Consider the following 57,671-nt stretch of genomic DNA (forward strand, 5'->3'; position numbering starts at 1 on the left):
TTTCATCCTCACCTTGAAATTTTGAACAAGATGTTCCAAGTAACGTTAAAGACAGCAGCAGTAAAATCTTGGTTTTTTTCATTCGAAATCTCATTCTTCTGTAAATATTTCAATTTTTAAATTTTTCATTGAATCCGAGTTGTACATTTTTGTTTTTCCATTTTCATCTGAAGTACCTTGAAATATTTGACCATTTTCAGTAGTAATTTTATATTTTAAATTTTTCGCAGGTTCACCATCAGGATAATGCAAAATAAAATGTTCATCATACTGTGCTTTTAATTCAGGCATTGCAGGGAGCTGCATAGAAAGTGTTGCACCACTATTGGTCTTAATCTGACCTGCTTTAAACTCAAGTAATCCCGGGCAGGTAATTTCAATATTTCCATCTTGCATTTTGATATAAGCACCACCTGTAGTAATCAATATGCCTTTACCACTTTCCACCCTGACAAAATCATTGAGTGAATAAATTTGCATTTGTTGTTTTGAAGATAAAGTCATTTTGCCTTTTTGCGCAGAGACATCTATATCACCTTCGCCTGATTTAATTTTAATACCTGAATGTTTTGCAAAAATCGTGATTTTATCTAAGGCTTGGGCAATCCAGCTTTTCCCCGTAAAAAATTGCAAATTTCGAGGTGTACTGATATCAATATTATCTTTTGATTCAAGATGCATATTGGCTTTACTGTCTAAAAGCATTCCTGATTGACTGTGTAAAGTTAGCAGAGCATCCTGATTTTCATCCCATGTTTCGAGCTTATCATTTAGAGATTGTTGTGACGCTAAATCTGGCTCATCGACTTGATGTGCTGTTGCAAGTTCTTTAAAATATTGATTACTATCGACATGATACTTTATATTTTCCAATAGTTTAGTGCGTGACAATTGAGCACCTTGTGCTTGATCAGATGATTCAGATGTGAGCAATATACCTTGAGCTGCTCTAATCGCACCCCACTGATCTGTCCTTAACTCAAAACCCTCTCCACGACCTTCACTTTCTGCGGTTTCTTTAGGGTGACTTAAATTGCCCAAATTCAGTTGACTCGCGCCATGACTCGATTGTAATTGTGTGCTTATTTGAGTAGTCGTATCATCAAACCTGAGTTGCCCAAAGCCCTCCCCAGCGACCTCTTTTGAGCGGATACCACTGAGCTTTTTGGTGTCAGGTAGTTTGCCTTTGATATCGAACTGGGTTGGATTTCGATGTCCTTCATGAATCCGTCCAGTAATAAATGGTCGATCAAGGTTTCCCTCAAAGAAATCTACCGCGACAATCTCTCCGACACGCGGGAGAAATCTTGCGCCATAACCTTCACCCGCCCAAGGGGTAAGCACATCCACCCATGCAGAGTCCGTGTCATTATCATTAGCTCCTGCACCGCCATCATGGGCATGGTCTTCTGTTCGGGTAAACAAGAAACGAATTTTTATTCGTCCCCATTCATCGACATAGATTTCTTCACCATCCCCCACCACAATGGCACGTAGAACATATGTAGTTGGACGATGTGTTAATGGATGATATTCAGGCACAACTGCAATATGCCGTCGTACCAAAGTTAATTCGTTGCCTTGACGCTCTTGTTGACGGTCTTTAGTCGTTTGCCAGTGACTCAGGGTGAGGAGTTTTTCAATTTGATCTTGAATGTCTTTGGGAAAATTGTTCTGATTATAAAAATGCTTGCTTAATATCAACATCTCATTGTTTTCGCTATGATTTCTATCCAGCTCTGGATGACCTGTTAACTTAAACCAATAGCCGACCTGTATATCACGTACACTACTCTGTGCCTTAAAATATTTGGCTTGCAAAGCTTGGTATTGATTTAGTTGGGTACTCAACTTCTCTAGTTGATGATTGCCTGATGTTGTGGCTTGATCTTGACCTTTAAGATCACGAATCCAAGCAGGAGAAATACTCCACGCTTGTTCTAAACTTAAACTTTCATTGTCTCTATTTGCACTGTGTTTATGTGCACTCAGAATAGAACCACTGCCATCTTCCTGCGCTAAACTGTCTGCTTGCCAACGTTGTACATGGATTGCTGTTGACTGTAAATTGCGTTCAGCAATCAAACTGGTGATACTGTCATAAGCTTCAGTCGCATTTGATCGATGATAGCGAATGTTGCGACGTTCAAGTGCCTTAAACTGATCATTGTGATCAATTAATCTAAGTTTTTGTGGTTCAATACTTTGATTGTTGTTTAAAGCAATAAAATCAGATTCATCAATCAGCCAATTGATTGATTCCTCACGTAAAATCCGAGTCAAATAAGTGTGATCAGATTCGTTAAGTTGCATAGAAAATGGTCGTACATCATAGCTCTTGCTGAGACCACTCAGGTCCAGTTTTAAACTGGATGCAAATAAAGCGCTTTTGGCTCTCCATTCATTGAAAATTATTTCAAAAATTTCAGGAACACTTTTATCTAAAAACACCCGACTATTATGACGCTTATGCCATAAGCTTGTTGCGTCTTGCAGGGTCAAGCGATAAAGCGTAAAAGCCCCATCACTCTGACCTTGTGAGGCGCCTGTAATCATTCCTGTAGTTCTAAATAGCTTGCCTGAATCTGTGACTTGATCTACAGAGACTTGGCAACCGATAAACTGTTTAAGTTCAATAAATGGATTGAGAGACAGGCAAATCAGTTCTGCTGACAATCCTTCATTGATGGCGTGATAACCATCAATTCGTTGTAACATCACTTGTGCACTGAGTTCCAAGTTTGAAAATTGAACACTAATTGCGCGTTTTTGTGTCCCATATCCCATTTTATCAAGAATAGTAAAAATATTATTCAACATTATTATGACCTTATTTTTAATGTAGAAAAACTTAACACAAAATTTAAATTCACTCAAATAATAATGATAGTTATTATTGATTATCGTTGTTGGTGCACAAACACACCCTTTTAAACTATTGATTTAAATAATAAAAAAACTACAAAAAACAAAATTTTATGTTTTAAACATATGTACTTAATTATCATAATTAAATACATAGGGTTCACTGCTTTGCAGCCACTTTAGAGAATATAAAAACGATCTATCAAAAATTGGAAATCATTTGTGGTACAAGCCCTAGCGTTATTTGACTAAGCCCCTAATTGTCTCTCATTTTATTTTAGTTCAATTAAAAGTTTTCGATACTTTTGAATTCTATGTTTCCCAATGCCATATTTTTTTTGAAGTTGATCCACCGTTAAATTTTCTAAATCATTTTGGTGCTCTAGCACCCATGCTTTTATTTGATCCTTGAGTGAAATATTGAGACATTTTCGAAGAATCTCTCTATTTCTGACAATATATCCTTCTTTCCGATTCAGTATTTTAGCAATTTCAGAAATCGACAAATGCAAAGAAAGTAATACCTCTTGATTCTCTAAACGCCAAGCCTGAACTAGATCGTTATGATGTGGGATATTGAGCAGTTTTTTCAGCTTTCCTCTTCTTCTATAAACCTGACTAGTTTCGATGCTTAATCTTTTTGCAGTTTCTTCTTTGCTTAGTTTTGAATGAAATAAAATCTCTTGATTTGACAGCAACCATTCGCGATTTTGATCTTGTACTTTTTGTATTTTTAAAATTTCTCTTAGTCTGGCTTTCGCTCTTAAAATTTGCCCATTGGTCTTTTGAAATTGCTCAGCCAGTTCTGCAACTGTTTTGCCCGAATTTAATAATTCGTCTTGGTGATCTAACAACCATTGATATTTATCCTTCTTGTTTTGCTGAAATTGTGCTGAAAAAGTTAACTCTCCAAGTTCTTGACGAATACGATTATAGGTTTTTGTTGCGATAAAATGGCTGACATTAAACTTTAAAGTTATCTCTTCTATATCCATTTCAGTCATTTGCGCTTTATGCTTTTGGAACCATTGTTCTTGCAGATCATCTGCTGAAGTTTTTCTCATTTTTTTGTTTTTAGGTATATCAATTAACTCTGACAACCATTCTTTATGTTGGTAAACTTGATTCCGATTTAAACCATACTTCTCTTTGAGTGTTTGATGACTGTCATATAAAAGCTCATCTTTATGCTCAAGGATCCATTGATCATTTCGATATATAAACTTGTTTTGAATACCAAGCTTTCTTCTGAATTTAGCAACAATACCGTTATTTAAACCAAGTTGCTGTTCACTCTCCGTAATCGAATGTACTTTAAGAAATTCTGCAATTTCAGGGCTTAGAATATGTGATAACACACCCCCAATGCCATCTCTAGGTGTCAACGAGTATGGCCAGCCTCGGTAAATCATAATACCTGAAAGAGACTTCCGCTCTTCATAGACATCCCAATCTTCATTTTCCCAATCTTTAATGGTTTTTATTGGATAAAGTTTATACTTTTTAGCCATCTCTACTATCGTTACAATATGGATTTAATTACTCTTTTATCAATATTTACTTAACAATAAAAGCCTTTTATTTAAAAAATTTTAAACTTGTAACAACTTTCACATTTTTCATGATTGTAACTCCCCATTCCACTTTTTGAATTTTTCGCCTATTGCTTTGTTCGTATTTTGAAAATAAGCCCGCAATAATCGAGTATTGCTGGTTGCACTTTTTTAAATCCTATATAATAATGATAATTATTAACATTAGTATTATGCTTAACTAAATAGGATTGTTTCATGGCTTACTCTCTTCCACAACTGCCTTATGCTTATGATGCACTTGAACCCAATATTGATACTCAAACAATGGAAATCCACCATACCAAGCATCATCAAACCTATATCAATAATATTAATGCAGCGATCGAAGGCACAGAATGGGAAAAGTTATCTGTTGAAGCATTGGTTTCAAAAGTAAATGAAGTTCCTGCTGAGTTAAAAAACAATGTCATTAATAATGCAGGTGGTCATGCCAATCATTCATTATTCTGGACAGTGATGAGCCCACAAGGTGGTGGTGAACCGATCAAAGAAATTGCTGAGGCGATTGAAAAAGATATTGGTGGTTTTGAAAAATTCAAAGAAGCATTTACCAAAGCAGCGTTAACACGATTTGGTAGTGGTTGGGCATGGTTAAGCGTCACGCCTGAAAAAAAAGTGATTGTTGAAAGCAGTGCGAACCAAGACTCTCCGCTGATGAATGGCAATATTCCAGTGTTAGGGCTTGATGTGTGGGAGCATGCCTACTATTTAAAATACCAGAATCGTCGTCCTGAATATATTGCAGCATTTTTCAATGTCGTCAATTGGGAAGAAGTGAATCGTCGTTATTTAGAAGCGATTAAATGAAATATTATATAGATCCAATGCTCATGCCAATGCCTCATAATTCAGTAATTAAAAAAATAAAATTCTATATTGGCTGCGCCATACTTTTTTTTGGTTTGGTGATCTTGATCAAAGATTATCTTGTATAAAAATTTATCTACTTCCCTCTTTCAGTGAATCACTCACTCAAAGAGGGTTGATTTAACTCACATGCTGAGTTTATTTTGCATGGAGTGTCTGTAATGATTTTTGATCCATTGCACTCCGTTGTTTTCTCGCTTCTGCCAACATTTTGGTTTGCAGGTCTTTACGAAAACCAAGCAAAAACACAAATTCAGCAAGTACAAATAATGGACCAATCGCTAAACCTACAAGATCATCCACAAAAGCTGGTTTTTTCTTTTCATAAAAATGCCCAATGAACTGGAACACCCATCCCACCACAAAGCAACCAATACTAATCGCAAGCCATGTACTCATATTCAATTGAGCAATTTTATAGGCAAATGGATAGGCAATCGCGTAAATCAGTAACATCAAAAAGCCCAATGACTTATCTAGCCTTAAATAATAGATCACACTTAAGATCAACAGCACTAAAGCCAATGTGATTTCAAAACCAGATAACATCACGCCTGCTCTTGCAGTTAAACACATGATGGAAAATACGATCATTGGAATACCAATAAAATGAGTTAACACATTTTTTTGATCCAAATGATAGGCTGCGTATTGGCTAAGCAATTGTTCTAATCGAGTCATTTTCAGCGTCCTTGTTTATTACTTTTATCCACTATATAAAATCTTGCAAATAAAAGTTGTCGGCTAGCTGACAAATGAATAGTTTTTAGTATGATGGCAAAACAACGATGCGTAAGCGTTGCGATTTAATATCTCCATATAGAACAGAGCAAATGGATTGGAATTTTTACGATGCTGATATATGCAAAATCATGTTATTGAGTCATAGCAGACCATGATGCACGATATGACTGACTTGATCACTAAAACTGTGATGATTGGTCCAATATGGTGTGATACAACTGAAATATCATATAAACGCGTAGCAAAATAAAAAAAGGAACTTTTGTGCTGAACTTAACAGATCTTGAATTATTAAATAAAAATATCTGGTACGCTCAATTACCTGCACCATTCCAGCAATTTATCCAACAACATTCAAATTATCAAACATTTGAGCGAGATCAGGCAATTTTTAGATCTGGAGATACGTTTAATGGCATTTATGCTGTTTTAGATGGTCGGGTGCGCTTAGGTTATATCGATATTGAAGGCAATGAATCTGTTGCTGCAATCGTAGAACCAATCATGTGGTTTGGAGAAATATCTTTAGTAGACCAGCAGCCACGTTCACATGATGCAATTGCTGTTGGTAAATGTGTGATTTTGCATATCCCTAACTTGATTATGAATGACTTTCTAGCTCAACATCCCCAATACTGGTTCCATATCGCGCAACTCACCAGTCAAAAACTTCGTTTTGCTTTCTTAGAACTGATTTCGATTCAAACACAACATATACAACAGCGTTTGGCGCAACGCTTAATGTTTATTTTGAATGGTTATGGAAACCATGCATACATTGAAAAGAACACGATTCATTTGTCCCAAGATCAATTGGCACTCATGTTGAAATGTTCCAGACAAACCATCAATCAAGAATTACACTTACTGGAACAACAAGGTATTCTAAAAATTGCTTTTAAAAAAATAGAAATTTTAGATATCAATCAGTTACACGCTATTGCCCATTCAATCAATGAATCTTCACATTAAAATAACTGCGTGGTATTTTTCAGTAAAGATTAAAACAAGCTTAAATAACTGGAATATATAATCATTTTATAAATAAAATATACAATTTGTGTATTCTACTTATGAAAAAATAGATTTATATTTTATTCAGGCGCTAATGCCATCTCAATAAAAGTTGAAATAAATGAAAAAAATCACAACTCTTCTCACGGCGGGTCTATTCACAGTGCTTAGCGCTTCTGCTTTTGCATGCCCTAAAGGTACAACATTAGTCGGTGGAACTGGTCCGAATCATAAAGGCGGAAAATGTGTAGCTGCCAACCCTGCAGCGCAAACAGCATCTAAAGCATCGACTACTGCAACGAAAGCAAAAGCAGATACCACCAAAGCAGTTGAAGCAAAACCAAAAGATGCCAAAGCTGCGGTAAAAACAGAAACTGCTGCAACCAAGGCAAAAGCAGAAACTGCTACAAAAGTGAAGACTGATGCAGCAACAAAGGCAAAAGCTGATACAGCTGCAAAAGCGGCAACGACTAAAGACAAAGCGGTTAAAACAGCGTCAACCAATCCTTTAAAACCTTGATTGTCGCAACACAATCAAGTTAAACCATAAAAATGGCGCTTCATCTGCGCCATTTTTACATACTTGATTAGAAAATATTATTATTCGCCTTGGTATTTCCTAAACTAGGGTTATCAATTGCATCTTTACACTGTGCTTTATCACGCTCATATTGCGCCTGATTTTTCTGCATTTCACCATCTTTCTCAAGCGTCGAACGCGCCCAATTGTCTAAGCTGGTCATGGCTTTACGACATAAAGCATATTTTCCTTCAGTCACAGAGTCAGTCATTTTGACATTAATTCGCCAATCCGTACTCAACTTACGAATCGGTTTTCGCACATTGTCTTCTATTAGATTTAATTGTTTTCGATAAACATAAGGTTCAACTTGGTTAATTAACGTCCAAGCTGCATGAGCATATGTGGTTGCGTCATTGGTAAGTTTTGGCGCAGCTTTGATTTCGACCTTTTGCTGAGGTTCAGAAGATGAATTACCACATGCTTGTAAACCTAAAACACCTAAAATCAAGGTCATACTCAATAATAATTTCGACTGATTTGCGAACATAAAGTCACGCCTAAATAAACATTTCACTCCTATGCTAGTAAATTCAGGTAGAATACTCAATCTTGATTTTACCTTTTGTTTTACTCTGGTTTTTAGGTGTCCTGTGTCCGAGCACAATCTTCCAGTCCAAATCGCTGGCTTTTGGCAAGGCGCGAAAGATAGCCAAGCCATTATTTTTACCTACCTTCCTGTTTCTTTTGCCTTTGGCGTATCGGCAACTCAATTCGGGTTTAGTGCGTGGGAAGCACTCTTTTTGTCATGCTCCATGTATGCTGGTGCAAGTCAGTTTCTGGTGGTGGCATTATTAGGGAGTGGCACATCCATATGGATGACCGCACTCACCGTAATTGCCTTAGATATTCGTCATGTGCTTTATGGTCCAGCCTTACAAAACCTCATTCAAGATCGTTTAAACTTAAAAAAGACCGCAGTTTGGGCTTGGGGACTAACGGATGAAGTATTTGCCGCAGGCATGATCAAACTGTCGCAACGTCGTCAAGAGTGGTCAGAATCATGGATGTTAGGACTCAGCCTATTTAGCTGGATGTCATGGGCACTTGGTTCATTTTTAGGTGGATTATTTGCTGATCAAGTCACGCATTTGCCTCAGTTCTTACAAGCGGCATTAGACTTCCTACTTCCTGCTTTGTTCTTGAGCTTTTTATTAGCCGCTTTTGAAAGAAAGCATACTTTTGTGGTTATTGTCTCTTTAGTCGTTTCGGCTATGGCGTGTTATTTTATCAATATGTCAGCAGCAATTTTCATCGGTATTGCATCAGGTATTTTGGCGGGATTATTTAAATATTACATTTTAAAACAAAAAGATGAAGTGAGTATTTAACATGGACTTACATATTATTCTGGTCGGTATTTTGGTAGGTATTGCAAACTTTGCCTCTCGCTTTGGTCCCTTTTATTTATTGCAAAAAAGCCAGCAACATCAACAGTCACGTGGCTCAACATGGCTAAAAATAGCATTGGGCAGTATTGGTATTGCAGCGATCAGCTCAATGTTGATTGTTGCAACTCTTCCCCCGTTAATTGAAACACCCAATAAGAGTTTTGCGATGTTCGTCGGTTTTGTGGTACTGACAGGGTTGTACTTTAAATTTAAACGAATCGTTTTAGCGACGCTTATTGCAGCACTCGCCTATGGTTTGGTCTATACCTATGTTTAACATTCATCATGCTAAACCTTCTTTAAAAATCACCGTTTAGATTATGAAATCATTTCATTGAATGGTAAGGTGTTTTTAAAATAAAGAATCTTTTTGACCAACAATTTGTGCATTCTTAATTTTCATCACATTGTTTAAAGCACATTATAAAAACACATTAGGCTTCCTGCTGTAGTCAAAAAATGAGCATTCAATACTTTTAAATATTGATAAAATATAAATGTGGTCTTTCTACGGTAACACGAGATGGATGTTGCGATTGTCGAATGGAGGATATGAAAAAAAACAGGGCACTACTTTGTTTGCAGTGCAAGAATACGGTTAAAAAATGAGGTGAGCAAAGTGAAGCATCGCCTAAGTAAAACAAATAATTTAAACTTAAGATGTTAAGCGTGGCATTACAAACTTGATCTTTTTACATATCATTTCTATGTTATGGTAAATGTTTCATGATTGATAAAACTTAACCACATTTAAAAAATCATCCTAAAGCTTATTTCGCAAGATTTCTATTATGTTCATTGCACACTTACCTTCGGGTTATATTCTTGCCCGACTTCTTCATCAAAAATTCAAACAAACTAAAATCAGCCACAAAGCATTCTTTAGCATCATTATGCTTGGCGCTATCTTCCCAGATATAGATCTATTTTATTTTTATTTGTTTGACCACCGTTCTGTGCATCACCACAAATATTTTTTACATTGGTTTTCTTTTTGGATTCCAATTTTTGTTATTGCTTTAATTTATTTAGTGAAAACAAAATACAACTCTAAAATCGCATGGATGTTCAGCCTTTTTGCATCTGCCGCACTATTACATATTTTCTTAGATACTTTTGTCGGTGATGTTTGGCTATTTGCCCCTTTTATTGACCAGCCCTACGTCTTCTTTGAAGTAAGCGCACGTTATCAACCGTGGTGGCTCAACTTTATTTTTCATTGGTCTTTTTTTGTTGAAATTCTCATTTGTATCATTGCATTGATACTTTTTATTCAAAACAGGAAAAAATTAAAAAAATCAATTTAGCCATTTATTTTTTATGCAAAGCATTGGAACACTTAAAAAAGTAGTGGCTTAACTTATATAACTGATGTTACGCAGTAACTCTAAAATTAAAATTTGGAGCTAGAAGAATGTGGATACACGAAAACGTCATCCGCAATTGCTTGAGGCAGAACTCCTTCTAATAAGTAAAGTTTCTGCGAAACTTTGAATATTTTGACGATAGTGAACGAGTTCTGCGGTGAGCAGCGATACCGCTGCGCAAGATGATTGCCCTTGCGGAGCTTCGCTCCTCATGCCAAAACAAAAGTACCTCGAACCGAAGGCTATTCCATAAATTTAAACTTTGGATGTAAGACTCCGTCGTGTAAATTTAGCTTTTTCTTTTTCACCTACTTAATTTAAATCAAGTGCGTAACATCAGTTATATAAAAAAAGCTGTTAGACAATATCATTATTTTATGTGAATCAACCCTGAACAGATGCCTGACTTCTGCTATGCTAACAATCCATAAGACAAGCATGGAAGAATCGCATGAGCGTGACTATTGGTACCCCACTTCAATCATCTGCGTATAAAGTTTTATTGTTGGGCTCAGGTGAACTGGGTAAAGAAGTGGTGATTTCATTACAACGACTTGGTGTAGAAGTCCATGCGGCAGACCGCTACGAAAATGCACCTGCCATGCAAGTTGCTCATTTTTCTTATGCCTTAAATATGGCAGATGCAAATGAACTTAAAGCTTTAATCGAAAGAGTTAAGCCTCATCTGATTGTTCCAGAAATTGAAGCGATTGCCACACAAGTCTTGGTGGAAATTGAACAACAAAATATTGCCACTGTCATTCCTTCTGCTCAAGCAGTAAATCTGACCATGAATCGTGAAGGAATTCGACGTTTGGCTGCGGAAGAATTAGGCTTACCTACTTCTGCTTATCGTTTTGCAAATACTTTAGAAAGTTTCCGTTCTGCTTGTGATGATATTGGTTATCCGAACTTTGTAAAACCAGTGATGTCTTCCTCTGGTAAAGGACAATCTCGAGTAAAAGAATATGCTGAAGTCGATGCTGCTTGGGAATATGCACAAACAGGTGGTCGTGTAAACCAAGGTACGGTCATTGTCGAATCTCAAATTGACTTTGATTTTGAAATTACTTTACTTACTGTACGTGCGAAAAACCCTGAAACGGGCGAAATTGAGACCTCCTTTTGCGACCCGATTGGGCATCATCAAGATGCAGGAGATTATGTAGAAAGCTGGCAACCTCAAATCATGACTGAAGCCGCTTTAAATGAAGCAAAACGTATTGCCAATAAAGTCACTGTAGCCTTAGGTGGTTGTGGTATTTTTGGGGTAGAACTGTTTGTAAAAGGCGATAAAGTATGGTTTAGTGAGGTGTCACCTCGCCCACACGATACTGGTTTAGTTACACTTGCATCTCAATTCCAAAGTGAATTTGAATTGCATGCTCGTGCTATTTTAGGTTTGCCTGTCAATACCGAACGCCATAGTGTTGCCGCAAGTGCTGTCATCTATGCGGGTACCGATGCGAATAATCTTTCATTCTCTGGCTTAAATCTTGCTTTGCAAAACCCTGCTACAGATCTACGCCTTTTTGGTAAACCTGAAGGATTTAAACGTCGTCGTATGGGCGTTGCAACTGCCCGTGCCGAAACGACAGACCAAGCACGTGAACTTGCACAAGAAGCAGCATCAAAAGTGACTGTTCATTTAAACAAATAGCCTATAAATTTGCGGACAAAATATCCATGATCAACACCTCTCCTCTGTTGGAATATGTAAGCGACAACAACGACATTAAAGCAATCAATCAATGGCGTAGTGATGTCGAACAACAGTTAAATGAGGCTTATGATCATGGAACAACCATACGTGAAATCGTTCGTGCTCGTTCAAATGTCGTAGATGAAGCCCTGATGTTTTTATGGAAACATTCGGGTTTAGATCAAACAGATTTAGGTTTGTTTGCTGTAGGTGGCTATGGTCGACGTGAGATGTTGCCCTACTCTGATGTAGACATCATGATTTTGTCGGAGGAAGACCTTTCCCCTGAACAAGAGCAGATCGTGACACAGTTTATTTCAACATTATGGGATGTGGGCAATTTCAAACCAGGTATCAGTGTACGTACCATCCGCAGTTGCTTTGAACAAGCCACGACTGATCTGACTGTAGCCACTTCTCTTATTGAAGCGCGCTTAATTATTGGTAATCAGCATTTAGCGAGATGGCCACGTCGAGTTGTTTCTCAGACTTGGACTGACAAAACGTTCTTTGATGCAAAAATGGCTGAACAAGCGCACCGCTATGCACAGCACAACAACACAGAAAGTAACTTAGAACCCGATATCAAAAATGCGCCGGGTGGTATTCGAGACATCAATCAAATTGGGTGGATTGCAAAACGTCATTTTCGTGTAAATCGTATTTACGATTTGGTTCATTTAGGTTTTATTTCTGAATTTGAGTTAGGCGTACTTGAAGAGGCTGAAAATTTTCTATGGGAAATTCGCCACCACTTGCACCGTTTAACCAAGCGTGATGAAAACCGTTTATTGTTTGATTATCAGCGTGATATTGCGGCTAAATTTGGCTATACACGAGAGGATGCCCATCATCCAAACTATCCGATTGAACAGTTCATGAAACGTTACTATCGGACAGCTCAACAGGTTTCCACGTTAAATGAAATGTTATTGGCATATTTCAATGAGTCAGTAATTACACCACGCTTACCAGACTATGAGCGTAAAATTGAAAATATTAACGAACACTTCAAGCTGGTGGATGGCAAACTTGCGGTCCAACAACATAAAACATTCTCAGAAAATCCAAGTGCTATTTTAGAAATTTTCTATATCTTGGCAAATCGTCCTGAAATTGAAGGCATTCGTGCACGTACTTTACGTCTATTGACTTTAGCCGCAAAACGAATTGATCAAGCTTTCAGAGATAATCCAAATCATCAAGCTTTGTTCATGGCAATTATTCGCTCACCCTATCGTTTATATGAAACGATGGTGGCAATGAAACGTTATGGAGTATTGGGCAATTATATTCCTGCATTTGGGCAAATTATGGGGCTAATGCAATATGATTTATTCCATATCTATACCGTCGATGCACATACGTTACTGTTAATCCGTAATTTAAATCGCTTTAAAGAGCCAGAGTTTGCCAAAGATTACCCTGTTGTAAGTTCAGTTTTTCAGCGTTTAGTCCGCCGTGATATCGTTTTCCTTGCTGCAATATTCCATGATATTGCCAAAGGACGTGGCGGTGACCACAGTGAACTGGGTGCTGAAGATGCGATTGAATTCTGTTTGGCACATGGATTTACTGAGCGTGAATGTAATTTGGTGGCTTGGCTGATCCAAAATCATTTATTGATGTCGATGACTGCACAGAAAAAAGATATTTCTGACCCCGATGTAGTTAAAGAATTTGCCGAAAAACTCGGGGATATGGAGCATTTAGATTATCTTTACACACTGACTGTTGCCGATATCAATGCAACCAATCCAAAACTTTGGAACACTTGGCGCTCTTCTTTAATGCGTCAACTGTATACACATGCACGTGATGTGATTCGTTCAGGCTTAGGTCGTCCAGTGGACTACCAAATGCTGATTGAGGATACTAAATTTTCAGCAAGTGAAGTATTGGTGGATGAATTCCCACTCGATCAAGTGGAAAAAGTTTGGCAAGAGTTGGGAGACGAGTACTTTCTCAAAGAATCAGCAGATGAAATTGCATGGCATACCCGCGCCATTTTGCAACACGGCGACAACCCTGCACCATTAGTGCTCATGCGTGCGCATCGAAAAGCAGCACAGGATGCTGTTCAGATCTTTATTTACACTCAAGATCAACCTAACTTGTTTGCAACCACTGTTGCTATTTTAGATCGTATGAATCTTGACGTTCAAGATGCGCGTATTATCACTGCAACCAAAGCGTTTAGTTTAGATACATATGTGGTTCTAGATCGTTTTGGTACTTTATTAACTGATCCAGAACGTGAAAACACGGTCAAACAGGCTTTAATTAAAGCCTTATCTGAATCAGATAAATACCCCGGTCTAATGCAGCGTCGCATTCCACGCCAACTTCGTCATTTTGATATTGAAAATACAGTCGATGTAACACTCAATGAAGCGTTACAGCAAAACATGGTTGAAATTTCAACTCTCGACCAACCCGGTTTACTTGCACGTGTTGGTGGTTTATTTATGATGCAAGGTTTAGATATCCATTCAGCTCGAATTGCTACACTTGGCGAAAAAGCAGAAGATATTTTCTTCGTCACTAAAAAAGATGGCACTCCTCTTACAGAAACAGAAGCAGAAGTCTTTACCGCAAAATTAAAAGCGGCACTGGATGAAGCATCAAATCAAATCTGTGGGCAACATTAATCTTTAATTCTATTGTGGTAATTGTTTCATGAACGCTAGTTTGTCTTTATTACATCCCTATCCATTTGAAAAGTTAGCGCAACTTTTTCAGGATGTAAAACCCGCAGATTTACCTTTGATTCCACTTTCTATTGGTGAGCCGAAGCATCCTGCACCTGAGTTTGTGAAGCAAGCGATCATTGATAATTTTCAGCATCTTTCAACTTATCCCAATAGTAAAGGTTTAGTTGAACTACGTGAAAGTATTGCACAATGGTTGAGTCGTCGCTTTCATCTCAACAGTATCAGTGCTGAAGATCATGTAATTCCTGTAACAGGCACCCGTGAAGGGATTTTTTCCTTTGTCCAAGCATTGATTAATCGTGATGATGCACCTTATGTGGTGATGCCGAATCCGTTTTATCAAATTTATGAAGGTGCAACACTTTTAGCAGGTGCTCAGCCCTACTTTATCAACTGTACCGAAGAAAATGGTTATCTCGGTGATTTTGATGCTGTCCCTGCAGAAGTTTGGGAAAAAACCGCACTCTTGTTTGTTTGCACTCCTGGCAATCCCACTGGTGCAGTCCTTTCAAAAGACCAATTTAAAAAGCTGATTGCGCTTTCTGATCAATATGGTTTTGTGATTGCCTCTGATGAATGTTATTCAGAGTTGTGGTTTGATGAAGCACCTACTGGCTTACTGGAAGTTTGTGCTGAGTTAGGACGCGATGATTATAAAAACTGCATTGTATTCCATTCGCTATCTAAGCGTTCTAATTTACCGGGTATGCGTTCAGGCTTTGTGGCTGGCGATGCGGCATTACTCAAACCTTATTTAAAATTCCGTACTTATCACGGCGCTGCAATGCCTGTTCAACATCAATTGGCTTCGATTGTTGCTTGGAACGATGAGTCACATGTTGAAGAAAACCGTCAGTTATATCGGGCAAAATTTGAGTTGTTCCAAAATGAATTAGGTCATCTTTTACCTTTACAAAAACCAGACGCTGGTTTTTATTACTGGTTAAAAGTCGATCATGATGAAAACTTTGCCAAGATGCTCATGGAAAAAGCCAATATTAAAGTTTTACCTGGTCGCTACCTCTCGCGTGATACTGCACAAGGTAATCCGGGTGAAGGTCATGTCCGTATGGCACTGGTTGCAGATATTGCACAATGTGAACAAGTGATACAACGTCTAAAAGCAATTTTGTAAACCACAATAAAAATGCCCCAATCATGGGGCATTTTTATGATTGTTATTAAAAATCAAAAACAGCACTTAGCATGAATGTTCGAGGTTGCCCTGCAACCAAATATCCATTGTTGGTATTTGACGTACTGTTGATGTTGTCATATAAGCCAACAGATGACCAATCATTTTTATCAAACACATTATTCACACGGAAGTTAAACGTAGTCGGAGTTTGACCCAGTTTTGTTTTATATGTTGCACCAAGATCAAGCGTTGTCCAATCACCTACTGGTATTTATATAAAATCAAGCACTTTGTAGAAAATATGTTTGTAGATTAAAGCAATATAGAGGAATAGCCACTCGATATGAGAAGTTTAAATGGAACTATGAAATTTCTGTTGTATTCGCCTGTATCTTGATGGCTCTTGTAGGTTAAGTTATCAATACTAAATATCAACAGATCCTAAGCTACATTTAGCTTATTAATTGAATATTATTAAAAAAAAGATTTGACGGCTATGCATTTTTTTTACTCAATAAAAGTGCAAATCCTGCTATTCCAAGCATCCCACTACAAATTCTATTAAACATTTTTTTTGCAGTTCTGGTTGAAAGTAACTTTTGGAGATTTAATCCTAAAAATGCATAAATACTTATCGCTACTATTTCTAAAATAATAAAAACAACTCCAAGTATTAAAAACTGTTCACCAACAGGCGCAGTAGAAGATACAAATTGAGGTAAAAAAGCTGTAAAAATTAAAATTGCCTTTGGATTACCACCAGCAACAATAAACTCATGTCGCATAAGTGAAAGCTTACTAGGCTTTTTCACTAAAGATTTTTCACCATGTATAACCTGTTCTTCAGGTTCAATACGCCACAATTGGATAGCTAAATATATTAAGTACAATGCACCTAATACTTTAATAATAAGAAATAAGAACTTTGATGTTGTAATAATTGTCGCCAAGCCTGCAGATGCTAAAAATATCATTATCACGAATGCAAATAAACGACCGATTCCTCCGACGAAGGAAGAGCTAAACCCATAATGAACAGCATTATGAACTGATAACATATTGTTAGAGCCTGGGATCATATTTAAAGCAAAACATGCTGGAATAAAAACTAATAAAGTTGTCCACGTCATTTTAAATTACCAAACCTCAGCCCAATCTCTAAATTCAAATTTTTAATAGAGATAGGAAATACCATATTTAACATAAAATCTTTTATATCACCCTTCAAAAAACGAACTTTATACTAAAAGCTGAGCTATTGAAAATAATGAGTGTTTTACAAAATTTAGATTTTAGAATTCATTAAAATAGTTAGCTTAAGCATCTCGCCAGATATAATATTTCTTGGCTTTTATAAAATCAAGCAGTAAACGCCACTGTAAGATAGTTTGATTTTCTTACATTACTAAGTAAAAAATCTCTTTACATATAAAGTGCTCCTCTAATTAGGTACTCTTCATTTAAATCAAAGGGTTAATTAAGTTTTATAAAAGTGTTGATTAAAACAGTACTTATCTTAATTAAACTTTCGATATAGTTGAATTTAAAAGTTTATATGAGGCTTATTTTATTTCAATTATAAACTCAGACATTCAATTTTTCATTTAAAAATGATATCTTTGCTCACCATATTTACCTAAAAATCAATGTTGCAGAATCATATGTTTAAAGAGGGACAAATTAAGGTCTACAATGAAAATAAAGGTTATGGCTTCATCCAACTTGAAGATCATGAGAAAGATTTATTTTTTCATATCAGTGATTTTCCTTATAAGCAATTCCCTCCAAGAATCGGAGAAAAATTAAAATTTCGAATTGTGAGTGAAAACGGAAGAATAAAAGCTGAAAATATTATTCGTTTAGATTTTAAGATCGAAGATAAACAAAGTCCAAGTTATAGTAAGCGCCAAATTCGGTCGCAATATAAGAAGAGAAAACCACAGGAAAAGAGCCTCAATTTACTTGAAATTTTTATTGGTGTATTTATATTCTTGGTATTTCTAGCTGTCTTAATTCCATTTTTATCAGGAATATATAAAAGAGAATCTTTAAAAAGACAAGCTGTTGTTCCTGTTGAAAAAATTTCATCTACCGCAACTAATTCAGTTCCACAATATCGTTGTGATGGACGTGTTTACTGTAGTGAGATGAAATCATATGACGAAGCAGTATTTTTTATAAATAATTGCCCAGGAACAAAAATGGACGGTGATGGAGATGGGGTGCCATGCGAAAGTCAATTCTGATACTTCTCCATAAATTTAATTATAGTTTGGTTTTAAAAGCTCTCTAAAGGGCTTTCATGTATATACCCCACACTCTCAATAAAGGAAAATAAATTGAATATTAAGTTTGATCGTTTAAAAAATATTAGCAACCAAGATATTATTGAGCTGAATACAAATGAACGTGTACTCAAACAGATGCCTTTAGCAAATGGGGTTATTTTTGATGAAGAAAAATGTATTGCTTGGGTTAAAGAAAAAGAACAGCAATGGATTGAATATGGTTATGGTCCTTGGGCTTTTATTGTAGATGGAAAATTTGCTGGTTGGGGCGGTATGCAGTATGAAGACGGCGATGCAGACTTAGCTTTAGTACTACATCCTCAGTATTGGGGATTAGGTAAACAAATTTTAAATGAAATTATTAAACGAGCTTTTACTGAAATGGGTTTTGAGTCAATCACAATTCTATTACCTCCAACAAGGACAAAGTTGAAAGGAATTTTTTTACTAGGCTTTGTGATTGATAGAGAAATTATCATAAGTGGTAAACGTTTTATAAGATACAGACTACATAAATCAGTCACCCTTTAATGTAATGGATCTTACATAAATTAGCACTCATCTAAGAGCCTTATTCTTCGTATCATTCAAAGTGCTACTTTCATGGGTAATTTAATTTTACTGCTTCACTATTTTTAATCTCAAAGTGTCAACACATCCTATTTTCATATTAAAAACATAGAAATAATTTCAACACATCAAAATGCAACTTCACACACTTTTATAAAACTTTAAATATTCTAATTCATAGTACGTTCAAGATAAAAAAATACACATTTAAATTTGAAAAATATCACAGATACAACCCACTCAAAGCTTGACCAAACCTAGATCGTTTAGAGATACTGCACTATCTTTACCTATTTAAAAAACTAAAATGAAATCGCATGACCCAATGCAAAAAAAACGCATAAATTCAAAAATCTGGATCGTTGTTGCAGTGAGTGTTATTGTTTTAGTGGTGATTTTCTTTGCGTGGAAATCTTCAAATAAAAAACAAGTTTCTTCACAAAATGTAGATACACCCTCGTCGAATACCAAACCCTCTCTCACCGTTACAGTGGTACAGCCTGAGCTTCAAAATTGGAAACAAAACTTTACCGCCAATGGAAATATTGCTGCTTGGCAAGAAGTCGTCATCGGTAGTGAACTGTCTGGACAGCGCATAACCAAAGTCAATGTCAATGTTGGTGATTCAGTTCAACGTGGGCAAGTACTTGCTGAAATCAATAGCGAAAGTATTCGTGCTGAACTAGCTACAGCAAAAGCCAATTATGCTGAAGCAAAAGCCGTACTTGCAGATGCAATTCTCAATAATCAACGTATCCAACAACTTAAAAATACTGGCGCAATTTCTCAACAGGAAGCTACTCAATATCTGACTTCACGGAATACAGCTCAAGCTCGTCTAGATGCTGCGAAGGCACAAATTGATAGCAATCAACTCCGCTTAACACAAACCCAAGTCATTGCTCCTGATCACGGCGTAATCTCTGCACGTACTGCGACTGTGGGTTCTTTGGCACAAACTGGTCAAGAGTTGTTTCGCTTAATTCGTGATAATCGTTTGGAATGGCGTGCTGAAGTTACCTCCACTGATTTATATAAACTAGCGAAAGGTATGACAGCCCAAATTACCTCGCCTGATCCTTCTCGATCTGCTGTTCAAGGGACAGTAAGAATGATTGCACCTGTGATCGACCCACAAACACGCTATGGTTTGGTCTATGTCGATATTCCAACCACTGACGCAGTTCGTATGGGCATGTTTGTAAAGGGCGAATTTGATTTAGGTCAAAAACCCGCTTTAACTGTACCACAAACCGCAGTCTTGTTACGTGATGGTTTCTCTTATGTATTCATAGTGAATAAAGATAATCGTGTCTCTCAACAAAAAGTCAGCATTGGTAGACGTTTGAATGATCGAGTAGAAATTCTTGATTTACCTGCCAATACTCGAATTGTTGCCTCAGGAACAGGTTTCTTGGCAGATGGGGATTTGGTCAAACTGGGTCAAACCATTCCAGATACCCCGTTAACAAAACAACTTGTGGCTCCACAGGAGAAATAATATGAATTTCTCCGCTTGGTCAATTAAAAATCCAATTCCTGGCATTTTACTTTTCATTATGCTCGGATTAGCGGGTTTAATGTGTTTTCATTGGATGAAAATACAACAATTCCCTGATATTGAGTTGCCGATGGTCACTGTTACGGCGGCTTTACCCGGTGCTGCTCCACCTCAACTTGAAACAGAAGTGGCACGTAAAATTGAAAATTCAATTGCTACTCTACAAGGGCTTAAAAATCAATATACCAATATTCAAGATGGTGTGGTGGTCATTACAGCCGAGTTTCAACTAGAAAAACCGTTGCAAGAAGCTGTCGATGATGTCCGCAATGCCGTTTCGCAAGTGCGTTCAGACTTACCAGCGGATTTACGTGACCCCATTGTCAGCAAAATCAATTTATCTGGCTCACCGATCCTGACCTATACCATTCAATCTCCTCGAATGGATGAAGAAACACTATCTTGGTTTGTCGATTACGATATTGCCCGTGCCATGTTAAAAGTCAAAGGGGTTGGTGCTGTTTCTCGGGTTGGAGGGGTTACTCGTCAAGTCGAAGTTGAACTCGACCCTGAAAAACTTTTAGCACTTAACGCGACAGCAACAGACATTACCCGTCAATTAAGACTGATTCAGCAAGAAGCTTCAGGTGGTCAAACCAAAATCGGAGGCAGTGAACAGTCCATCCGTACCATTGCAACCGTTAAAACTGCTGCTGAAATTGGTACTATGGATATCGCACTGAGCGATGGCAGACATATCCGTCTTGATCAGGTTGCTACTGTACGTGATGGCATTGCTGAACGACGTTCTGCAGCTTTATTAAATGGTCACCCTGTTATTGGATTCGAAATTACACGGAGTAAAGGTGCAAGTGAGGTTGAGGTTGAAACAGGCGTCAAAGTAGCATTGGATCAATTAAAAAAAGCTCATCCAGATATCAAAATCACCGAAGCATTTAACTTTGTAAATCCTGTGGTCGATAACTATAAAGGCTCGATGTCGCTCTTGTATGAGGGTGCAATTCTCGCCATTTTAGTGGTCTGGCTGTTTTTACGGGATTGGCGAGCAACCATCATTGCCGCAACAGCACTGCCCTTGTCGATCTTACCTGCTTTGATCGGGATGTACTATCTCGGTTTCACCTTAAATACTGTCACGCTTTTAGCGATGTCCTTGGTGGTTGGGATTTTGGTCGATGATGCTATTGTCGAAATTGAAAATATCATCCGGCATCTCAGGATGGGTAAAACACCCTATGAAGCTGCAATGGAGGCAGCAGATGAAATTGGACTAGCCGTCATTGCCACAACATTTACCCTGATTGCAGTATTTTTACCGACAGCATTTATGAGTGGTATTGCAGGTAAATTCTTTGTTCAATTTGGTTGGACTGCTTCATTGGCAATTTTTGCCTCACTTTTAGTGGCACGTTTGCTCACGCCGATGATGTCAGCATATATTCTCAAACCGTGGATCGGTAAAATAGAAACGCCACAGGTACAAGAAAATCAAATACAACATCCCAATGATCATGGGGATCTTGAGTTAGCACATGATCGTGCAAAAGATGGTCGTGTCATGCGAGCGTATATGCGAATGGTCACATGGTGTTTAAACCACCGTTGGATCACATTGGGCAGCGCTATTTTATTTTTTGTCGGCTCAATTATGCTGATTCCACTCTTACCAACGGGTTTTGTGCCACCGCCAGATACTGGACAAACCCAAGTACGAGTAGAGTTACCACCTGGCTCTCAGTTTCCTGATAGTTTGAAAGCAGCTGAATATGCACGCAATTTAATCAAAGATCATCCTGAAATTAAAAGTGTATACACCACAATTGGTGGTGGATCTTCAGGAACCGATCCATTTGCTGGTGGCGCTTCTAGTGAACCGAGAAAAGCCACCTTAACCATTCAAGTCACCGACCGCTCAGACCGCTCTGTCAGCTTACAAAAAATTGAAAATGATATACGCCAACGCTTGGCACCACTTCCAGGCGCACGTATTCAAGTCGGTATTGCAGGTAATAACAGTCAATATCAAATTGCACTTTCAGGGGATGATCCTGATGTTCTCATCAGCACAGCACGTCAAGTCGAACGTGAGATTCGCACCATACCTAATATTGGCAGTATTACATCAAGTGCTGCATTAATTCGTCCAGAATTAGTGATTCGTCCTGATTTTGCAAAAGCAGCGGATTTAGGCGTCACCACTCAAAATATTGCTGAAACTGTTCGTATTGCCACTGCGGGTGATTTTGATCAGAACTTGGCAAAATTAAATCTGTCACAACGGCAAATTCCTATTGTGATCAAACTGCCTTTATCTGCACGCCAAGATCAAGACTTGATTAAGCGCTTGATGATTACAGGCAGTAAAGGTCCTGTGATGTTAGGGACGATTGCTCAGGTTAATATTGAAAGTGGACCTTCACAAATCGACCGCTTTAATCGATTGCGCAATATCAATTTTAATATCGAACTCAATGATCAACCTTTAGGTGATGTTGCCAATGCAGTAGATCAACTTCCAACCATTAAAAACTTGCCACCGTCAGTAAAGCGTACCAACCTTGGTGATGCGGATGTGATGCAACAGCTATTTGAGAGCTTTGGTCTCGCCATGTTGACGGGTGTACTCTGTATCTACGTGGTGTTGGTATTATTGTTTAAAGACTTCTTACAACCCATCACCATTTTGGTTGCTTTACCTTTATCTCTGGGGGGTGCATTTGTATTGCTGCTTTTGGCAAAGAGCAGTTTTTCCATGCCAAGTCTGATCGGCTTGATTATGTTGATGGGTATTGCCAGTAAGAACTCAATCTTGTTGGTGGATTATGCCATTATCGCACGGAGTGAACGACAATATTCCCGTATCAATGCACTGCTCGATGCCTGTCATAAACGTGCGCGACCTATTATTATGACGACTTTAGCAATGGGTGCAGGAATGTTGCCAATTGCATTGGGTATTGGTACTGATCCAAGCTTTAGAGCGCCAATGGCAATTTCTGTGATTGGGGGGCTGATCACCAGTACTTTTCTCTCCTTACTGGTTATTCCTGTGGTATATACCTTTATTGATGACATTCACAATATATTGTTTAGACGCAATAAAACCACTAAACCATCAGAAGCTCCACTTTCACAGTGAAGGCTAAATATTAGGAAAAACGGGTAAATCAAAAAATAATGCCGATCTAAAGCAAAATTTAGATCGGCATTTCAATCAGCTAAACAACAACATCCCAGCAAATACGGCAAAACATAGCCCCGATAAATAATAAATCGCTTTTATTTTCGATTGAAACCAATGCAACGCCTTTTTTTGGCTCATCAGATGAATCAGCCATAAATTCCAAAATAATACGACACAGACCATCCATAAACTCACCAAGCATAATTGCCATGTTGTATAGGGTCGATAGATCACTAAAATGATTGTGCCGTAAAATAGAATATTTTTAGGATTTAAAACACTGGAGTGAATGCCATAAAACAATGATTTTAGTTTTTTAGGGACTTTCTGCTCACTACTACTTACTTGAGTATCATGAGTAAAATCAGCATGCCATGCATATGTAAAGCAGCGATAGGATAAATAGCTTAAATAAATTATCCCACCCCATTTCACCACATCTAAAATAGCATGATGAAGTTGCCCGAGCATAAACAGTGAAATAAACATAAAGCCGATCACCACGATATTACCGAAGACAATACCAAGACATACACATTTTGCCGCGTGTCGCCCTTCTCTAAATAATGTGGTTAAAATCAGAAAAAAATCAGGTCCGGGAGAAAGTAAAGCAATAAAATGTGTGACTGCAACAATTAAAAACAGTTCCATTAGCCGATTCCAAAAAATATTTAAATCAGCTTAGATATTTTTGGACCCGCTAATCTTGTAAAAAATTGCGCAATTATGCACTCAAAAATTGGGTCTGAAACTGTTTAGGTGTTATACCTGTATGGGATTTAAAGACATGGTGAAAATGGCTTTGATCGTTAAAGCCCAAGGCATGTGCAGTCTGAACGATTGTTTGACCCGACTTTAAAAGATGTCTGGCAGTATTTATTTTCTGATTAAGTTGGTAAGCATGTGGTGTAAGACCAAAATTATTTTTAAATAAGCGAATAATCGCATAACGGCTAATTCCCACCGCTTGACTTAATTCATCCAAAGAAAGAATGTGCTGACTTCGTTCAATTAAAGCAATCATTCTACTCAAATACTTTTGAAAATAATCGGATTGCTTTAAAAGATCCAACTCAAAATGTGACAGTAAAATTTCAGATAAGACTTCAACTAACTTTTGTTGCTTGAATGAAATGGATGAAGATGAATCAAACAATACCTGATTGAGTTGAGTGAACGACTGATAGGCATCTGAATGATGGATAATCTGAGGTTTTAATACCGGAACATGCTGAGGATAAAGTTGCTCAATATCCTCAACCAATTCTGAAAAGAGTTGAACAACCCAATGTGCATCCAAATGCATCATTTGATAGCTCCAAACCTCATTTTCCAGTGGGTTACAGGAGTGCTCAATTTCTGCAGGAATAATGACCAAGCTACCTGCTTGTATTTGTTGATCCTGAGCAAAGTAACTGCTAAATCGACTGATACCACAATCCACAGCACCAATTGAAAATGTCGGATGACTATGGGATTTATAACAAATTCGACTCTGACATGCCCTACGTGTTTCAACATAGGGCATTTGTGGATCACTCCAAAATTCAACAGTTGTATCTGAGTACATCATCTTAGCAATTTGACTGAGATACACATGTTTGATTATTCAGCCAAGGCTTTTTCAATGTCTTGCTCAATATCTTCAGGTTTGGTTGTAGGCGCGTAACGGTTGATCACTTCTCCTTTTTTGTTGATCAAGAATTTCGTAAAATTCCATTTAATGCCATTCCCCAAAATACCTTTACTGTTATTGGTTAAATAACGGAAAATCACATGTGCTTCTGGTCCTTTGACATTGACTTTGGCAAACATAGGAAATGAAACACCATAGTTACGCTGGCAGTAGCTGCCAATTTGTTCATTGGTACCCGGATCTTGTCCACCAAATTGATTGCAAGGAAAACCTAGAACTTCAAGTCCTTGATCTTTATATTTTTCATAAAGTTTTTCCAATCCTGCAAACTGTGGAGTGAAACCACATTTACTCGCAGTATTGACAATCAATAAAACTTTTCCTTGGTAATCTGAAAAAGATTTATTTTCACCCTCTAACAACTCAGCCTCGAACTGATAAATGTTGGTCATGGATACGTTTCCTCGTCGCCTTTTTCTTGTGATTTTAGTTCTAAAGAAGCGGAATTCACGCAATAGCGTAAGCCCGTCGGTTGTGGTCCATCTTCAAACACATGTCCCAAATGTGCGTCGCAATGATGGCATATAATTTCGACACGATCCATCCCATGAGAGTGATCATCTTGTTCTTCTATAACACTATTATTAATCGGTTTAAAAAAACTCGGCCATCCGCAACCACTGTCATATTTGGTGTCAGAGGTGAATAATTCTGTACCACAGCATCGACAAACATAGGTTCCATGCTGTTTAGTATTCCAATATTTACCTGTAAAAGGAGCCTCTGTGCCCTTTTGTCGGGTAATTTTAAATTCCTCTGGTGATAACTCTCTTTGCCATTCTCGGTCTGTTTTATTGAGTTTTCCCATCATTAAACTCCTTTAAATCTTTGACATTCAATGTCATGCTTCAGTACTTCCATATTTACGCTAGAGCTTGGAAAATTTCTAGCTAAATTTCAACATAGATTGTGATATTTCAGTAATCTATATTTTTAACTCAAAATAATTGGATAAGATTATGTCCGTTTTAGGTAACACAACCCCACGCGAAATCAAAAAATCGTCAAAGTTAGAGCATGTTTGCTACGACATTCGTGGACCAGTGTTACGAGCGGCCAATGAGATGGAAGAAGCCGGTCATAAAATTATTAAGCTCAATATTGGGAATCCCGCCCCGTTTGGCTTTGAAGCCCCTCAAGAAATTATCAATGATGTGGCTTTAAATTTACCGAATGCAGTCGGCTATACAGATTCCAAAGGTATTTTCCCGGCACGTAAGGCAATTTGTCAGTATTACCAGCAAAAAGGAATTTTGGATTTACATGTCAAAGATGTGTATATCGGAAATGGCGTATCTGAACTGATTGTTATGGCAATGCAAGGCTTATTGGATGATGGCGACGAAATGCTGGTTCCTATGCCTGATTATCCATTATGGACTGCTGCGGTAAATCTTTCGGGCGGTACTGCGATTCATTACAAGTGTGATGATCAAAACTATTGGTACCCAGACATTGCCGACATGGAAAGTAAAATCACACCAAATACTCGTGGTATTGTGGTCATTAACCCTAATAATCCAACAGGCTCGGTATATCCACGTCATGTTTTAGAACAGATTGTTGCGCTGGCTAAAAAATATGATCTGATTTTATTTGCAGACGAGATTTACGACAAAATCGTCTATGACGGTATCGAACACGTTTCTGTAGCTGCACTTGCAGGTAATCAGTTATGTATTTCTTTCAATGGTCTGTCTAAAGCATACCGTATCGCAGGTTACCGTTCAGGTTGGATGGCGATTACCGGTGATAAATCACGTGCTGCAGATTATATTGAAGGTTTAGACATGCTTGCGTCAATGCGTTTGTGTGCCAACCATCAAGCACAATATGCGATTCAAACAGCGTTAGGAGGTTATCAGTCGATTAATGACTTGATTCGTCCTGGTGGTCGTTTGTACGAACAGCGTAATATCGCATGGGAAATGTTGAACGACATTCCAGGGGTATCTTGTGTTAAACCTGAAGGCGCAATGTACTGCTTTCCTAAACTTGATCCAGAAATTTATCCTATCGAAGATGATGAAAAATTCATGTTAGATTTCTTAAAAGCTGAAAAAGTTTTATTGGTACAAGGCACAGGTTTTAACTGGCCTACGCCTGATCATTTCCGCGTAGTTTTCCTCCCAGCTGAAAATGAGCTTCGTGAAGCAATGAACCGTTTAAGCCGTTTCTTGGCGAAAATGCGTTAATTTTCACCGATCCCAAGCACACCGAAAGGCATTCATTTTTGAATGCCTTTTTTTACTTCTCAACCTTCAGTATGCGCTCAAACAACACTATTGACGGTATATTGCACAATATATTCATCGAATGCTGAAAAATCATCCTGATCGTGACTTTATCTCATTTTAAGAGTATGTAACTATAAATTTGAATGATTATTTAGAAACTTGCATTTTTAAATAAGTATGGGCAACACTCCAGTATTTATATAGATTTAAAACTGGCATAAAAAATGCTTAAGACCAGAACAAAGACTGAAAAGGAAGACTTATGAAAAAGACGGTTACTGCACTTGCGCTTGCAATTGGCATGATTTTGCCCTTTAGTAGCTATGCAAAAAACAATGTCGTTGTTGTTGCAACAGGTGGAACAATCGCTGGAGCAGGTGCAAGCTCGACCAACAGTGCAACCTATACTGCGGCAAAGGTTCCTGTGGACGATTTACTCAATGCTGTTCCACAGATCCAAAACCTTGCCAATGTGACTGGTGTACAAGCTTTGCAGGTCGCTTCTGAAAGTATAACCGACAAAGAGCTGTTAACTATTGCGCGTAAAGTCAATGAATTGGTTAAAAAACCTGATGTGAATGGTGTGGTCATTACACATGGTACAGATACATTAGAAGAAACAGCTTATTTTCTTAGTCTCACAGTTCATACTGATAAGCCGATTGTCGTGGTTGGCTCTATGCGCCCACCTTCAGCACTTTCTGCTGATGGACCTTTGAACCTTTATAGTGCTGTCGCATTGGCTGCTTCAGACACTGCCAAAGGAAAAGGCGTCTTTGTGCTGATGAATGATGATATTTTTGCAGCACGCGATGTCACTAAAGCCATCAATATCCATACTGATGCATTTGCAAGCCAATGGGGTGCTTTAGGAACACTGGTTGAAGGAAAGCCATATTGGTTTAGAAATGTTGCTAAGCGTTTTAACAATAGTTCTGAATTTAATATTGAAAATATTCAAGGTGATACACTCCCACTTGTACAGATCGTTTATGGTTCTGGCAATATGCTTCCAGATGCATATTTGGCTTATGCAAAAGCTGGCGCTAAAGCAATTATTCATGCGGGAACAGGAAATGGTTCTGTTGCGAATTATATTGTGCCGACATTGAATCAACTTCAACAACAAGGCGTACAAATCATTCGTTCGTCACGTGTTCCACAAGGCTTTATCTTGCGTAATGCTGAGCAACCAGATGATAAATACGGTTGGGTTGTAGCACATGATTTAAACCCACAAAAAGCCAAACTTCTAGCGGCATTAGCGCTCACAAAAACCAAAGATCCTAAAGAAATCCAGCGTATGTTCTGGGAATATTAATGCTTTAGGGTAAATACTTGCCACATATTGAACTGTATCGATAATATGTGGCATTTTTTATGATGGTCATTAAAAATAAATATTGAGCAAAAACCACAACATCATTTTGGTGCAAATAATGAAAATACAGCTGATAACACTCCTCATACTTTCAGGTTGTTGCCTTTCTAGCGCTTCTGCCAATGTCCCTTTTAAAAAAGTATCTGAGTGTGATAGTGATTATTTTAATGGCGATTATTGCGCTAAAGCCAATATCGCAAAATATAAAACAGCACTTAAAAACATGAAGGCTAATTTTGATAAAAAATATATCCTATTAAATACTGGAACTTCTGACTCATTAGAAATGATTGCATTAGATACCCAAACTGGTATTGCCTACCCACTCAATTATCAATTTACGGGCTGGGAAGATAACCAAGGCAATGTTAAAAAGAAACCATCCTATACATTTTCCTTAAATGATCCAAAATTATGTTTGATGGGCTCGCAGTTTGATGGTGATCATCCTGGTACGCATGAAACCTATAGCAATATTCGAAACTGTTTTAGCATCAAAAAAGAACGCTCATTTACATCTTTTGATTCTACCTATACCGACAAAGTTCAATATCAATATGATGATAAAAAAAAGACATGGATTCCTTATCCAGATTAATCCGCTCTGCTGAGTAATTTAACACGCGCTATACGTTGCTTTGTCCAATTCATACAATTCGCCAAGATCAAGTATTTCTATTATAAGTTCTTGGCTTTTTTGACTCAATAGCTCCACATTATATGTTCCTAATTAAGCGTTAGTTTTGATTAGTTTGGTTTTTATCATCTTTTTATATTTTCTTTGTTCATTTTTGATTTTGTTGTCGTTTTAAATTGTCAGACAAAATAAATCGGTGATGTCCTGTAAAGCATAGAACTTGTCCTAAACTCCAATTCTGAGCCTTTGTTATTCCTCCTAGGATAAAAATGACAGAATTTTAGTGAAATACAATGAACAAAATACTCCCTAAATTTTCATTTTTGAGCAAGTTTTCTGGAAGGAGTTTACTTTTAGGACAAGCTTTGCTTGATCAAGCTGTTAAATATTCAACTTTGCCATTTTCAGCTGCCGACATCATTCACCCACGAGTGGATGATAAATTTTATTCGTGGACGCATTATGGAATTTTCTTTCCACTATTGCCTGAACCACATCGCTACTTAAATATTATGATTTTTATTGGTACTCCAGGTGTCTTGGCTTTTGATCATGACGCAATTACCCACGGAGATCCTCGACAATCTGCTACATTCTTTTCCAGTACCGCAGCCTTAGAAGATCATTTACTCAAAGCCTATATGATTCCACAAGAAACGCATATTTCGGATTCAGATCATCTGATAACGTTAGGTGAAGAAGTCTCAATTTCTGGTCAATTGCCTTACATTCATTTGAAAGGACATTATTGTGGATTAGATTTTGAATTTGATTTAAATGTTTCAGATCATGCATCATGGTTTGTAAAATCACCGATTTATGATCATTTTAGTCTGTTAAGTCACTTTAAAGGAAAATTAGAATATCAAGGTGAATATACGCTTACTGAAGGCTTATGTACGTATGAATATGCACGTGCAGTTGGTCCTTATAACCTTTCAAAGACATTACTTGAGGAGCACAATAAAATTCCTTTAACATTCTTTACCTACCAAATCATTAATTTGGATAGTGCAACGCAATTATTGTTGACCAAAGTTGATGTGCTTGGAAAACCTGCTGCGTACACCTTACATATACGACATACTGATCGTCCTGCGGAAGTCCATACACAAGTAGAATTTAAAGTAATCGCACATGACGTTGATGATTATGTTGCACCAGACGGACATAAGATGCGTTTACCACGTTTATTTAGTTGGACAGTTCATAATGATACCGATGAACTTATATTAGATATTACCGCTGAAATTGATAGCCCTTATCGCTATGGGCATGGTCGTGGTTATGCCAGTGCCTATAATTTTGCAGGGCAATATTTAGAAACTGCTGTTGAAGGACGTGGCTATATTGAATATGTTGATATGGTCGACCAAAACAGTTTTAATGATTGATTTTATTAACTTTATATAACCTGAGTTCGATAAAAATCCTTGATGAAAGATGATACAGTCAAACTGCCTGATTATTCATATAAGTGATTTAGATGATTCATTTATTTTGTACTTTTTGAATCATTGATGTTGTTGCTATCGTGGGGCGACATGGATGTCGCCATGTTGAGCGGGGGTAAAGGATGTACCCCTCGCTCAACGAAAGATTTTTGTCACTTTTCATCTCTGAAAAGTGAGGTATCGCCTACGCAAAAGAATTTAAACTTTAGAAGTAAAGCATGGCAGTGCAAGCTTTAGATCATCAAACAATCTATTGATCGCTTTCATTTTATTGATCAAGAGAAATGAAACGCTATTGATGGTTGCGCTTACGGATCTCCGCTCCTCATCCTCAAATTGGATGAAAATCCAGCAAATATCTGCATGGATTTATTATTTTTCAATGAGTTGAATATTTAATTGCATCGAACTCACGTTATATATTAAGTCTCAATGCTCAAAACAACAGCAATATTGTCACCATAAAAAAGAGGCTTCAGCCTCTTTTCATTAGATCAAATCATTCAATTTAATTAAGCAGGTTGTGTTAATTCTGTCATTGGCCACCGCGGCGTTGTGGTCACAGCTAATCCATCCTGCTGCCCCGCTTTTAGACGCTGATAACCAGCAAATGCAATCATGGCACCATTATCGGTACATAAAGCAGGTTCAGCATAATAAACTGTTGCTTTAATTTTAGCTAAGTCTAACTCTAAACGTTCTCTTAATCGTTTATTTGCACTTACGCCACCCGCGATCACTAAACTTTTTAGACCCGTTTGTTTTAGTGCTTTTACTGATTTCTTTACTAAAGTATCCACCAAAGCTTCTTGGAATGAAGCTGCAATGTCAGCATGATAGTTTTCAGTATTGGCATGTTCAGTGTCAAGTTTTTTCAGTTGTACTGAAACCGCAGTTTTTAAACCACTAAATGAAAAATCCAAGCCTTGATGCAACATAGGGCGTGGAAATTCAAATGCCTCTTTACTGCCTTGTTCAGCTAATTTTGAAATATTTGGTCCGCCGGGATAAGGTAATTTCAACATTTTCGCAACTTTATCAAATGCCTCACCTGCAGCGTCGTCAATCGACTCACCTAGAATTTCATACTGACCTATTCCATGCGCAGCCATCAATTGGGTGTGTCCACCTGAGACCAATAAAGCAACAAATGGAAATTTTGGAGGAGTTTCTGATAATAATGGTGCCAACATATGCCCTTCCATATGATGCACACCAATCGCTGGTTTATTTAAAGCAAAAGCCAAAGTTCGACCAAACAAAGCGCCTGTCATCAATGCACCCATTAAGCCTGGTCCACGTGTATATGCTACTGCATCAATTTCAGACTTCTTAATACCACTCTGCTCAAGCAATTGATTAATCAAAGGAATTAGCTTTCTCACATGATCTCGTGAGGCTAACTCTGGAACCACACCACCATACTCTGCATGCAATTTAATTTGACTATATAGCACTTGTCCTCTTAAGCCGACTTCACTGTCATAAAGTGCCAAACCTGTTTCATCACACGAAGTTTCTAAGCCAAGAACGATCATTAAATTGCCTTTTACCTATTTCAAAATATTGCCAAAGCTATTATAGACTTGTGATATGAGATGTAAATGAGTAAAATACTGACCTTCACTTGTGATCTAGGGTAATTCGACCCTGATCTTATCCATAACTTAATGAGGATTCTTCATGCCACAAGTTAAATTGAAAGAAGGCGAACCAGTTGACGTAGCTATTCGTCGTTTCAAACGTTCATGCGAAAAAGCGGGTGTTTTAGCTGACGTTCGTAAACGTGAATTCTACGAGAAACCAACTCAAGAACGTAAACGTAAAAAAGCTGCTGCTGTTAAACGCTACCAAAAGAAATTGGCGCGTGAATCAGTACGTACAACTCGCCTTTACTAAGATTAATTTGTGATTGATTGACTCAACCTGGACAACATAATGACGACTTTAAAAAACCAAATAACTGATGTTTTGAAAGCAACAATGCGTGCTAAAGAAATGGATAAGTTAACGGTAATACGTGGTCTACAGGCAGCAATCAAGCAAATCGAAGTCGATGAGCGCATAGAGCTTGACGATAATCAAGTTCTTGCGGTCATTGAAAAGCAAATCAAACAACGTAAAGAATCGGTCAAAGCCTTTGAAGGCGCAGGCCGTGAAGATTTAGCTAGTAAAGAACAAGCCGAAATTGAAGTTTTATCTCAATTTCTACCTGAAGCTATGTCAGAGGACGAGCTTGATTCTCTCATTGCGCAAACAATTGAAGCGCAAGGTGCAACTAGCATGAAAGATATGGGTAAGGTGATGAATTCTCTACGTCCGATCATAGCCGGACGTGCCGATCCTGCACAAGTTTCTGCCAAAATTAAAGCAAAACTTGGCTAAGCCCCAGTCATTAATCTACATTTCTGTTTGATTTGGTCTATTTAATCCATTTATTTTGCAATGAAATAATACACAGTTAAATAGTCCAAATAATCATATCAAAAAGCATTTCAATTCTACATTTAATCTGATAATGGCGAATGTCTCTCAAACCACCATCAACTGAATCTTTACAGATTGATATTCAAGACTTTCAGTAAAAAACCGTCCTTTTCACACAACTTTCGTACCAGTAAGTTTTCAACATTAGCGTTTAAAACAACAAAGTTCCATTTAGAAAATAAGGTATGGATAAATAACTTTGGTGCTTGAGTTATATCGCCTTTTTGCTTGAATTTTGCATTTCCCCAAAAACCAATCGATACAGTATTGAGCTGCCCATCAATATTATGATTATCCATAACACCTTAAAACTCATTTGAAGCATTTAAACAAATAATAAATACAAAGTTTTCTTGGTTTTACAATGCGATCAAGCGTGATTGACAAAAAGCCTTTAACACCTACAAATTTGGTTCATCCAATGCCTATGCAAGGTTTTCAAGAAACTCCTCAACACAGTTAGCATATCTTGTATTGTAGAAAATAAACCATGTGCATCAGAGGGTTGAATAATTTTTAGAGCATGTTTGATTATTTTCAATTTTAAATTGCATCATATCTATAACTCAATGTTTCCTAGATACCCTCTGATCAAAACAAAGACTATTTCAAATCACATTGAATATTATATTTATGAAGTAACTGCATTTCAGGAGAAGACATTACTTTATCAATCACATTTTGCTTAGTCATCGACTGAACTGTCAAAGGTAAATACTGGCGACTTTCATCAGTTGTTTTATATATATCATTCACATATTTCTGCACAATTGAACAAAACTGTGCTTTTTGTTGTTCATTAAATTGAGTCAATTTAGGGTCTAAACTACGCAAAAAAAACTTCATATCAGCATTATATTGAGCAGAAATACGCTCTACTTCACGAACATATTGTTCTGGCACCGCAGCAGATAAACTATGTGTAAATAGTAAAACGCTTAAAAAAATTAGAATTTTCTTCATGTGAATCAAATACTTTATTATACATTCTCAGTCTCTTAAGATTAACCTGTTCATAGCAGAATAGAAAGTAAATTTTCTTTAATCTGTTTATTTAAAACAAAGAATACGATTAAATTTTCATTTTTCGTTCGTCTTGCATTACTTTAAGCCTTGTTTCGATTCGCGCACTCATTGCATTATTTTCTTTAGCAAGACGCTTGGCATGTAAAAGTGATTTAATGGCATTTTCTTCATCACCTGTCCAATACTGAGCTTCCGCTCTATTTCTTAGAACATTTACAGTACGCATCGGATTTTGTTTGTCTAAATTCGCTGCCTGTTGCAACAATTGCCAACCAATAATATCTTTATTATTTTTACTGACAAATCGATTAACCAATTGTTCAGCTTCTTTCGGCTTATTTTGTCTTAAATACACTTCAGCCAATTTATAGCTTAATGCCCGATTTTCAGGCGTAATGCGCTGTTTTGTGATAATGGTTTGGTAAGCATCATCGATTTTGTTTCTACCCAAATAAATATTGGTTTGAATTAGGCTTACCAAAGTATGGTCTGGATTGATTTGTTTAGCCAAATTAAGCTGAGATTGAGCATTGTCATAATCACCTTGGAGTAAATAAAACTCACTTAATGCCAACAAACCGGGAAAATTATTTTTTCGCGCAAAAGCCATTAACTGACGATCATTGGCTTGCCCTGAAACCACCAAAGTATACCATTTGATGATATCAAATTCTTGCTGTGAGCTATGTGTAGTGACTTTTGGAAATTGATTTGCTCTTAACCTCGCCTCACTCATCCGCTCTGTTGTTAGCGGGTGCGTAAGCCAAAAATCAGGTAAAAAACTAAGCTGACTGGTTGCTCGATGCATAATTTCAAAGAAGTCAGCCATACTTTCTGGATCATAACCCGCACCATACATAAATTGCATACCGATACGATCAGCTTCGCGCTCTTGGTTACGGCTATAACTCAGTTGTTTGTCCATGAGTGCAGCTTGTGTACCCATCATCACAGCACCGCCAACATCACCATCTGCCTTGGAAGCCAATGCAGCACCGACAATAATACCTGCGAGTGCCAATAAGCCTTGCCCTTTAAATGCTTCTTGCGAGCGACTGTAATGACGCTGGGTAACATGGGCGATTTCATGCCCCATCACACTGGCAACTTCATCGATATTGTTTGATGCTGTGACCATCCCTGTATTGAGCGCAAATAAACCACCCGGAACAGCAAAAGCATTAATTTGTGAATCCTTGATGAGCACCAAGCCGACAGGTTGTCCAAGTTGGGTCTGGCTTAGGATTCTGGAGAAAACCATCATAAACTGGTCTTCTAACCATGGGTCATGGAGTACAGGCATCTGCTGTTGAACTTGACGATAGACTTTTTCACCAATGGTTTTTTCTTTTTGTTGATCAATAAACCCTACCCCACCACCAATTTCAGGAACATCAAATTGCCCCCCATTTTGATGCTGGGTAAATGTCGCTGCTGAGCTGATTGAAATGCTCAAACATAAACATAAGCTGAGTAAGGTCTTGTTCAATAGATCGGCTCAATAATCTTTGTGTTTTCAATATAACATTGAATTTAGAACAAATTTGCAATGAAGTGTTATATTGTTTTAACTTTACTTTACATCTTAATTAAAGTCTTGATTCACCAAATATCTTGGCATATGACCTGCTAACGCATCAATCAAATTTTGATAAGCCAATTCCGCCATTTTTTTACGGGTTTCTGCAGTTGCTGAACCAATATGTGGTAATGTCACCACATTTTCAAGCTGAAATAGTGGTGATTCAGCCAAAGGTTCTTTTTGATAAACATCCAATCCTGCAGCAAAAATCTGTTGATTGGTCAAAGCGTCGATCAGTGCTTGTTCATCAACCACAGAGCCACGAGAAATATTGATAAATATCGCATGCTTCTGCATAAGTTTTAGTTCAGCTGCACCGATTAGCGCTTGAGATTGCTGATTTAAATCCACTGCAGTCACTACAAAATCAGATTGCTCAAGTAAATCTTCAAGACTTTTGTACTGTGCATTGAACTGCTGAGCGACTTCTATTTTCTCACGGCGGTTATGATATAAAATATTCATATTAAAACCGTAAAAACCTCGACGGGCAATGGCGGCACCAATATGACCTAAGCCAATGATCCCTAGAGTCTTACCAAAAATGTCTTTACCAAATTGAGCTGGACTGATGGTACGTTTCCATTCACCTTGCTTGGTCCACTGGTCTAAACTTGGGACCTTTCGTGCTGCGCTCATTAATAATGTGAAAGCTAAATCTGCGGTTGTTTCTGTCAGTACATGAGGGGTATTTGCCAGCCATATTTTCTTTTGATTTAAGTAGGCAAGATCATAATTATCATAACCGACACTGACAGAAGATATAATTTTTAACTGCTGTGCCGTTGCTAAATTTGTTTCGTTCAGTAGACGACCTGCACCAATCATTGCATCAGCATCAACCACTTCAGTACGAATCTGTTGATTAATATCACCTTGTTTCGGATCTAAAACCACCACCTTAAATTGATGATTTAAACGTGACAGAATTTCTGAATCGATTTGGCTAAAAACAACAACTTTTTGTTTCATTTAGATCAAACTCCCTTCCAACACAATCATTCAATAAGTTTTCGATATTTATTTTTGCATCATTTGCCATAATCTACGCTTTAGCAGTGGTTCTTTCAGCATTTCATCTAAACTCGGCAACTCCAAAATATCCTGTTGCACAAGATGAGTGATTTGCCCAAGACTAATTACCTTACGTTCTACGCTCAATGCATCAATAAAACCTTGAATATAAAGGTTAGCTCCTCGACCATCTTGATACTGTGGCAAGGGAAACGGCCATTTCAATTCATGAGTATGTCCGTTGACTGCACGTTGAATATTGCTCCATAAAGTCAATTGTTCAGCATTCAAGTCAGTTGTTTCAACCAATAATAGGCAATGTTCAATCGCATAGGCTTGAATTTCAAATGCAGACAACTCTAGTGCGGATTCTGTCCCAAAATGGGTATGTTGCTGAATATGTTTTGATGTTGAAACTTCTTCAGTCAGCTGTGTTTCTGGATTACGTTCAAGTAATGTGACTTCGGAAACTTGAGTCTTTTCAGCTGTTATATTCGATGTCTTTTGAGTGCGCTCAGCATCGATTTGCGTAGATAAATTTTTAGGCTCAAACGATTGATGTATTACAGGATGTGATTGTTCAATATCTCGATATAAAGCACTTTGATAATGGCGTGTTTGTACATCGACCTTATTAATCCACAGGTCTACTCCCATCGTAGCCAAAATGCTACGTTGATGTTCCGATACAATCACATTCATTACAGATTCAATATTTTCCATACAGGCTATATTCTAGCGATGTTTGTTTTTTTTGTCGCAACAATCGACACAAAATAGCGGATAAATTAGACTTCAAGAACAGAAACACTACACGTCCAGCTAAAACACTCAATCACACCCATCCACTACAGTGAAGTGACGAGAATGCCGTATTTTGCTGTCAGGTACATCCCTTGACGGATGATGTCAGTGCCATTGGCGTGATGAACTTTTAGCTCCTGAGTAACAACATCAAATTGAAAAGCATCATAACAATCTTGATGCTGACAAAGCCAATATAAGGTATCTGCAAGATGCTCATCAACAATATAGCTTTCAGCCAAGAAATCTTTAGACATAATCAAATTGAAAGTAGGGAGTTGATCCTATTGTAACGCATATAACATAAATATAATCAATGGAGGAAATCAGAGACAGCGCATCTTTGCACGTGACAAAAAAATGTATGAATTGTTGGTACTATCGTTACACTTATTTTTTAATATCACCATACTGATTCCATAAAATCATCATATGGTGATATTTTGCTAAAGTTTAAAGAAAACTAATGATGAGCACCGCATTTACGACACTCTTTAACCACAATATTATGACCAATTTCATATTCAAAACTGTGGATACACAATAATTTTCTGATTTTTTGCAACATCATCAAACTCCTTTTAGAAATCTCACATCATTTAAAGTTTCATCCTGAAACATCACTATCTTAGAAAGACATGTGATATGTTTATCATATTTAAAAGTCTATGCGTAATAATTTTTTATTCGCCTTTAGTCGAAGACCATTATTTTTCTGTTTAAATTTTCAAATCATGATAATTTATCTAAATCATTGTTTTATATTGCTTTAAAAAATAAAAAATAGTTTAAAAAAAGATGATTTTTAAGCTTGATTTAATCTGACTTTTATATAGGATGAAATCATAGCTTCTTCTATTTGTCTTTACTTTTAATTTAGAAAGCTTTTGAGAAAATCAAAATTTAAGCCGATCAACAAGACTATAAAGGAATTTTTCATGCAAGGACGTATGATGCAACAACCATTGTTAATCAGCAGCTTGATCGAACATGCTGCACGTTATCATGGTGATACCGCAATAATTTCTAAAAATACCGATGGCACAATCACAAAAACAGATTGGACCCATGTCACTGAAAACGCAAAACGATTTGCCAATGCACTTAAAAATCTTGGGCTTCATTCAGGAGATCGAGTGGCGACAATTGCATGGAACAATCATCGCCATCTAGAATCATGGTACGCAATTTCAGGCAGCGGATTAGTCTGCCATACCATTAATCCTCGACTTTTTCCTGAACAACTGATATTTATTATCAATGATGCCCAAGATAAAGTGGTGTTATTTGATAAAACCTTTCTTCCCCTTATAAAAGCTGTTAAAGCACACACACCAAATGTTGAACACTTTGTTTATCTTGGTGCTTTTGATCAAGATGTAGCAGATGCGCTTCCTGATGCTAAATTTTATGATGTACTCATCGCGGAAAATGCGGGAGATTATGAATGGCCAAACTTGGAGGAAAATACTGCAAGTTCATTATGCTATACCTCTGGTACGACAGGTAATCCTAAAGGTGCGTTGTATAGCCATCGTTCAACGATTTTGCATACTTATGCAATCTCGCTACCTGATTCTTTGAATTTATCAGCCAAAGACATTATGTTACCTGTCGTACCGATGTTCCATGTCAATGCTTGGGGAACACCGTATGCAGCAGCAATGGTCGGTTGTACCTTGATTTTGCCGGGTCCTGGTTTAGATGGTGCAAGTTTGGTCCAGATGATAGATGATTATAAAGTGAGCATTGCATTGGGTGTGCCTACCATTTGGCAAGGTTTACTTGCTGCTGCAAAACAATCAGGAAGCACACTAGAAAGCCTTAAACGAAATGTTGTAGGCGGTTCAGCATGTCCTCCTGCCATGATGAAAGCTTTTAGAGATAATTATCAGTGTGAAACAATTCATGCCTGGGGAATGACAGAAATGAGCCCTCTTGGCACTGGCAATCAGCTCAAAGCCAAACACCAAAATCTAAGTGCTGAAGAGCAATTTAAAATCCGCTTGTCTCAAGGTCGCCCACCTTTTGGTGTAGATTTACGGATTACCAATGAGGAAAATGGTACGCATGAAGTTGCTCGTGATGGGCATACGACGGGCAACTTGCAAGTGAAGGGACATTGGATCATTGAATCTTATTATGGAAAATCCGAAAACGCATTGAGTGCAGATGGCTGGTTCGACACAGGAGATATTGCGACAATCAATGAGGATGGCTATCTCATCTTGAGTGACCGCGCCAAAGACTTAATCAAATCTGGAGGTGAATGGATTTCTTCGGTTGAACTTGAAAATATTGCCATGAACCATCCTGAGATTGCGATGGCTGCGGTAATTGCTGCCAATCACCCAAAATGGGATGAGCGTCCAGTAGTGATTGCGATCAAACATCAAGGCGCACAAATCTCAGAGCAAGATTTGCTTGATTATTACTCAGATAAAATCGCCAAATGGCAAATCCCAGACAAAGTGGTATTCGTAGAATCTATTCCATTAACTGGCACGGGTAAAATGTTGAAACGTGATTTACGTGAACAATATGGCGATGTGTTATTAACAGATTAACTGAAACATCATGCTGATTTAAAGCATTAACTCAACTTAAAGCAGCCCATCATCAGATGGGCTGTTTATTTTTATCGAAATTTTGAAAACTTTTTAGATCAATAAAGTTAAATGATTTGAGCAGATTGTACTTGTTTAATGTTCTTTTTTATCTTTTGATTTTCATCAATATCAAAACATAGTAGAAATGTCTCACCAGGAAAGATCACATTTTCATGTAATGCTTTTGTGGTTTGTATGATTGCCTCAATATCCACTTTGCCGAAGCCTTTCTTCAGACTAAAACCTAAAATATAGCAAGGTATATGTTTAAGATGTTGCACCTGCTTTTGTACCAGCCAAACCTGTTGAATACCCGTATACTTTCTAAGTTGTTGTAATAAATCTTCTAATGCTTCTTGGGTCAATCCATGAGGCATGAAATGATCTCTGAAGCTCACCTCTTGTCGTTCGCTCATTGCCAACTGTTCAAGTGCGATACGATCAAACATAAGTTGTTGATACTTTTCAGCTTCAGCAGCTATGCCTTGCTCTTGATAAAATTGGTAAAGCATTTCATAAACTGTTACTTGATAAAACTCATTCAATTGAGCTGATCTTTCTAAAATAGCACAACCATTTTGATCTTTGCGCTCCAACAAAAGACGACCATAGATATAATTTGCCAAAGCATTTTCTAGATCTTCCTCATATAGTTTTTTCATCAAATCAAATGCAATATCTGGTTGATGCAAAACTGTATCAGTAAGTTCTACTTGTGCAAATTTTTCATCCGTAGAGAGTGCTTCACCTTGCTCTAACTTTTCATTCAATTGTTTTAAATATTCTTTTTGTTGTTGAATATGCTGATGGTGTTGTTGCCAAACATCCAAAACGTTATTTTGCCATTGATGATCAAAAGTGGTGGTGATTTTTGACAGTTGGTCACCTAAAAGTAAATCGGCTGTATGCCCTTTTTCAGCAAATACCAACTGTGCTGTTTGCCCAATTGATTCTAAACGATCCATTAATGATGGATGGGTATCCTCCAAATTAGTTTGTAATTTTAAAGACTGATCCAACCATTTCTTGGTTTTATGTGGTTCAGAAAATTCACTCAACTGATTAACGTATCCAAGATATGGAGAAATTGTGGGTTTGGGCATATTTTCGGCATGCTTAAAGATGGTTGGCCAAAATTCCTCGCTTAAATAACATCCTACTACATTTACCGTAGTTAAGGTCTGTGCCACAGTTTCAGCAGATGTCAATTCTACGGAAATTTTATCAGCTTCATATTCATTTGCCCGTGCAACAGGGAAAGAAAAAGAAGCAAAATATGGCACAAACTTTTTAAAGAAGGGTCTAAAAATAATATCTATTCGACTGGCATTTTGCTCTACAAGTTGATAAAGCTGAGCCCAACGAATCCTTTGGCGATAAATCCAATTCGCTGTTTTAGCATGATTTTTAGACAAATGCCCAAACTCATGTGCGAGTACTGAAGTTAATTGCTGCACCGATAAAGATTGCATTAATGGTAAACCAATAATCAAATAATTTTCATACCATCCAAGAATCCCAAGTCGAGGTGTTTGAACGACGGCAGCATTAAAATCATCTGTAATGAGTACATGATGAAATGAAGGTGAATTTAATTTTAGACTTAAGTTATTAATGATTTTAAATAACTCAGGCGCATCTTTTTCTTGAATAGCAATCCCTTGAGGTTTTTCTACACTAATCCAAAGTGATTTCACAATGACATATAGAAATATCGCAACTGGAATAATGATCTTAATGGCAAAAGCCTTTAAAACCAAAATAGATAGACAGGCTAAAATCAATAAAATCACCAAAACCACGACACCAAATGCTATATATAAATTTCCCAGCCATGCCAGTATTTTTACTTTACGGTGATACGCTTTGGGATTTTCTCGTAATTCTTGCTCAAGCCGAGCAATCGTTTCTTGGCTGTACATTGTTATTGTCCATATATTCTTTTCATGATTAGATTCTTTTATATCAATGACCCAATTTTGTTTCAATTGATTTAATCGAAAACTCAGACATTAAATTCTAATACTTACTTGCTCTTGTAATGGCAAATATAAGTAAAAAAATTCAACACTCAAATCTTAACACGATTGAGATACTTCATTTCTCTAGACTTTAATCTCCCCTATAGGCTCTATTTATACAAAAGTTAGATTGGCATGATTGTAGTTTGTTATTTTGAAATATCATCATTATTTTGAATCCTATATACCCAATTCACATCAAGGAGTTTATGTAAACCTAGACATGATCGGAAAAATATGAAATCTTGCATCAGGACTCATATCACCTACACATTTTAAACATAAACTTTTAGCCATCCACAACAAAGCTGCTAATGTTATTTTTTATCATTTCCACTGTTAAAATAGAGAATAAAAACTGCAATGACAGATAAGCCAAACAACTCATCAGAATGCTGTATAATTAAAGGACAAAAAAAAGAGGTGGGTAAAATGATAATCAGAAAAAGTATCTTTATAGCCGTCTCCACACTCGTTATGACTCAATATACAAATGCACAATCAGAAAAAGCAGCCAATGTTCAACTTTCAAAAATACAGCATGGAAGTAATCAATGGACCTCGCAAGTTGACTGTCAGGATGAACAAGACGCGATAAGAAATTTTCGTCATGCGAGCAGCGCAATCCGATGTTTTGATGAAAAAGGAAATAATACTGAGCAATCTATTGCGTTGGCAATTGCACACCCATGGGAGGAAAGATACAGCAACAACAAACAAGGTACATTAGTTACTACTGGTGAACTAAATCAAATCGCTTTGCATTATAATCGACTTGCCGATGAGCTAAATACAAGCAAATTCCACACTTATCCGTTTAGTCTAAGTAATCAATGTACAATTGCATTATACCGACTAAGGGCTTGTGCCTACAAAACAGCGGCTACAAGAAAAGAAGGTATTGCACGAGAGACAGCCAAACCTACTCCATAAAAACCAGCATCGGCTTATCCTCCTCAATCCATAGTAAAAATACATAAAATAATCATCGCTTTGACACAGTTGATCAATTTATTCCAATAAAAAGCCCAAATATCGGATATTTGGGCTTTTAAAGTTATCAGATTAAATTTCTAAAAAATCCGAGTCCTTTTAAAACAACAGCTAAGATTAAATTAGAAACGCCAGTGGTAGAACAAGTCGATGGCTTTTTCCAAAGACTGACTTGCTTCTAAGTACAAACGTTTATTCATTTGATAACGTAAAGTCAATTTATTGACTGGGGTAAATACACCAACACCATAACGAATATATAAGTCAGGTGTAATATAGCCCGTTAAACTCACTTGAGTATCATCACCTGTCCCTTGCGCATCAAAAGATAAACCACTTAGACCAAATGTTCGCCCAATCTGATTGGTAAACGCGCGCGTCCCGCCTAAGCCTAAACTGATCCCTGCTGCGGCAATGGTATTGTTCACATCAGACTTAAATCCTTCAGCATTGCTTAATCCGCTTGAACCTTCATTGATACGACCTGTAATCAACGCATTCATGGCTTCTTGGTCTGATAATCCTGCATCGTTATAAACCTGAATATTTGGACTCGAAGCTGTTCCAGTCACACGTAATCCGACTGTACTTCCCGAAATACTCTTATTGGTATCCACATCTAATGTCGGATTTGACAAAGGTCCGTTAAAACGTGCAATCGCTCGGTTTAGATCCAAACGTTGACCATAAGCTTCCACAGTCACTTTTTGACTGACGCCAATCGCACCATTGGCACGCATTGCTGTTTCCAAACCACGTTGTGAAAGATATAAACGTCCGACTAAAGGAATACGGCTGTTAAAACCTTGGAAAATAACCTTATTACCCAAATTTACTGAAACATCTGCACGAATCGACCATGGCTGTGCAGCCTTAAGTAAAGCAAGCTGATTTTGCCCTTCTTTCACAATACGCACATCTGGTGAAACATTGACCACTGTCGCACTTGATTCAGGCATTGAAATAAGTGCCTGAGGGACATCAACCTTACCTTTCACTGTTAACTTCTTACTTAATGGTAATGCATCAAGCTCCATATCCGTATCAACAATTGCAGTGATTAAAGGTGCTTGGCGAATCAATAATTTATCACCTGTCAAACGCATTTGTACATGTGGATCATTTTTCCAGTCGACACTTCCACTAATTTTACCTACACCACGACCACTGTTGAAAGCTCCATTGATTGTGGCAACATCTTGGCGAATTGAAGTATAAAGCTGAATATTGTTTAAGTTTACTGGCAGTGAAATCATACTGATTTCACCATTTTTCAAACGCATTTCGCCATCAAATAACGGCTTTGTCAGCGTTCCATTGATCTTACCTGCCAATGACAAAGTTCCATCTAATTTACGCACATCCGCAATAAATGGTTTTAATATTTTCAGTTGAACTTCATTAAAAGCAACCTCACCACGCATCGGTTTAGCATCGACATACGGGTTTATTACAACGCTCGCATATCCCGTTCCCACATTCGGCGCTTTCAAATCAGTACGCAATAACAAACCATCTTTGATACTTTTCGCAATGATACTTGCTTCATCATAATTCATGGATGTTGACGGATCATTTGGATCTTCTGCTGCAATACCAATTTGTCCATTGCGTGTCACCAATTTGGCATCCAATTTAGGCTGTTGCCCTTGCGCCCATGATGCTTTTGCATAACCATTTAGCTTACCTGTAAGCGCTAAACCTTCTGGCATAAATGCAGCAAAGTCATTTAAGTCTAAATTTTTAGTGACAAATGAAACATTACCATGCTTCTGACTCGCACGAACTGGCTGGTCAAAACATAATTGGCTTTGTTGACTTAACCAACAATGTTGTCCGACATACAGTTCTGATTTAGCTGAATTGAAAATAATAGGTGCATGTTGTTGTTGCAATAAATGTGCACGCACAGAGTCAAATTCGCCTTTTTGCACTTGACCCAGCCAATCATTTTGGGCATTAAACCCACCCGCAAATTGCACATAGAACTTTGAATAATAGTTCCAAGCTTGTAATTGTAGTAGATGAGCTTTACGTGTTCCTGAAAGTGTAATACCTGCGTGTTGAATCTCACGATTACCACTACGCAAAGTTTCCAATTGCGCAACCATTTTAGAAGGCACAGTTTCTGAAGTCGGTAACTCACCTTTTAAGCTCAATTTCTTGATGCTTAAACTGTCATTGAATCTAAAATCATCCACCGCGAGATTGGCTGTCGCACTTAAACGAGGCTGTACCTGTAAGTTTAAATAACCATGTGCTGTACCACGCAACCCTGGGTAAAGTTCATATAATGCAGGGGCATTCAATTTTAATCTTAAATTCTGTGCATTACCTGATGCTTGAACCTGATTGCTTGCATAAGACAAAAAGAGATTATTTGCTTCAAACTGTTGAGGCATCAAACCTTTAAGGTCAGAGTTCAGCACGACTGCTAAATTACCGCGCCCTCGCAACGGTTTATTGTTAATCATCCCTGCAATATTCAATTGTTGAATATTAATTTTCTTTAAACGATCTGACCAGTTACCTTGTGTTTTGACATTGCCTGAAACTTCTCCACGAACTGATGAGACAAAATATTGTGGTTTAAAACGAACTAAAGAAGCATTGATGTCCCAACCAATACCATTGCTGATATGCACCAAACCATTGGCTAAAATTTTTCCTGCAACACCATCATGTTGAAGTTCAGAAATTTTGATCAGCTCAGGTGTTCCTGCAACACGAATTTTGAGTAAACCACTGCCTTGCTTCATTTGCGATGCATTTAAAGCACCATCATAATTCACAGCAAAACCTTTAAATGCACCTCCAGCTTTAGCATCATTGAAAATAATTGCAGCTGTGCTTTTACCCGTCAATTGAATGGTTTCAGCTTTAGCCTGATCAGCAATACGTCCCGTTAAGTTAATCGCATCTAAATTAATCAACTGTTGGTTTGGTTTCGCATAGCCATTGGCTTTGATTTGTCCATTCAACAGATCCACTGGTGCAGTTGCAACCACACTCTGTGGATTAAAATCTTTTGCATTCAACAATGCATTCCACTTCAATTGACGTTTTTCAGTCGGTAATTCAACCACAGCATTTCCAGACAAGCTGCCTTTTGTTGCCATATATTCAAAGGCTGGAATATGTAAATCATTGCCTTTTAGGTCGACCTGAGCATTATATTTACCTGCTGGCAAACTGCCTTTTTCATGCTGACGTACTACCGTTGCAACATGAATATTTTGTTGCCCCTCTACAAGTGCGACATTGACTTGTCCCTGTTCACTGCTCAACCAACCTACATAAGGCACAGCGCGATCGATGTTACTCCAATTTACACCCAGCAACATCGGTTCAGGTTTTTTGCCCTTTTGTTCTGCTTGATCAAGTTTAACTTTCCACGATTCGTATTTATCAAAGTCCAAATTGGCTGTTAAATGCATACCTTGCTTTAACTCACCAACTGAAGCAATTTTTGCATCCAATGAAACTGGCAGAAAATCCTGAATCGCCTGAGGTATCACTTTATCTTTTGGATTGAGTCGATCTAAACGCCCTTGTATATCCCAATGTACAACATCATGCCAGCCGACTAAGCCGGTAAGGTTGACCGCCCCCCCCATGAGCTGACCATTTAAGTTATTGATATTGAGCTGATTAACCAAATCAGTATGTGCCAAAGCCGTGTATTGACCTTGTGGAATATTTTTACCACTAATATCTGTGTTGAGTTCGAGATTTAGACCTTTTACATCCCCTTGAAATTTAGCTAAACCATTTTTTGATAAAAGTTCTTGGTCTAGCATCAATGGCCAATGATAATCTTTAAATATCAAAGCACCATTCATAGGTACATCATGTTGCATTGGATGAATGACTGCCCACCCCGTCAACAAATCTGGGGTTTTAGTTGCAACACCGGCTTTAATAGTGGCTAAAGAACCACGGGCATGGACGTAAATATCTTCAACATTTAAACTTTTTAACGAAGGTAGACGAAGAATAGCTTTGGCATTGAGTGGGTAATCTCCTTGCTTAAAATCCATGTTTCCTGTGGCATCTTTGACCGACAAATAGCCCATGTCCATTTTTGAATTTTCAAACTTCAGAGCAGTACCTGACCACAATGCATTTTCCAAATGAATATCATTGATATCTACTTTTGAGGAACTGGTCTGAAATTGCAAATGATCCACATCTGCTTTGTCTAAACGCAAAACAAATGGCAATTTGATTTCACTGAATTTAAAAGGTTCATCACTTGGCGGACTTTTACTGATAATTCTTAAATTATTGACATCCGCATGACTCAGATGAATTTCTTTTTCTAAAATTGCGCGCCATCCCAAAGAAATATCTGCACGATCAATTTTAACATCCACAGCAGTCAAGGTAACCAAGACATTTTTAAGAATGATTCCTTGCAGCAAATTCCCACTTTCATATTGATAAGTAATGATTTTTTGACTTGCAGCAACGCGATCTAATAAAAACTTACTGCCTTTATCAGTACTGAACATTACAGCCAAAGCAGCAATTAATAAAATAATGACCAAAAGTAAAGACATCAGAATATTACGTAATAAATTACGCTTCTTCGGGGTCATTTCTTGCTTGGGTTGATCATTTTGCTGTTCATTTTGAACATCTTGATGTTCTTCATCAGCCATAATATTTCCAGTAATTCTCTTATATTTTTAGTTAATTAAAGTTGCGAACCAATAAAGAAGTGCAAACGAATTGGTTTTGCTGGATCGGATATTCCAGATGCAACATCAATTCGAATCGGACCAATTGGCGACTTCCAACGTAGACCCACACCTACGCTATATTCAGTATCATTACTAAATGACTTGTCATAAGCATTACCAAAGTCACTAAATACTGCACCACGCCAACCATCTTTAAATTGATAATTGTATTCTAACGAGCCTACAGCTAAACCTTGTCCACCTACTTTATACCCATACTCAACAGGTGATAAACTTTTATAATCAAAACCTCTAAGACTTTGATCGCCACCAGCAAAGTATCTTAAGTTATAAGGTACTTTTTCGAAGTCTTTGGCAAAAATATAGCCCACATTCAGACCACCCACAATTTGATGGTTGTCATTTTCGCCAAAAGAATACAAACCTTTCCATTCAGCACTGGTAATTGCCATATCCGTATCAGAAAGTAATGACTGACTACCCAATTGGATTTTATAACTTTGTTTATAGCCACGTGTTGGATTGACACGATTATCACTGATCGTTTTGGTTGCTTCATAACCTAACAATAGTGATTCTTGCTCTTGATCAGAGCCTGGAATCAAAAATGCGTCAGGAATATTGGCTATATCGACAGGTCCATTTTGAGTGACTCGATCTAAACGATAACGCACACCCAGAATATGTTGCCACTCTTTACGTGATCCTTTAATGATGCGGTCAACCCCAGCTACAGCAGATTCAATGACCAAGTCCATGTCATTACCAATACCATCGCGAGTTTCGCGTTCATAACCGGCAACTAAACTGAAATAATCATTTAAAGGATGTTTATAAGGAATGTTATAACGCGCATCAATTGATTGACGAATCTGTGACAGCTCCATGTTTGCATCAAAGGAATGACCTAAGTGATTGACAATGGCGCGTCTATACTGACCACGCAAACGAACGCCTGTATCTGTTCCATAACCAATACCTGTTTCCAGACTATTTAAACGATCAGCATTTAAAGTCACAATCACTGGGATTTTTTTGGTTTCGCGCGCTTTATCCTTGAGCTGATCCTCATCAGACTCTTTTTCTTTTTGCTGTGCTTGCAGCTGTTTTAAATTTGGGTTGGCTTCTTCGCCCTGAGTCCCGGCAAATTGATTTTCATTAACTACATTCTGGGTAACTTCTTTATCTGATAGATGTGCCTTATCAGCATCTGTTTGTGCTGCAAAAGTTGATTCAGCAACATGCTCCTGATCAACCAAAGCTTGTAAATCTGCTGGCAACTCCAGTGGTTTTACAATCGCATCAGGTTTAATCGCATCTACAAGCGTGTAATTAAAATAACGTGAGTTGGTGAGATTATTTGCCAGACCGTTGACACGCCAAGCCGTATAATCTGCGCCATCTTTCCACGGTGCTAAAGTTTTTAAGATTTTTAAATCAATCGGTAACGGTTTAGAAGGGTCACTCATTCTAAACTCGACATCTTCTAATTTATAACGCTCGCCTGTTTCATACTTTAAATTAATCTGCGCTTTATTTTGTGGTTGCTCCACTTTGACATCATGCAAACGCCAATAACTATCAAAAAATCCATTATTGGAAGCTGCATCTGCTATTCTGGTTTTGGTGGTTTCATATAAACCATGATTCAGAATATCACCTTCATCCAAGTCAGGTAATACACCAATCACTTGGAACTGAGCAAGATTTGCACCAGGACCTGTGAACTCAATGTTTTGTTCAGTAACTTTTACAGGATCATTTGGAGTAACTTTTACACCTAAATGACTCTCATCAATTTTATTAAATCTAAATTGGGCATTGTAATAACCCACAGCTTGTGCAGCCTGAACTGCAAGTGTTCGCAATTGTGGCACTGAACCATTAAAATCAGAATAAGCTTCTTGAGTAAACGTTCCGAGTTTGGCTTTTAAGTTGTTTGCCAAAACAGGAGGTGCACCTGAAACAGAGACACTGATTTTTGCAATCGGTGCGCCGTTGTCCTGTGGTCCTCGAATTTTATTGACAAGATTTCTAAAGAAACCTTTTTTAGGTTGCTCTTCCTCTGGAAGATTCGCGTTATGATCAACCAGGGTTTTCCCAGCTTCATTTTCCTGAACAGAAATTTGGTTATCTGCACGAATGGTTTGTATCAATTGATCAACATTGACTGGGGCTTGAGTGATCTCGGTTAACTCTTGTTGTGTGGCGTTACTGACTTCAACCTCAGGCGTTTTGCTCATGCCATTACGAAAATTTTGTGCTTCGGTTTTAGCCTGCTCTGCCACACTGTAAATTTCGTTTGCCATAGACTGGTCAACACTGACCGCGGGTAAATCTTCCAAGTCCTCAAATTCAATCGGTTTGAAATCATCCTGAACACCAATATTCTGCTGTTGCTGTTCAAGCATCTTTGCACTATCAAATTGTTCGGGCTGCTGTTGAGCCTGTTTTACTTTCTCATCGAGTTGATCAATTTTCTCGTTCGATAAGCCTTCTTGTCTTGCTGCCGACTCTAATTGTTCTTGATCATGTGTAATATTTACAGTACTTGAGTTTATGTTCTGACTATTCTGTGCTTGCTCTGCGTAACTCACGGGTACTGCAAAAATACTTAAAAAAACACTTGAACATATCAGTTTATTGATATGATAACGATCAAAGTGTAAATGAACACTATGTGAAAGCACAGATTTTTTAAAATTAATTTTTGCTGGCATACCACGCTCGAATGACCTAAATTTATTTGTAGAAAGATCCATGATTAAAAATCTTTCAAATACTCAAACCAATTGGTTTTACACATGATTTAAGGTAAAAACATGATACATGATTTTGAGAGATAGTTACCATTTCAACACATTTCTTATATATAACTAAATGAAGTCTTCTACAATGGAAAAAAATGAGCATATTTTAGGGACCCGACGTTTTTTACCGATGTTCCTCACCCAATTTTTTGGCGCTTTAAACGACAATGTGTATAAACAGTCCTTATTGCTCGTCATTACCTATGGATGGATTCAGCAACAATCAGCAAGTGTAAGTACCTTAAATAATCTTGCCGCACTTCTATTTATTTTACCCTATTTCATCTTTTCTGCGACAGCGGGTCAAATTGCGGATAAGTATGAACGTTCATTTTTAGTCAGAAATATTAAAATTCTTGAAATCATTATTATGCTGATTGCTTCGGCAGGTTTTTTATTGGGTAATTTGTGGATTTTACTGTTTGCTTTGTTTTTAATGGGTACTCACAGCACCTTCTTTGGTCCAATCAAATATGCAATTTTGCCTGAAATTTTAAAACCAAACGAGTTAATGTCGGGAAATGCTTTATTTCAGTCAGGAACATCCATTGCTATTTTGATCGGGATGATTTTGGGTGGCGCGGTTATATCACTCTCTCAAGGACATATGATTTGGATTTGTCTAACCATTGTCTCAATCGCTGTAATGGGCTATATAGCGAGCCGCTTTATTCTCAAACAATCAACCACCAACACTGATTTAAAAATTGACTGGAATTTCTTTAGAACCAGTTTCGAAACCATTCGCTATGCAAAAAGTTTGCCTTTAATCTTTATGGTTCTTTTAGGTAATTCTTGGTATTGGTTCTACGGCGCGACCTACCTGACGCAAATTCCTCAATTGACCCAACAAAACCTGCATGGCAATGAAAACGTGGTGAGTTTACTCCTGACATTTTTCTCTGTGGGAATCGGTGTTGGTTCATTATTATGCCGCAAAATTGGTGGTACTGAAGTGAATATTAAAATGGTGCCATTGGGTGCGATTGGTTTAACTTTATTTGCAATTTACCTTGCAGGCAGTCTGGCTTTTGTTCCTGAACGTACTGGTGATTTGATTTCCGTTACAGATATGTTTAGTTCTGGTGCCCCTTACTATCACGTGATGTTGGCAGTGACTTTACTGGGGATTAGTGGGGGTTTTTATATTGTTCCCCTATATGCCATGATGCAAGCATATGCACCAAAATCACATCGAGCACGCGTTGTTGCTGCAAATAATATCTTTAATGCGATATTCATGGTTTCATCGGCGATTTTTTCTATTATCATCTTAAGTATCTTAAAAATAGATATTAAAATTCTATTTTGTATTACTGCTGTGTTAAGCGCATTGTTTAGCACATGGTTATTAATTCGTTTAAAGCCATTAATCGCAACCACTCAAGTTTCTTTGGAGGACTAATATGCGTCAATATACGGGCATTGATAAATTGATTCATTCTTTTGATCAAGCGTTAAGAAGCTTAGTTCCTGGAGCGACATCTGCACAAAGAGCCAATCCATCCACTGAGACTGAAACTCAACTCGCTGTTAGTGAAGCACGCCATGTAGCAGGTTTAATGCGGGTCAACCACAGTGGCGAAGTCTGTGCACAAGCGCTTTATCATGGACAAGCACTGACTGCAAAACTTCCCAATGTGCGTCGTGAAATGGAGTTTGCTGCCATTGAAGAACAAGACCATTTGGCTTGGTGTGAAGATCGTTTAAAAGAGTTGGACAGCCACACCAGTTTACTCAATCCAGTATGGTATGGTCTTTCATTTGGTATGGGTGCACTTGCAGGTATCGCGGGTGATAAATACAGTTTAGGCTTTGTGGCTGAAACTGAACGCCAAGTGAGCCTTCACTTGCAACACCATATCAGTCAACTCCCTGCTCAAGATGAACGCTCGCGTAAGATCTTGGTACAAATGAATGAAGATGAATTACATCATCGTGATACTGCATTAACTGCCGGTGGTGTAGAACTTCCAATCCCTGTTAAAATTACCATGACTGCCATTTCAAAACTGATGACCAAAACCAGTTATTATATTTAATGGCAGTATCTAAAAAAATAAGCCCTTGAATTGGGCTTATTTTTTAACTTTATTTTTGAAAATTTTAACTGTTCTAAATATTTAGCTGCTAAACAAAACCACATCTTTATGCTGATTAAATATCACTCTTGACCAAATATCAACTGGGCACTATCAGGCGCCAATTTTGCTGTTTGTACTGGTAATAAAGATGGATTTAAGGGATATTTTTTCCCATCAAATTTTAACATCACTTGCCCATGCTGATGTGTATATACAAACAGTTGCTTCCAGCCATTGTGCATATAACTGGTCACATATACAGGTGTGTCTACCAAAGTGGTTTTGCTTAAAAACTCAAACTGCTGATTTGCTCCACCTTTAAAGACCAACATAGTACAGCCCCCAGAGCCACACCAATCCTGTCCGCTTAGAAGGACAATCGCATCCTCCACTCCATCTTGATTCAGGTCATTAAATGCAACATTAAATGTAGGCTGACCCTGAGTATAACTTTCTACTTGCTGTTTTAAGTGTATCTCACGCTGTTGCAATGACAACGAACTTGTCGATTTAGCAGGTTGCTTTTGTGGTTTTTCATGACTAGTTGTACAAGCACTTAACAAAAATGCAGCACTCATTAAAATCATAGATCGAATATTCATATGTACTCACCTTATGCGGGTAGATCAATCACAGGAAATTGATGAAGTGGATAGCTGAATCGTACATCTTGCCAAAGATCAAACATTGGGATTTTAACGTCCAAAGCCAGTGGAAGTTTTTTGGGATTAAAATGCATTGTATTTAACTCCGCTCCCCAAGCAATTAAATCAATATCCAAAGAAATATGATGAGATGGTCGAGTACGTCCTGACTCTGCTTCCATCTGTTTTAATTGACAGATCATCTGATCGACTGATAAATGGCTTTTTAATAAACAGGCAGCATTCCAATAATCTGCACCAATTCCATCACGACAAGGAATTAAATAAATTGGAGAAAAAACAGCTTCCCCCAGTTTTTTAATTTGAGTCCATGATTTTTGAAAATGATGTTGTGGTTGATTATTACTGGCTAGCGCTAGAGCGAATATCGTTTCGGTGGCGTTCAAGACGAATTCCTACAGAATTTGCTTGCGGGATAATAGCAGGCTTACGGATGGTAATCATAATCGATTCAATCGCAGGAAAGGTAGAGAAAAGCGCATTTAACACCAATTTCGCCGCATGTTCGATCAATTTTGGGGCAGCATCTTGAATCACTTTGGCTGAAATGTCACAAATCTCAGCATAATTTAACGTATGTTCAAGTTCATCAGAATTTGAAGCTTGCTCTAAACTGGTTTGAATATGCAAATCAAGCATTAAAGGCTGGATAATTTGACGTTCCCAGTTAAAACAGCCAACAACAGTATCGACTTTCAAACCTTCAATAATAATTGCATCCATGATTTTAAAATTTCTCTTATTCAATGAAAAACCCTTGCGAAAATGTATTTATCAAGACTTGTCGTCAATCTTTCAAATACTTTTCACAAGGGGCGCTTCATATTAATGCTTTAATAATGATGCTGGGTCGATATTTTGAATCATCTGCAAACGTTGGTCAGCATAGATATCTGTATAGGGTGCAAGTACTCGCATAAAACGATCAAAATACAGCATTTGCTTAAACAATAAAGCAAAATCACGTGGGAAACGTATACCATGACGCTCCCCGACTGCCACCATATCCATCATGATATCGTTAAGATCAGATGGATTTGAAGTCATGATTTGCTGAGGATCAGCAAGCAATACACCACTAAATAAACGTTCCAAATCGTCTGCTAAAACGTGAGTGTCAATTTGAGTACTGGTCATACCCATTTGCAACATATTTTCAGCCATTAGTTTGTAATCGGTCTTTTGCAATGCATCCATAAATGCCATACATGCTTGCCAAACTTCAGGTTTTAACTGCCCCACAATCCCAAAGTCGATAAAGCCAATTCGTCCATCTTCTAACAGCATTAGGTTGCCTGCATGTAAATCTGCATGGAAAGATTGGCACAACATTAAACTACCAAACCAAGTATTCATTGCTGTAATCAGTACCTGCGAAGGGTCTTTAGCAACTTTTTTGACTACTTCAAAATCTGTCAGTGGTACACCATATAAACGTTGCATTGTAAGAACACGACGAGTAGAAAATTGATGATAAACCTTAGGAGCTGTTGCAGCAGTATTTCGAGAGACATTCAAATAATTGACAAAATCATCTAAATTTTTAGCTTCTTCAATAAAATCAACTTCACGAACCATACGTGTTTTGATTTCTTCAACAATGTCAGCCAAAGAAGCAAATTTAACTTTAGGAATGGCTTTTTCCAAAACCTTGGTTGCCCAATGTAGAACGTTTAAATCAGTATAAAGAATGGTTTCTACACCAGGCTTTTGAACTTTGATTACAACATCTTCGCCAGTGACTAAACGTGCAGCATGCACTTGTGCAATCGATGCTGAGGCTAATGGCTTTTCATCAATAGAAGCAAATATTTCTGACAAATCGCGCCCTGCAAACTCTTGTTGCAACACACCTTGTACATAACTAAATGGTAAATAAGGGGTCTGATCCAAACAACCTTGAAACTCTTCAACATATTCACGAGGAAATAATGAGGGTGTACTGGCAATAAATTGCCCTAATTTAATATACGTTGAACCTAATGATTCAAAGGTTTCACGCATCAATTTGGCATTACTGGGCTTTTCTGTGGCATATTTAATGCCTGCTTTCGCTGCAATTACAGCCGTTTCCCCAACGCGGGCGACTGAACGCAGACCATCGAGAAAGATATTATTTTTCATAATGTCAACATTAAATTGAGTTTGTTGGAGTTTAACAAATTAATCAGCGTTTGCAGTATGGCTAAGCTGACAGTTTGTACAATCTTGATCTTTTTCAAAGGCTAAAATTCGTTGTTTCATTGTTAAACCATCCCACAGCAATAATTTTTGCTTGAGCGGTGTCCTTCCCAGACCGAGGTATAAAAGTGCATGATGTGCCTGTAAACTGGCGATGACATTTGGAGTTGTCGCCAATACGCCAGAGTCCGCACAACGTAAGCTTTCATTTTGCTGCTGCCCTTTGGGAAATAGGCATTCATAACATGCTGAATCCCCTTCAACCATAAACAGCTGACCTTGAAAACCAATTGCGGAAGCACTAATCAAAGGAGTTTGAGCATGTGTACAGGTTTGATTGACAAGATAACGTGTAGCAAAGTTATCACAACCATCAAGCACCAAGTCTTGTTGTGAGATCAGCATTTGTGCATTCTGTTGATCAAGCCGGCTGGTATAATGTTCTACTTGAATAAAGGGATTAATCTGTTGCAATCGTTTGGCTAATATTTCTGCTTTATAGAAACCAATATCTGGCTCTACATAGGCAATCTGTCTTTGTAAGTTACTTATTTCTATAATATCTGCATCAATCAGGCTAATTTTACCCACACCTGCGCGTGCCAATAGCTCAGCGGTGGTACAGCCAATCCCACCGCAGCCTACAATCAGGATATTGGCAAGCTTTAATTTTTCCTGTGCCTCTAAATCCCAACCATCTAATAAAATCTGGCGCGAATAGAGGTGCATTTCAGATTCGTTCAGTTCTAAATCCATATCCATCATGTACTAAAAATAATTCCGCTGTTCCCATCTGCAATATAACATTTTCAAGGTTTATCACGTAGAACATTGTAAAAATGAATCTGAAATAAGTGCTTGAACAATAGTATTTGCTCAATGACCTATCCAAAGTAGAAAGTTGCTAAATTATTTTATTTATCGCAAATATTTTTCAAGTATTATTTCAATATTGAAAATTTATAAATTTCATTCTACATTAGCTTAGAAAAAAATTTCACACTGAGTATAGCTATGGAACTTGACCGTTACGACAAACAAATATTAGAAATATTAACCCATGAAGATATCAACTTAAATGAATTGTCAGAACGCATTAATCTATCTGTGAGTTCAGTACACCGTCGCATCAAGCATTTGATTGAAACAGATATCATGACCAATCTAAAACGTGATATTAACTTCGAAAAATTAGGCTTTAAGCTACATGTGATTTTACAGATTTCACTTAGTAAACATGACACTGATACTTTTGCAAAATTTTTAGAGGAACTGGAAAATATTCCAGAAGTGATTAATGCCTTTTTAGTCACGGGGCAAACCGCAGATTTCTTGGTTGAAGTGATTGCTAAAGATATGGAAAACTACAGTGAAATTTTACTTAAACGTATTGGTAAAATTGATCATGTGGTTGCGCTACATTCAAGCTTTGTGATCAAAGAATATAATCGAGTATTTAACTGTACTGGCTTACTTAATCGTATTTAGTTGCTGATTCAAGTGCTGACGTTCTATAAGACAAATAAGGGATCTCTCCTTCCCTTATTTAGACAAAAATTTTAGACAAAAATCAATTTTTTTAATTTAAATGATCTTAATTGTTGTTTGTTAATTTAAGTAGAAATGAATCAAACTGCACTTTATCAAGAAACTTTAAATCAATATTGCTACCGTCGATAAAAAAAATTTTCGCTTGATGAATGTTCCCTTGTATCGTCTCAACTTCCATAAACTTGATGTTTG

General features: G+C 37.6%; 48 protein-coding genes and 2 pseudogenes. 25 read left to right on the forward strand and 25 right to left on the reverse strand.

The genetic code is table 11. The features are described 5' to 3' along the window. Positions 1 to 90: 90 nt before the first annotated feature. Both F938_RS03195 and F938_RS03200 read right to left on the reverse strand, forming a co-directional pair. Positions 91 to 2,820 carry a type VI secretion system Vgr family protein gene (locus F938_RS03195; RefSeq protein WP_005029354.1) on the reverse strand — a complete coding sequence of 910 codons (2,730 nt, stop codon included), beginning with the start codon at positions 2,818 to 2,820 and terminating at the stop codon, positions 91 to 93. A 317-nt stretch (positions 2,821 to 3,137) separates the two neighbouring features. Next, complete coding sequence (locus F938_RS03200) at positions 3,138 to 4,376, reverse strand: hypothetical protein (protein WP_005029357.1); 1,239 nt, start codon at positions 4,374 to 4,376, stop codon at positions 3,138 to 3,140. Positions 4,377 to 4,655: 279 nt separating this feature from the next. Between F938_RS03200 and F938_RS03205 the strand changes: the two genes are divergently transcribed. Beyond that, positions 4,656 to 5,267 carry a superoxide dismutase gene (locus F938_RS03205; protein WP_005029359.1) on the forward strand — a complete coding sequence of 204 codons (612 nt, stop codon included), beginning with the start codon at positions 4,656 to 4,658 and terminating at the stop codon, positions 5,265 to 5,267. A 198-nt stretch (positions 5,268 to 5,465) separates the two neighbouring features. Here the strand turns inward: F938_RS03205 and F938_RS03210 are convergent, their stop codons facing one another. Further along, positions 5,466 to 6,008: an Mpo1 family 2-hydroxy fatty acid dioxygenase gene (locus F938_RS03210; protein ID WP_005029361.1), complete on the reverse strand. Its 543-nt coding sequence runs from the start codon at positions 6,006 to 6,008 to the stop codon at positions 5,466 to 5,468. 327 nt (positions 6,009 to 6,335) lie between these two features. Between F938_RS03210 and F938_RS03215 the strand changes: the two genes are divergently transcribed. Both F938_RS03215 and F938_RS03220 read left to right on the forward strand, forming a co-directional pair. Further along, entirely contained in the window at positions 6,336 to 7,043 is a 708-nt protein-coding gene (locus tag F938_RS03215; RefSeq protein ID WP_005029363.1) for a Crp/Fnr family transcriptional regulator, read from the forward strand. 163 nt (positions 7,044 to 7,206) lie between these two features. After that, on the forward strand, positions 7,207 to 7,605 hold the full coding sequence (locus F938_RS03220; protein ID WP_005029365.1) for a hypothetical protein: 399 nt from the start codon (positions 7,207 to 7,209) through the stop codon (positions 7,603 to 7,605). 67 nt (positions 7,606 to 7,672) lie between these two features. On the opposite strand, the gene F938_RS03225 is transcribed toward F938_RS03220, so the two are convergent. After that, positions 7,673 to 8,155, reverse strand: a complete 483-nt coding sequence (locus tag F938_RS03225) for a hypothetical protein (protein ID WP_005029367.1) — start codon at positions 8,153 to 8,155, stop codon at positions 7,673 to 7,675. 103 nt (positions 8,156 to 8,258) lie between these two features. On the opposite strand from F938_RS03225, the gene F938_RS03230 reads away from it, so the two are divergent. The 6 genes from F938_RS03230 to dapC all read left to right on the forward strand — a co-directional run bounded on the left by F938_RS03230 (position 8,259) and on the right by dapC (position 15,974). Continuing rightward, the gene (locus tag F938_RS03230) at positions 8,259 to 8,996 is read left to right on the forward strand and encodes an AzlC family ABC transporter permease (protein ID WP_005029370.1); all 738 of its coding nucleotides are present in this window, start codon (positions 8,259 to 8,261) and stop codon (positions 8,994 to 8,996) included. Between the two features lies 1 nt (position 8,997). Further along, positions 8,998 to 9,333, forward strand: coding sequence for an L-valine transporter subunit YgaH (ygaH, locus tag F938_RS03235; RefSeq protein WP_004831065.1), 336 nt, complete (start codon positions 8,998 to 9,000; stop codon positions 9,331 to 9,333). Positions 9,334 to 9,847: 514 nt separating this feature from the next. Continuing rightward, positions 9,848 to 10,363, forward strand: a complete 516-nt coding sequence (locus F938_RS03240; protein ID WP_005029373.1) for a metal-dependent hydrolase — start codon at positions 9,848 to 9,850, stop codon at positions 10,361 to 10,363. A 511-nt stretch (positions 10,364 to 10,874) separates the two neighbouring features. Then, positions 10,875 to 12,083: a formate-dependent phosphoribosylglycinamide formyltransferase gene (purT, locus tag F938_RS03245; protein ID WP_005029375.1), complete on the forward strand. Its 1,209-nt coding sequence runs from the start codon at positions 10,875 to 10,877 to the stop codon at positions 12,081 to 12,083. Between the two features lie 26 nt (positions 12,084 to 12,109). Next, positions 12,110 to 14,776 (forward strand): [protein-PII] uridylyltransferase, encoded by a 2,667-nt coding sequence (glnD, locus tag F938_RS03250; RefSeq protein ID WP_004831069.1) that lies wholly within the window; start codon positions 12,110 to 12,112, stop codon positions 14,774 to 14,776. 28 nt (positions 14,777 to 14,804) lie between these two features. Then, positions 14,805 to 15,974 carry a succinyldiaminopimelate transaminase gene (gene dapC / locus F938_RS03255; RefSeq protein WP_005029377.1) on the forward strand — a complete coding sequence of 390 codons (1,170 nt, stop codon included), beginning with the start codon at positions 14,805 to 14,807 and terminating at the stop codon, positions 15,972 to 15,974. Between the two features lie 46 nt (positions 15,975 to 16,020). On the opposite strand, the pseudogene F938_RS24070 reads toward dapC, so the two are convergent. Beyond that, positions 16,021 to 16,248, reverse strand: a pseudogene (locus tag F938_RS24070) (TonB-dependent siderophore receptor); the annotation flags it as partial. Here F938_RS24070 and F938_RS23640 point away from each other — a divergent pair. After that, positions 16,243 to 16,391, forward strand: a pseudogene (locus tag F938_RS23640) (IS5/IS1182 family transposase); the annotation flags it as partial. The pseudogenes F938_RS24070 and F938_RS23640 sit on opposite strands and share 6 nt — an antisense overlap. Before the next feature lie 80 nt (positions 16,392 to 16,471). On the opposite strand, the gene F938_RS03260 reads toward F938_RS23640, so the two are convergent. Next, positions 16,472 to 17,107, reverse strand: coding sequence for a LysE family translocator (locus tag F938_RS03260; RefSeq protein WP_005029380.1), 636 nt, complete (start codon positions 17,105 to 17,107; stop codon positions 16,472 to 16,474). A gap of 531 nt (positions 17,108 to 17,638) precedes the next feature. Here F938_RS03260 and F938_RS03265 point away from each other — a divergent pair. The 4 genes from F938_RS03265 (at position 17,639) to F938_RS03280 (ending at position 23,496) form a co-directional block, all read left to right on the forward strand. Continuing rightward, positions 17,639 to 18,223 carry a cold shock domain-containing protein gene (locus F938_RS03265; protein WP_010591448.1) on the forward strand — a complete coding sequence of 195 codons (585 nt, stop codon included), beginning with the start codon at positions 17,639 to 17,641 and terminating at the stop codon, positions 18,221 to 18,223. 93 nt (positions 18,224 to 18,316) lie between these two features. Beyond that, positions 18,317 to 18,796, forward strand: coding sequence for a GNAT family N-acetyltransferase (locus F938_RS03270; RefSeq protein WP_005029384.1), 480 nt, complete (start codon positions 18,317 to 18,319; stop codon positions 18,794 to 18,796). A 364-nt stretch (positions 18,797 to 19,160) separates the two neighbouring features. Continuing rightward, positions 19,161 to 20,336: an efflux RND transporter periplasmic adaptor subunit gene (locus F938_RS03275; protein ID WP_004831074.1), complete on the forward strand. Its 1,176-nt coding sequence runs from the start codon at positions 19,161 to 19,163 to the stop codon at positions 20,334 to 20,336. Between the two features lies 1 nt (position 20,337). Beyond that, the gene (locus tag F938_RS03280) at positions 20,338 to 23,496 is read left to right on the forward strand and encodes an efflux RND transporter permease subunit (RefSeq protein ID WP_005029386.1); all 3,159 of its coding nucleotides are present in this window, start codon (positions 20,338 to 20,340) and stop codon (positions 23,494 to 23,496) included. 75 nt (positions 23,497 to 23,571) lie between these two features. Here F938_RS03280 and F938_RS03285 read toward each other — a convergent pair whose 3' ends face one another. The 4 genes from F938_RS03285 to msrB all read right to left on the reverse strand — a co-directional run bounded on the left by F938_RS03285 (position 23,572) and on the right by msrB (position 26,045). Then, on the reverse strand, positions 23,572 to 24,192 hold the full coding sequence (locus F938_RS03285) for a LysE family translocator (RefSeq protein WP_005029388.1): 621 nt from the start codon (positions 24,190 to 24,192) through the stop codon (positions 23,572 to 23,574). A 73-nt stretch (positions 24,193 to 24,265) separates the two neighbouring features. Further along, positions 24,266 to 25,111, reverse strand: a complete 846-nt coding sequence (locus F938_RS03290; protein ID WP_180644534.1) for an AraC family transcriptional regulator — start codon at positions 25,109 to 25,111, stop codon at positions 24,266 to 24,268. 35 nt (positions 25,112 to 25,146) lie between these two features. Beyond that, the gene (locus tag F938_RS03295; RefSeq protein ID WP_004831079.1) at positions 25,147 to 25,629 is read right to left on the reverse strand and encodes a glutathione peroxidase; all 483 of its coding nucleotides are present in this window, start codon (positions 25,627 to 25,629) and stop codon (positions 25,147 to 25,149) included. Beyond that, entirely contained in the window at positions 25,626 to 26,045 is a 420-nt protein-coding gene (gene msrB / locus F938_RS03300) for a peptide-methionine (R)-S-oxide reductase MsrB (RefSeq protein ID WP_004831080.1), read from the reverse strand. Before msrB ends, F938_RS03295 begins: the two co-directional genes overlap by 4 nt. Before the next feature lie 151 nt (positions 26,046 to 26,196). Between msrB and F938_RS03305 the strand changes: the two genes are divergently transcribed. The 4 genes from F938_RS03305 (at position 26,197) to F938_RS03320 (ending at position 30,886) form a co-directional block, all read left to right on the forward strand. After that, positions 26,197 to 27,432: a pyridoxal phosphate-dependent aminotransferase gene (locus F938_RS03305; protein ID WP_004831081.1), complete on the forward strand. Its 1,236-nt coding sequence runs from the start codon at positions 26,197 to 26,199 to the stop codon at positions 27,430 to 27,432. A gap of 304 nt (positions 27,433 to 27,736) precedes the next feature. Next, positions 27,737 to 28,795, forward strand: coding sequence for an asparaginase (locus F938_RS03310; RefSeq protein WP_005029392.1), 1,059 nt, complete (start codon positions 27,737 to 27,739; stop codon positions 28,793 to 28,795). 118 nt (positions 28,796 to 28,913) lie between these two features. Further along, the gene (locus tag F938_RS03315; RefSeq protein ID WP_005029394.1) at positions 28,914 to 29,453 is read left to right on the forward strand and encodes a hypothetical protein; all 540 of its coding nucleotides are present in this window, start codon (positions 28,914 to 28,916) and stop codon (positions 29,451 to 29,453) included. 332 nt (positions 29,454 to 29,785) lie between these two features. Next, positions 29,786 to 30,886 (forward strand): DUF6670 family protein, encoded by a 1,101-nt coding sequence (locus tag F938_RS03320; protein WP_005029396.1) that lies wholly within the window; start codon positions 29,786 to 29,788, stop codon positions 30,884 to 30,886. Between the two features lie 572 nt (positions 30,887 to 31,458). Here F938_RS03320 and tsaD read toward each other — a convergent pair. Beyond that, on the reverse strand, positions 31,459 to 32,484 hold the full coding sequence (tsaD, locus tag F938_RS03325) for a tRNA (adenosine(37)-N6)-threonylcarbamoyltransferase complex transferase subunit TsaD (protein WP_005029398.1): 1,026 nt from the start codon (positions 32,482 to 32,484) through the stop codon (positions 31,459 to 31,461). A gap of 145 nt (positions 32,485 to 32,629) precedes the next feature. On the opposite strand from tsaD, the gene rpsU reads away from it, so the two are divergent. Both rpsU and F938_RS03335 read left to right on the forward strand, forming a co-directional pair. Beyond that, a complete protein-coding gene (gene rpsU, locus F938_RS03330) occupies positions 32,630 to 32,845 on the forward strand; it encodes a 30S ribosomal protein S21 (RefSeq protein WP_001136722.1) in 216 nt (71 codons plus the stop codon). Between the two features lie 39 nt (positions 32,846 to 32,884). Continuing rightward, a complete protein-coding gene (locus F938_RS03335) occupies positions 32,885 to 33,331 on the forward strand; it encodes a GatB/YqeY domain-containing protein (protein ID WP_004831087.1) in 447 nt (148 codons plus the stop codon). A 170-nt stretch (positions 33,332 to 33,501) separates the two neighbouring features. On the opposite strand, the gene F938_RS03340 is transcribed toward F938_RS03335, so the two are convergent. From F938_RS03340 to F938_RS03365, 6 genes are all read right to left on the reverse strand, one after another. Beyond that, positions 33,502 to 33,732, reverse strand: a complete 231-nt coding sequence (locus F938_RS03340; RefSeq protein WP_004831088.1) for a hypothetical protein — start codon at positions 33,730 to 33,732, stop codon at positions 33,502 to 33,504. Positions 33,733 to 34,036: 304 nt separating this feature from the next. Further along, on the reverse strand, positions 34,037 to 34,396 hold the full coding sequence (locus F938_RS03345; RefSeq protein WP_004831089.1) for a hypothetical protein: 360 nt from the start codon (positions 34,394 to 34,396) through the stop codon (positions 34,037 to 34,039). Positions 34,397 to 34,505: 109 nt separating this feature from the next. Next, positions 34,506 to 35,948: a M48 family metalloprotease gene (locus F938_RS03350; RefSeq protein WP_004831090.1), complete on the reverse strand. Its 1,443-nt coding sequence runs from the start codon at positions 35,946 to 35,948 to the stop codon at positions 34,506 to 34,508. Between the two features lie 96 nt (positions 35,949 to 36,044). Further along, complete coding sequence (locus F938_RS03355) at positions 36,045 to 37,013, reverse strand: 2-hydroxyacid dehydrogenase (protein WP_005029402.1); 969 nt, start codon at positions 37,011 to 37,013, stop codon at positions 36,045 to 36,047. A gap of 48 nt (positions 37,014 to 37,061) precedes the next feature. Beyond that, positions 37,062 to 37,778: a hypothetical protein gene (locus F938_RS03360; RefSeq protein WP_005029404.1), complete on the reverse strand. Its 717-nt coding sequence runs from the start codon at positions 37,776 to 37,778 to the stop codon at positions 37,062 to 37,064. Positions 37,779 to 37,903: 125 nt separating this feature from the next. Then, the gene (locus F938_RS03365) at positions 37,904 to 38,116 is read right to left on the reverse strand and encodes a hypothetical protein (RefSeq protein ID WP_004831094.1); all 213 of its coding nucleotides are present in this window, start codon (positions 38,114 to 38,116) and stop codon (positions 37,904 to 37,906) included. 681 nt (positions 38,117 to 38,797) lie between these two features. Here F938_RS03365 and F938_RS03370 point away from each other — a divergent pair. After that, entirely contained in the window at positions 38,798 to 40,426 is a 1,629-nt protein-coding gene (locus F938_RS03370; protein ID WP_005029408.1) for a long-chain-fatty-acid--CoA ligase, read from the forward strand. Between the two features lie 107 nt (positions 40,427 to 40,533). Here F938_RS03370 and F938_RS03375 read toward each other — a convergent pair whose 3' ends face one another. Next, positions 40,534 to 42,390: a M48 family metalloprotease gene (locus tag F938_RS03375; protein WP_005029410.1), complete on the reverse strand. Its 1,857-nt coding sequence runs from the start codon at positions 42,388 to 42,390 to the stop codon at positions 40,534 to 40,536. Positions 42,391 to 42,852: 462 nt separating this feature from the next. On the opposite strand from F938_RS03375, the gene F938_RS03380 reads away from it, so the two are divergent. Beyond that, positions 42,853 to 43,422 (forward strand): hypothetical protein, encoded by a 570-nt coding sequence (locus tag F938_RS03380; RefSeq protein ID WP_010591393.1) that lies wholly within the window; start codon positions 42,853 to 42,855, stop codon positions 43,420 to 43,422. A 182-nt stretch (positions 43,423 to 43,604) separates the two neighbouring features. Here F938_RS03380 and F938_RS03385 read toward each other — a convergent pair whose 3' ends face one another. Then, positions 43,605 to 48,146 carry a translocation/assembly module TamB domain-containing protein gene (locus F938_RS03385; protein WP_005029414.1) on the reverse strand — a complete coding sequence of 1,514 codons (4,542 nt, stop codon included), beginning with the start codon at positions 48,144 to 48,146 and terminating at the stop codon, positions 43,605 to 43,607. Positions 48,147 to 48,181: 35 nt separating this feature from the next. After that, the gene (locus F938_RS03390) at positions 48,182 to 50,908 is read right to left on the reverse strand and encodes an autotransporter assembly complex protein TamA (protein ID WP_005029416.1); all 2,727 of its coding nucleotides are present in this window, start codon (positions 50,906 to 50,908) and stop codon (positions 48,182 to 48,184) included. 175 nt (positions 50,909 to 51,083) lie between these two features. On the opposite strand from F938_RS03390, the gene F938_RS03395 reads away from it, so the two are divergent. After that, positions 51,084 to 52,403 (forward strand): MFS transporter, encoded by a 1,320-nt coding sequence (locus F938_RS03395; protein ID WP_005029418.1) that lies wholly within the window; start codon positions 51,084 to 51,086, stop codon positions 52,401 to 52,403. Between the two features lies 1 nt (position 52,404). Next, positions 52,405 to 53,040, forward strand: a complete 636-nt coding sequence (coq7, locus tag F938_RS03400) for a 2-polyprenyl-3-methyl-6-methoxy-1,4-benzoquinone monooxygenase (RefSeq protein ID WP_004831102.1) — start codon at positions 52,405 to 52,407, stop codon at positions 53,038 to 53,040. Positions 53,041 to 53,162: 122 nt separating this feature from the next. On the opposite strand, the gene F938_RS03405 is transcribed toward coq7, so the two are convergent. The 5 genes from F938_RS03405 to F938_RS03425 form a co-directional block, all read right to left on the reverse strand. Then, on the reverse strand, positions 53,163 to 53,684 hold the full coding sequence (locus F938_RS03405; protein ID WP_005029421.1) for a hypothetical protein: 522 nt from the start codon (positions 53,682 to 53,684) through the stop codon (positions 53,163 to 53,165). An 11-nt stretch (positions 53,685 to 53,695) separates the two neighbouring features. Further along, a complete protein-coding gene (locus F938_RS03410) occupies positions 53,696 to 54,133 on the reverse strand; it encodes a 2-amino-4-hydroxy-6-hydroxymethyldihydropteridine diphosphokinase (RefSeq protein WP_005029423.1) in 438 nt (145 codons plus the stop codon). Further along, positions 54,090 to 54,470 (reverse strand): dihydroneopterin aldolase, encoded by a 381-nt coding sequence (gene folB, locus F938_RS03415; RefSeq protein ID WP_005029425.1) that lies wholly within the window; start codon positions 54,468 to 54,470, stop codon positions 54,090 to 54,092. The genes F938_RS03410 and folB overlap by 44 nt, the downstream gene beginning before the upstream one ends. 102 nt (positions 54,471 to 54,572) lie before the next feature. Next, positions 54,573 to 55,871 carry an ABC1 kinase family protein gene (locus F938_RS03420; protein WP_005029427.1) on the reverse strand — a complete coding sequence of 433 codons (1,299 nt, stop codon included), beginning with the start codon at positions 55,869 to 55,871 and terminating at the stop codon, positions 54,573 to 54,575. Between the two features lie 39 nt (positions 55,872 to 55,910). Then, entirely contained in the window at positions 55,911 to 56,693 is a 783-nt protein-coding gene (locus F938_RS03425; protein WP_005029429.1) for a HesA/MoeB/ThiF family protein, read from the reverse strand. A 249-nt stretch (positions 56,694 to 56,942) separates the two neighbouring features. Between F938_RS03425 and F938_RS03430 the strand changes: the two genes are divergently transcribed. Then, a complete protein-coding gene (locus F938_RS03430) occupies positions 56,943 to 57,416 on the forward strand; it encodes an Lrp/AsnC family transcriptional regulator (protein WP_004831109.1) in 474 nt (157 codons plus the stop codon). Positions 57,417 to 57,671: the final 255 nt, after the last annotated feature.

The organism is Acinetobacter bereziniae LMG 1003 = CIP 70.12, from assembly GCF_000368925.1.
Classification (GTDB): domain Bacteria; phylum Pseudomonadota; class Gammaproteobacteria; order Pseudomonadales; family Moraxellaceae; genus Acinetobacter; species Acinetobacter bereziniae.

Excerpts from the sequence above, each read along its gene's own strand:
- F938_RS03385 (WP_005029414.1), bottom strand. The coding sequence starts at position 48,146 with ATGGCTGATGAAGAACATCAAGATGTTCAAAATGAACAGCAAAATGAT.
- F938_RS03285 (WP_005029388.1), bottom strand. The coding sequence starts at position 24,192 with ATGGAACTGTTTTTAATTGTTGCAGTCACACATTTTATTGCTTTACTT.
- rpsU (WP_001136722.1), top strand. The coding sequence starts at position 32,630 with ATGCCACAAGTTAAATTGAAAGAAGGCGAACCAGTTGACGTAGCTATT.
- F938_RS03380 (WP_010591393.1), top strand. The coding sequence starts at position 42,853 with ATGACAGATAAGCCAAACAACTCATCAGAATGCTGTATAATTAAAGGA.
- F938_RS03240 (WP_005029373.1), top strand. The coding sequence starts at position 9,848 with ATGTTCATTGCACACTTACCTTCGGGTTATATTCTTGCCCGACTTCTT.
- msrB (WP_004831080.1), bottom strand. The coding sequence starts at position 26,045 with ATGGGAAAACTCAATAAAACAGACCGAGAATGGCAAAGAGAGTTATCA.
- F938_RS03420 (WP_005029427.1), bottom strand. The coding sequence starts at position 55,871 with ATGAAAAATAATATCTTTCTCGATGGTCTGCGTTCAGTCGCCCGCGTT.
- coq7 (WP_004831102.1), top strand. The coding sequence starts at position 52,405 with ATGCGTCAATATACGGGCATTGATAAATTGATTCATTCTTTTGATCAA.
- F938_RS03295 (WP_004831079.1), bottom strand. The coding sequence starts at position 25,629 with ATGACCAACATTTATCAGTTCGAGGCTGAGTTGTTAGAGGGTGAAAAT.
- F938_RS03395 (WP_005029418.1), top strand. The coding sequence starts at position 51,084 with ATGGAAAAAAATGAGCATATTTTAGGGACCCGACGTTTTTTACCGATG.
- F938_RS03340 (WP_004831088.1), bottom strand. The coding sequence starts at position 33,732 with ATGGATAATCATAATATTGATGGGCAGCTCAATACTGTATCGATTGGT.
- F938_RS03280 (WP_005029386.1), top strand. The coding sequence starts at position 20,338 with ATGAATTTCTCCGCTTGGTCAATTAAAAATCCAATTCCTGGCATTTTA.
- F938_RS03305 (WP_004831081.1), top strand. The coding sequence starts at position 26,197 with ATGTCCGTTTTAGGTAACACAACCCCACGCGAAATCAAAAAATCGTCA.
- F938_RS03320 (WP_005029396.1), top strand. The coding sequence starts at position 29,786 with ATGAACAAAATACTCCCTAAATTTTCATTTTTGAGCAAGTTTTCTGGA.
- dapC (WP_005029377.1), top strand. The coding sequence starts at position 14,805 with ATGAACGCTAGTTTGTCTTTATTACATCCCTATCCATTTGAAAAGTTA.
- F938_RS03275 (WP_004831074.1), top strand. The coding sequence starts at position 19,161 with ATGCAAAAAAAACGCATAAATTCAAAAATCTGGATCGTTGTTGCAGTG.
- F938_RS03345 (WP_004831089.1), bottom strand. The coding sequence starts at position 34,396 with ATGAAGAAAATTCTAATTTTTTTAAGCGTTTTACTATTTACACATAGT.
- F938_RS03200 (WP_005029357.1), bottom strand. The coding sequence starts at position 4,376 with ATGGCTAAAAAGTATAAACTTTATCCAATAAAAACCATTAAAGATTGG.
- F938_RS03210 (WP_005029361.1), bottom strand. The coding sequence starts at position 6,008 with ATGACTCGATTAGAACAATTGCTTAGCCAATACGCAGCCTATCATTTG.
- F938_RS03335 (WP_004831087.1), top strand. The coding sequence starts at position 32,885 with ATGACGACTTTAAAAAACCAAATAACTGATGTTTTGAAAGCAACAATG.
- glnD (WP_004831069.1), top strand. The coding sequence starts at position 12,110 with ATGATCAACACCTCTCCTCTGTTGGAATATGTAAGCGACAACAACGAC.
- F938_RS03360 (WP_005029404.1), bottom strand. The coding sequence starts at position 37,778 with ATGGAAAATATTGAATCTGTAATGAATGTGATTGTATCGGAACATCAA.
- folB (WP_005029425.1), bottom strand. The coding sequence starts at position 54,470 with ATGGATGCAATTATTATTGAAGGTTTGAAAGTCGATACTGTTGTTGGC.
- purT (WP_005029375.1), top strand. The coding sequence starts at position 10,875 with ATGAGCGTGACTATTGGTACCCCACTTCAATCATCTGCGTATAAAGTT.
- F938_RS03370 (WP_005029408.1), top strand. The coding sequence starts at position 38,798 with ATGCAAGGACGTATGATGCAACAACCATTGTTAATCAGCAGCTTGATC.
- F938_RS03425 (WP_005029429.1), bottom strand. The coding sequence starts at position 56,693 with ATGATGGATATGGATTTAGAACTGAACGAATCTGAAATGCACCTCTAT.
- F938_RS03225 (WP_005029367.1), bottom strand. The coding sequence starts at position 8,155 with ATGTTCGCAAATCAGTCGAAATTATTATTGAGTATGACCTTGATTTTA.
- ygaH (WP_004831065.1), top strand. The coding sequence starts at position 8,998 with ATGGACTTACATATTATTCTGGTCGGTATTTTGGTAGGTATTGCAAAC.
- F938_RS03375 (WP_005029410.1), bottom strand. The coding sequence starts at position 42,390 with ATGTACAGCCAAGAAACGATTGCTCGGCTTGAGCAAGAATTACGAGAA.
- F938_RS03195 (WP_005029354.1), bottom strand. The coding sequence starts at position 2,820 with ATGTTGAATAATATTTTTACTATTCTTGATAAAATGGGATATGGGACA.
- F938_RS03310 (WP_005029392.1), top strand. The coding sequence starts at position 27,737 with ATGAAAAAGACGGTTACTGCACTTGCGCTTGCAATTGGCATGATTTTG.
- F938_RS03205 (WP_005029359.1), top strand. The coding sequence starts at position 4,656 with ATGGCTTACTCTCTTCCACAACTGCCTTATGCTTATGATGCACTTGAA.
- F938_RS03265 (WP_010591448.1), top strand. The coding sequence starts at position 17,639 with ATGTTTAAAGAGGGACAAATTAAGGTCTACAATGAAAATAAAGGTTAT.
- F938_RS03315 (WP_005029394.1), top strand. The coding sequence starts at position 28,914 with ATGAAAATACAGCTGATAACACTCCTCATACTTTCAGGTTGTTGCCTT.
- F938_RS03355 (WP_005029402.1), bottom strand. The coding sequence starts at position 37,013 with ATGAAACAAAAAGTTGTTGTTTTTAGCCAAATCGATTCAGAAATTCTG.
- tsaD (WP_005029398.1), bottom strand. The coding sequence starts at position 32,484 with ATGATCGTTCTTGGCTTAGAAACTTCGTGTGATGAAACAGGTTTGGCA.
- F938_RS03390 (WP_005029416.1), bottom strand. The coding sequence starts at position 50,908 with ATGCCAGCAAAAATTAATTTTAAAAAATCTGTGCTTTCACATAGTGTT.
- F938_RS03365 (WP_004831094.1), bottom strand. The coding sequence starts at position 38,116 with ATGTCTAAAGATTTCTTGGCTGAAAGCTATATTGTTGATGAGCATCTT.
- F938_RS03430 (WP_004831109.1), top strand. The coding sequence starts at position 56,943 with ATGGAACTTGACCGTTACGACAAACAAATATTAGAAATATTAACCCAT.
- F938_RS03405 (WP_005029421.1), bottom strand. The coding sequence starts at position 53,684 with ATGAATATTCGATCTATGATTTTAATGAGTGCTGCATTTTTGTTAAGT.
- F938_RS03260 (WP_005029380.1), bottom strand. The coding sequence starts at position 17,107 with ATGACGTGGACAACTTTATTAGTTTTTATTCCAGCATGTTTTGCTTTA.
- F938_RS03290 (WP_180644534.1), bottom strand. The coding sequence starts at position 25,111 with ATGTACTCAGATACAACTGTTGAATTTTGGAGTGATCCACAAATGCCC.
- F938_RS03220 (WP_005029365.1), top strand. The coding sequence starts at position 7,207 with ATGAAAAAAATCACAACTCTTCTCACGGCGGGTCTATTCACAGTGCTT.